A 57,671-nucleotide genomic window follows, 5' to 3' on the forward strand; every position below is an offset into this window, starting at 1 on the left:
AATGTTGAGCAGTTTCGTGTGATGTTATTAACAGAAAATGGTTATAGAACTATTAATGGCTACAATGCATTGCCTGGGGATGGAGAGTTGATATACGGTGTTAAATTAGGCTTGGTATTGGCAGGTGATACACCGACAATACAGGCACAAAATAATACGCCTACATTATTTGGAGAAAATTTAGCTAAACGGAATGGTTTAACTAAAGTTAATACAGTTCGGCGTATATATGAGCCGACTATATTATTACGTAATGCCAGATATGAAAGCTTATAAATTTTGGGTAGTAAAGCAAGTTTTAGAAAAGAAATACCATCCACACCGTTAGGAGCACCATATGTATATACATAAAGATTTAGAAAAAATGGCAACTTATCGTAATCAGCAAGGTGCAACTTTAATTGTAGTATTATTAGTATTAATTCTAGTAATGCTTGTTGGTGTGGCAGTAGTACGTAATAGTAGTACAGATTTAAGATTAGCAACAGCCAGCCAAATAGATACAGTATTATTCATTTCGGCAGAACAGCCCAATGCAAAACTTGAACAAGGTGCTAGTAATCCTACATATGATTTATTTTCAGAAACAAAGGGTATGATTGGCTATTTCATGAATGATATTAATGAAGGAAATGCTAATCATAAGCTTATTACTTGTTTTCGTCCACAGCTTGCTAATCCATTTGACTATAACAAAATGGCAGTATTTGATAATAAAGATACTTTAAGCACTTCTACAGGACGAAGAGATAAGAATCAGAAGGCACCATTTTGTAATGTGTTAGAAGATGGTGATTATACTAGTGAGCGCGGTACTACTATGGCTCAAATGCAAGTTACACGTGGTGGATCGAGTGCAGCGGGTGGTGGTAGAAGGTTTGCAAATAAAGCAACAGGCACAGACCAAGGTAAGGGAGATACAAAAAACTATAGTATCAATGTTGAAGTTGTTTCCACCTTGCCTGTCTACAGTAATGCAAGTAATAGTAATATTAATGAATGCTTTGAACTTGACTCAGGGAAGGCTCCTGTCGCATGTTTAGAAGGTCTAGGAGTTCCAAGTAAAGATATATTTCAAAACTATATTGCAAAATTTCAAGATAACATTGAAGAAGCATCTGCATCTAGTGCGACTTCAAGTACAACAACAACGGGTGGTGCTAGCAGTACTAATTAACTAAAGTTCTTATGATTTAATTTTTGAATGGTTTAATAAATATCTGCTGATTGGAGTATAGTGATTTAATTAGCAGAGCCATATCTCCGTAATATAATATACAGTGTACAACACAATAGGACAGCTCTTATGAAACGTCAACAGAAAACCAAAGTAGAACCGGCAGCTACTCGCCAATATTCTGCCAACGTTGCAACGCCTAAGCGTCTTGTAAGTAGCTTACGACAGGTGTTGTGTCAAACCATAAACATACCACGACAATCATTTGCTCAAGCAATGTTTTATGGTACGTTGGGAATATTGCCATTATCTTTATTAAGTTTGGCAGCTCAGGCTTCTGAGTTGGATATTTATGAACAGTCTAGTCCCACCATTCAAGGTAAAGGTCCAATCATTACTATGATGCTTGATACTTCAGGTAGTATGGGTGGGCCTTTGACTTTTCAGTCTGGAGCTAGTTTATTACCACCACACCATACTGAAGATTCCCAAATCGCAGCAAATAAGCAAGGAACTAATATAGTTCCACCAGCAAGACCAGTTAATAAAATAAAAATGAATACATGGGATCAATTAGGTCTAAATAGTATTACAAGAGATTACCCTAGTTCTAATTGTGATTTACCTAATGCATTAGATGTAAATGGTGGTACTTTCACTGGACTTTCTGCAGCATCAGGTTATATTCAGTTATTTGATTTTACTGCTAAGATTGATGGTAAATCTGACATTAAATTTCAAATAGAGGGGTGTAAGGTAGGAAGCAATTACTATTATACTCGGTTAGGTCGATTGCAACTTGCGATGATTAGTTTATTAGCTGATAAAATAGAGTCTACCGATAACATTGAAGTGAAAGTGCTTGAGGCTATTAAGAATGGTGGGTTCCAAGTTGCAATGGGGCATTATCCATCATATAACAGTAATGGTAGTATAGGCAATATATTAGTACCAGCTGGTCCTGTAAATGATACAGTTGCTGGTAAAAATCATCGAAGCTTATTAATTACAGAAATAGCAAAACTTCGTACATCTGGACTTACACCCATAGCTCATTCATATGCAGAAGCTGGAGCTTACATGTTGGGTACTAAGACAACTGATATTATTAAAGAAGAGCGTTACCAAATTTTAGGAATTCGACGCTATCCAGCAGATAGACCTTATTTAAAGTGTGTAAATAATGTGAATGATATTAGTAGCATTACTAATACAAATACTGGTAAAACATATAAAATATATGGTTGTCAAGGTTGGGAGGCTGTTAATAATGAAGCTGACTTGAGTAGTATCCCAGGTGCCATTAAGCTGACAGATGTTAATTATGATACTAAATGGTCTGGAGCTTCCCAAGGGACATATGCTACTGAAAATACAAAGGATATTTGGGTACGTAGAGGTGATGAATGGCCTGAGAGTCCATATAGTGGATTTGCCTATTCATCAGCTGATACTAAAGATTCAGCCTTTGATAATACAAGATATAAATCTCCTATCCCATCAGGTCCTCAGTGTGGTGCAAATGGTATTTATTACTTGACAGATGGTATTCCAGATAATGCATATAGTAAAAAGGGAGTGCCAGAGCCTACCTTTGGTAAATCTCCTATATCCTTAATGAATACAAGTCTAATGAATGATTCAAGTATCAAAGTTAGCAATTCGTGTGGAGGAGGCTTTACAGATAATATAATAACTAAAGGTGGTAGTACAACAAAGTCAATAGAATTTAATGGCTGGACTTGTATAGGAGCTTACGCTAAAGCATTAAATAACTCTACTTTATCAAAAGGTAAAATCTTAACAGCACTAGTAGGGTTTGGTACAGACTTTAAGGGAGCGAATAGTACCAATTGTGCCATTAAAAAGGATGAAAATGGTAATCCAATAGAACTTTCTGGTAAATGTAAAGCGTTTCATTGGGGGAATGAAGGTAGTGGTTATGGAGAAGGAGGTTTTACTGCTGTTGAAACGTCTGAACAAATTGCAGATAGCTTTGTTGCTTTTGCTAATAAACTAAAAGGTCAATATAATCCTCAAGCAGGAGAGGGGCCTAGTATTGCCATTGATCCGACCAATAGTACAGATAACCGAAGCTTTGCTTATTTACCAATGATGCTACCTCGTCCAGGTAGTTCTAACTTACTTTGGTCAGGAAACCTAAAAAAATATAATATTAAAAATGGTACTCTCTTTGATGCTAAGGATAAACCACTTTATAGTGGATTGAATGGCCAAGTAAATACTAATAGTTTTGGTTTATGGAATAAGACAGCCACAGCAGATGGGGGTAATATTAGATCTGGTGGTATGTATGCGAAACTTGTTGGTCCAGATGCAACTAATTTATCTTCTTTACGTACAGTTTATGTAGAGAAGTCAACAAACGGAAATATAGCCAAAATTGCAGTGAATGTTACCTCTCCAACAGGTATTCAGGATTTAGGTTATAATCTGCAGCGTCAACACTATCTATTGAATTTTTTAGGCTATGATAAAGTACCTGTATTTTCTCCAGATAGAACTGTTGCCATTAGCGGAAATAATGTATCTGCCCCGATCGCTGCGTCAGATTATGCAAGTGGTGGTGGTTATGATGGTGTTGTTAAGCCAATGGATAATATTACTGACTATGCACCAAGCAGTTCTGTAAAAATACTTGGTGGTACAAATAATAGCAAACCTCAAGAAATATTGTATCAGTATACTTCTACGCCTTCTTCTACAGCAGGGGCAGCACCTATAGTTACAGACAGTTATAAAATATTATACGGCTCTATGGATGGGGCATTGCATTTAGTGGATGCAAGCACAGGCCAAGAAAACTGGGCATTTATTCCTAATGTTGTTATGAAAGATGACCATCAGATAGCTGCACTTAAAGAAGGTAGTGTACATTCAGCAAGTGGTGAGCCAAATAATGTTGGTAATGTTGCTTTTGGTGTGGATGCACCATGGTACATAACTACTGCATATACTCGAAGCTATGATAACACTAGTGGAAAAACTACAGTTACTCCCTCTGCTATCAAAGCATATGGTGGACTAGGACGTGGTGGTGAAGGACTGTATGGGCTTAATATTACTAATACTTCTAGTCCGTCTATTCTATTCCATATTGACTCGCATACATCAGGTTTTTCAGATTTAGGTAGAACTTGGTCAAAACCTGTCGCTGCAAAAGTGCAAGTAAAAGAAAGTGATGGCAAAATGAAGCCAAAAGAGGTGTTATTTGTCTCTGGTGGTTATGATAAGTGTTATGACATTCCTTCATTTATGTTAGATAGCACTGATGCGGCCTTAATTAAGGAAATTAAAGATAAAGGATTAGGAGCTCAGTGCTTAGATAGTACGCAAGGCAAAACGAAAGCAAAAGCGAAAGGTAGCGCTGTATATATGTTAGATCCTGACAATGGAGATTTACTATGGACAGCCACTAACACCAATATGAAGCATAGTGTCGTTGGTGAAGTTAGTGTCGTTTATGCTGATGATGATGATTATGCAGATATTATCTATTTTGCAGACTTAGGTGGACAGGTATTCCGTATTGATCTTGATGGAACAAAAGGCTATAACGAAAAAACGAGTGGTGGTAGTGAAAGCCTGTGGGCAAAACGAGTCGTCAGAATTTTAGATACTTCTGAAGCAGGAAAACCTGCTCTACGCTTCTTCCAACGCCCAGTACCTAGTTCTTATAATGTAGATGCAAACAATAATTCGGTAGGACGTGGTGGTCAGTTATTTGAAGTTGTTACTGTGGTATCAGGAGATAGAAACAATCCATTGTCTAAATTGTCTGATCGTCAAGCGACAGAAACACCAAATAAAGTAATTGCTATTTGGGATGTTGATGTTACAAAAGATAATATCTTAACAATAGCAGATACAGATTTGACTTTAAGAAATAGTAATAAAGAAGGTGTTACCTTATCGCAGTTAGAGAAAATGGACTGGTCAGACTCAAAAACGGGATTAACTAATGATCAAAAAAATAATATCCGAACAGGTAGTAAATATGGTTGGTATGATGATTTAACTTACTTTAGTGGAGCAAGTTCAGCAGGGACATCTATTATTAAATCTGTCACATCACCTACAGATAATAAAGATGCTATTGGCGATAATATTAACTATCTTAAAGTCATTAGCCAACCAACATTAAGAGCAGGTAGATTATATGTTCCTGTTTATAATCGTATGGCATATATTCCTTCATCAAATGCATGTTCACCAGTACCAACAGGAGTAACAGAAGCTCATGAGTATTGCTTACCATTTGGTGTTTGTAGTAGTACTACAAAAAATGCGGCTGGAGAGAGTGTAGTACAGTATAAACGTGGTCAAACATATATTTTGGGTAGTGGTATTAGTGCAATAAACATAGCATCTGGTGAGGGTACAAATAGAGCACATCTTATTACTCCAGAGCAAGTTCAATCCTCTACTGGTGGTGCTACAGGTGTTCTAGCAGCTGTGAAAGATGCTTTTTATAGTTTGTATAATCTAATACCAAATGAATGGTTTGAGCGTAGACCAATAGAAGAAAGCAGCTCTAGTAGTAGTTCTTCAGGTTCAGGCACCTCAGGTGGTAGTAGTAGTGGAGGATCATAGACATGAACCTTAATCTGAATTCCACCATATATAAATACTATAAACATAGGCAATTACATGCTAAATACCATAAACAATTTGGGTTTACTTTAATTGAGTTGATGGTAGTGATAGTTATCATTGCTATCCTTGCTGCTATTGCTATACCAAGCTATCGTCGCTATGTGATAAAAAATACAGAGGATGAAACCAAGGCGCAGATGCAGCAGTTAGAAATACAGCTAGAGCGTTGGCGGTCTTCTGCGCTCAGCTATAAAGGTTTCTATCCTCAAAATGGCGTAGATACAAATGGTGAACCAAAGTTTGGTTATAGCGATGCAGCTAAAAAGACTGTGTATGTGCCATTGGGCAGTGATGCTAATAATCATCGCTATAAGATAATCCTAGTTGATAGTAGTGGTAAAAGTTTGACAGACACGACAGCAGTAGGGCGATCTTGGAAAATGTTGGCTGAACCTAGAGCTGATGGTCCAGCGAGTAGTGGATATAAAATAAGAATGGATAGTACAGGAGTACGTTGTCAAAGTAAGGCGAGTGGAATTGATATTTCTAGCTGTGGAACAACTGCTGTGGAGTCATGGTAATGAAAAAACTTATTTCACAAAAAGGTTTTACTTTAATTGAAGTTATGGTTGTCGTTGCAATTATTGCCATACTAGCTGCTATTGCCTATCCTAGTTATCAACATTATGTCATCAAAACAAAGCGTGGTGATATGATGAGTGAAATGCAAAATATTGCCAGTCAAATAGAGAGTGGAAAGCTAGCACAAGGACAATATAGCGCTGTTAGTGTGAGTGGATTAACTGGTGACTATCCCAAACAAGGAACAGCTTTATATACTGTCACAATAACGCCCTCTCCTTTGACTGCAAAATGGACAATCACTGCTACTACTAAATCAGGACAAATGCAAGGTGATGGTAACTTAACCTTAAATTATGCTGGCACAAAATGTCGAATTATTGATTCTAGTCACAAGAAATGTGGTACAGGTAATGAATGGCGTGATTAAAGTTTTTTTCTATTAATATTATTCACAATAAAAAACCAATCATTTGATTGGTTTTTTATTGTCAGCCATTTAGTGCCAAAAATTGTCAGTAACGTATTATATCTACATTGAAGACAAAAATGGGTAACAATAAGTGACAATGATATAATGTTGACAAATAATGTCAGCAAAAATTGTCAACAAAATAAAATAGAGATTGGACTATTGGGATAATAAAGCAATGGATTTTGACTGAGTTTCCATTAATTACTCATAAAATACCGCTTATCTGTCATTTATCAATAAATAGTACTTTTATAGCCTATTGCCACAATAAATCGGAAATTATATAAAAAGTTGGCACAGCATCTGCATCAATACTATTGAAGCCAAACAAAAGGCTTACTCAAAACATAACATATAAAGCCATAATATAATGGCTTTAACAAAAAAGGAGTTCATTATGAACACTCAAGCGCAAAAAGGTTTTACCCTAATCGAATTAATGATTGTTATCGCTATTATCGGTATCTTAGCTGCAATCGCTATTCCAGCTTACCAAGATTATATTACTCGTTCACAAGTTTCTGAAGCTGTAACTTTAGGTGGTGGACTGAAGTCTCCATTAGCTGACTATGGTTCTGATAAGAATGGATGGCCTACTAAATTAGTTTCTCCTACTGCAACACCAACTGCAACACAGTTGAATGCAACTATTACAGGTAAATATTCTACAGTAACTGACACTATAAGTGGAGCATATCCTGCTGGTACAGTCACTGTTAATATGACTTCTGGTCGCGCAAGTGGTTCTACATTAACATTTGCTACAGCAGATGGTGGTGCAACTTGGAGCTGTACTGGCGGTACTGTTGATATGAAATATCGTCCAAATGCATGTCGCTAATGATTGCGATTTTATGTTAACAATATGATTTTTTAAAATAAGACCCTAGAAATAGGGTCTTATTTTTTATCTAGCCTATATATAATATTTAGTGTAATCTATGGAGACGTTTAGATATATACTTTAATGGGATGCTTAGGTGTGTAATATAGGAGTGAATAAATTGAAACAATTTATATTAGATAAAAATAAATATTTTTTTACATGTACATTTTTAGTTTTTTTCTTTGCTTTTATTTTATATTTACCATTATTAAAAGCTGAGTATTTATGGGATGATACTCTAATTTTTGTTACCAATGGAAACCTGGTGGGTGATAAGTTAACTTGGGAGATATTAAGCGAACCAATATTGCCTGGTACCACTTATTTACGTCCTTTAGTGACTTTATCTTGGTTTGTTGAGTTTCATATATTTGGTCAAAATACGGTTATCTCTCACTCTATAAATTTAATTATATTCTTTTTAAATAGTTTATTAGTTGGAATAATCGCAACAAAACTTGCTAAGCTAAATGCTTATCATAGAGCAAATTGGATAGGATTATTTGCAAGCGCATTATATTTATTTCATCCAGCCACATTAGAGACTACGGCATGGGTATCAGGTCGGTTTGACCAAATGGTAACTTTATTTTGCCTACTTGCAATAAGTTTATTTCTTAGCAAAAAAAGTACTTTTAAAGTTTTTTTGATTGGCGTTTGTTATTTGCTCGCACTGTTTTCGAAAGAGTTAGGTATTATTCTACCAGTATTACTATTGCTATTTTCTATTATAAAGCCACTTAACCCTGAATCATCTTTTGTTAAAAGTATCAAAGCTAGTATTGTAAGTAATAAGTTGTTATGGTTGTTATTAGTAGTTATTACCGGATTTTACTTTATTATTAGAATATACTCTATGGATTCACTATATCATAGTAAGTTTACCTCCTATTATGTTAATGAAATTATTATTAATCAACTAAAACCATTTCAAACACTTAAATATTATATACTTGAGACAGTCTATCCTTTCCGAATTTTAAACCCAATTCATCCAATTAATAGTTTAGATTTAACATCATTAGTATCAAAAGTATCATCTATCATTATTTTTTTTATAGTTGCTTTTTTAAGTGTTGTAGGATTATTAAAAAGAAATGTAGTTGGTATTTTGTTTGTTTGCTCTTTATTATCAATTAGTTTGGTTCTTCATTTCATACCATTATCAATCATGGATAACTTATTTCATGAAAGATTTATGACATTACAGTTAGCATTTAGCTGTATGATGTTCTCATTAATCCCGTACTCTAAAATATTTAATAAATTAAATCTAAAACAAAACTTAAAAAAATATCTGTCTATAATAGCGATTTGTTCTTGGTTTTTCTATTGTATCGTAACCCTATATTCAGTTATTCCATTTTGGATGAATGAGTTAAGCTTGTGGTATTGGACATATCAGTCTTATCCAGATAATGAAGTAATGAGATATAATTATTTGTTATCAGCATCTCAATATGATAGAGATGATATATTGACTGAAGAGTTTGAAAAAATTAAAAAATCTGATGAAGGCTTCTCACCTGGAACACAAATACTATATGCTAATTATTTATTAAAAGATAAAGATCCAGAGAGCTTAAACTACCTTGAAGGCTTAATTCAAGTTTTACCAAAATTTCATAATATGGCAGATGGAAAATTAAAAATGAATAGTTTTCAATTATCTGCTAGAATGATTTCTGGTATATATTCTGACTATAGTGGTGCGATGTTAATATTTAAGGATAATCCTCAAGAGGCTTTAAAGCAAAACCAAATTGCAGAGTTCTACTTACGAGAAGGAGAAAAATACCCACTATTACAATATAGAGTGGCTACTTTATTGATACTTAATAGGCAGGAAGAAGCTAAAGAAATTTCAGATGAATTGAAATTACAAAATTTCCCTAAAGGTGATAAGTATAAACAACAATCAATAAATGTAGTTAATTTATATTGTTCTAAAGATAATTTTGAAATTGAAGTATGTAAGAATAATAAATATTTAGATTATTTTAAATAATATAATAATATTTAGATTTAAGTATGAACTTTTATGTATTGGTGTATATATGAAAACCATATTCAGCTTGATCCGTTTGCTAAGACCTCATCAATATATCAAAAATACATTTGTTTTTATAGGTGTTATATTTTCTCATTTATGGAGTTATGATTTTATTATAGACTCCATTTTCTTGTTTTTAAGTTTTTGTTGTATGGCAAGTACAGTTTATATTCTTAATGATATTGGTGATATTGAGTCTGATAGGAAGCATAAAACAAAAAAAAATAGACCACTTGCAAGTGGTGCCATATCTAAGAAAACAGCTTATGTAGTAGCTATTATATTAGTTGTATTATCTATACTCTTATCAAGTATCGTCAGTATTTTATCTTTAGTGTTAGTTATAAGTTATCTTATCATTAATATTTTTTATACTTTATATCTAAAGAGAGTAGTAATTATTGATGTATTTATCATATCTTTTGGTTTTATGCTTAGAATCCTAGCTGGCACTGTAGGTTTGGGAATTGAACCTTCTGAATGGTTATTACTATGTGGTTTAATGTTAACTTTATTTCTTGGATTTTGTAAGAGATGGTCAGAGCTTAATACCATGTCACCTATGATTATTCAAGATGGTTCCTCTATAACTAGAGCTGTACTGAAAGATTATAAGCTTGAAACTTTAGATCAATTTATTAGTATTACTGCTGCTGCTGTTATCATTAGTTATGGACTTTATACAGTATCTGATAAGACAATAGAGATACATAATACTGGATATCTGATATATACTTTGCCTTTTGTAATTTATGGTATTTTTAGATATATTTATTTATTACATAAAGAAAATTCTGGCAATGATACAGCAAAAGATATTTTAAAAGATTGGCACTTGTTAATAAACTCTTTTTTATGGTTGGTTTTAACTTTTTGGATTTTATATCATGGTTAATAATATCAAACCTAACTATAGAAAATATATAAGTTTTTTAATTTATTCAATAGTTATTGCGTTTATTGGATATATGTTATTAGCATTTTGGAGTGGTTGGCATGATTTTATAAAAGTTATAGAAGATATTGGTTTTGTAGGTCTTATCGTAGCACTTTTATTATCTTTATTTAACTATATTTTACGTTTTATCAGATGGCAAATTTGTCTTGGAGTGCAAGGATATAAAGTTCCTTTAATAAATAGTCTGGGTATATATTTAAGTGGTTTTGCATTAACCACTACACCTGGAAAATCTGGAGAAGCTATTAGAAGTTATTTTTTAAAAAAGCAGTATGATGTTTCATATACTAATTCCTTAGCTCTTTTGATTAATGAAAGGTTTTATGATTTTTTAGCAATTTTTTTATTAGCTATAGTTGGTATTAACTTATTTGTAACATATAAATATTTTATTATTTTTTCTTTTTTCTTTATTGTTATTTTTGCATTATTTATTTTAAAAAAAGGAGTGTTAGAGTTTTTTTTAGAATTTGTATGTACTTATGATAATAAGGTGGCTTTTTTTCTACGGAGGGTTTTAGAAATAGGTATTAGTGTTAGACGTATTAATACAGTGGGGGTTTTTTCACTTAATTTAGTATTAAGTGTTTTAGCTTGGGGATCTGAAGCATATGCATTGTATTTCGTTTTAGATTTGTTGTCTTTATCTGTTAAAATAGATTATGCAATATTCACTTATGCTATCTCTATGTTAATTGGCGCATTAAGTTTTTTACCTGGAGGATTAGGTAGTACAGAAGCAACAATGGTCACTATTTTAACATTAAATAATATAAATCAACCAATAGCCATCGCGGTGACTTTGTTTATTAGAGTTGTAACGTTATGGTTTGCTGTTTTGATTGGTATTCTTTCTTTGTTGATTGTTTTCTTTAAACTATCTATAAATAAAAATGAATCAAATATATTCTTGGAATAGGATTCCAAATTTAAACATTGAAAGTAGTATTAAAGTTAATGATATTACTTCAGAAGTTTTTAAAAAAAATATTGCCCCTTATACCATTTATGGAAATGGTAGAAGTTATGGTGATGTATGTCTGAATAATGTTGGTACTATTATCCAAGCAAGAGGTCTAAATAAGTTTATAGATTTTAATGATAAGGAAGGGATTTTTACAGCAGAAGCTGGAGTTACATTAGAAGAAATTCTAAGTGTTATTGTTCCCAAAGGATGGTTTTTAACAGTAACACCTGGTACTAAATTTGTTACTCTAGGTGGAGCAGTAGCGAATGATGTGCATGGTAAAAATCACCATAAAGTTGGAAGTTTTGGGCATCATGTTATTGCTTTTGAATTACTAAAATCCGATGGCACAAGAATAATTTGTACTCCACATGATAATAGTGAATATTTCAACGCTACAATAGGTGGATTAGGTTTAACAGGATTAATTACATGGGTATCTATTAAGTTAACTCGTATTAATAATCCATTAATATGGACTAGTAGTTATCGATTTCAAAATTTAGATGAGTTTTGGTACTTAAATAAAGCTATGGAGGATATTTGGGAGTATTCAGTTGCTTGGATTGATTTTTCTGCAAATAAGAGATCTTTAGGTAGGGGTATCTTATATGTAGGTCAACATGCAGCTACTCAAAGCTTCCCGTATAAAAATATCAAAAATTCTAGAAAAATTAGCTTTCCTGTTACTCCCCCTTTCTCTCTTATAAACCAGTTATCTCTTTTTGCTTTTAATAAGCTTTACTATAATAAACCTACAGCTACCTTTGGTAAGCTTGTATATTATGATCAATTTTTTTATCCTTTAGATAATATTTTAAATTGGAATCGTATTTACGGAAAAAAGGGTTTTTTCCAATACCAATGTGTAATACCTATGCATTCTGCTCAATATGCTATATATGAAATAATGAAAAAAATAAGAAATAGTAATCAAGGGTCTTTTTTATCAGTACTAAAAGTTTTCGGTGAAAAAGAGTCAATAGGCTTATTGTCATTTCCTAAACATGGAGCAACATTAGCATTAGATTTTCCAAACTTAGGAGAAAAAACATTAAAGCTATTTCAGGAATTGGATAGTATTGTATTAGAAGCTTCTGGCAGAGTTTATCCTGCTAAGGATTGTAGAATGTCAGTAGAGACCTTTAGAGCAGGGTATCCATTGTGGAGAAGTTTTGAAAAATTTGTAGATCCACAATTTTCTTCTTATTTTTGGAGGCGAGTTAATGGTAATTTATAAGAGAGCATTAGTGTTTGGTGCAACTTCAGGAATTGCTCAGGAAATTATTAAAATACTAATTACAGAAGGTTGCTCTGTATATTGCGTAAGTAGAAATATTAATAAACATGAAGCTCTTATTAAAGATTTGAACGTAAGAAAGGATATTAGTCAGAATATAGGGGGGGAAGTTATTGATTTAAATAGAATAGAAGAACATGAAAATATTATATATAGAGCTTTAGATTTTTTAGGAGAGATAGATGTAGTATTTATGGCTCAAGGAGTCTTACCTGAACATGATAAAGTTATTAAAGAACCAGCATATGTTATAGATTGTATAAACACAAATGCTACTAATGTGATTCATTTAATCACCATAGTAACAAATGTTTTATTAGAACAAGAAAGAGGAAGTATAGTTGTATTGAGTTCTGTAGCAGGTGATAGGGGACGACAAAGTAATTATGTGTATGGATGTTCGAAAGGAATGTTAAGTATATTTTTACAAGGATTAAGAAATAGACTTGTCAATCAAAATATTCATGTTATGACAGTGAAGCCAGGGTTTGTTGATACAGAGATGACAAAAGATATACAGAATAAAGGTATCTTATGGGCCCAACCAGATAGTGTGGCAAGAAGTATTATCAAAGCCTTAAAAAAGAAAAAAGATATCGTATATATACCTTGGTTTTGGCAATGGATTATGTTAATAATCAAAGTTATACCAGAAAAAATATTTAAGAGATTAAGTTTATGAGTGATAAATATGCTTTTTTTGATTTCGATGGTACATTAACTAAAAAAGATAGTTTATTATTTTTTTTAAGATATTTAATTAATAATGATATATTGTTTTTAATTAAGATATTTTTATTATCTCCAATATTAATAGGATATTTTCTTAAGATTATTCCAAACTATACTGCAAAAGAGAAATTAATAAGTTCTTTCGTTAAGGATAAGAAAATCAATTGGTTATATGATAAAAGTATTTTTTTTTCAGAAAAATTGGTTGTGAAAATTTTAAGAAAAGAAGGTATTGAAAAATTAAGGTACCATCAAAAAAAAGGGTATATTTGTGTTTTAGTTAGTGCTTCTTTAGAGGTTTATTTACAACCATGGGCTGAGAAACAAGGCTTTGATTATGTGATTGGAACTAAATTGCAAACAAAAGATGGTTTGTTAACTGGAAATTTTGTGGGTAATAATTGTTTTGGGGATGAAAAAGTTTATCGTATTGAGAATAGATTTGGAAGAGATTGTTGGATTGATAGTTTTGTGTATACAGACTCTTTAGCAGACCTTCCGATCCTGAAGAAATCTAGTTATCCTTTTATATTACATAAAGGATTTTTTATAAAATTTAATGATACACATACTAAAGTTTCTGATAGATGAGGTTTTTTTATTATTTGAGTCTAATATGTTAAGAATAGAAGCTAAGTGTGGTATAGTTAATTAAGGGAAACTGTGTATGTAGGGAATCTAAACTAATTACTAACAAGGCTCTCAAAAACAAGTAACTAAAAACTATATTAGAAGATATGGTGATATTTGTAGATAATGGACAAAACTTGGATGTAGTTAGTTTACGTCCTTGATAAGGTTTAATAGTAAGTTGGAAGTTAAAGTTATGAAGATATTGCAAAAAGGTTTTACATTAATAGAATTGATGATGGTAATTTTTATTATTGGTATTTTAGCCGCCATTGCAATACCTGCTTATATGGATTATATCACAAGAGCACATGTATCAGAAGCAATAAATCTTGGCGCAGGTATGAAAGCAATCTTGGGTGAATATGGATGGAATCATGCAGCATGGCCAACAGCCTTAGTAGATAATAGTACACCTGCTGGTATAGGAGAGATTAATGTCACTTTAGTCGGCAAATATTCTACTATGAGCCCCGTAGTTGTAGGTACCTATCCTCAAGCAAGTTTAACTATGACCATGACAACAGGTAGGGCGTCAGGACAAACTATTGTGTTTAATACAAATGATGGTGCTGCAACTTGGAGTTGTAATAGTGGTACGATAGATGATCGGTATCTTCCTAAAGCCTGCTATTAATTAAAAACTGTCTAACCCACCATAACTGAGTATTAGCATGGTGGAGTCAGAATAAGTTTGTTTTTTTTAAGAGTAACTAAAAATAAATTAACAAATAACTATCATACCTGATGAAAGCAAAGTTTAGTAATAAAAGACATGCATTATGTCAATATACTCATAAAATGTTCATACTCTAAATTATAAAAAATCTCTACTTCTCCAAATACTGCAATTTACCTTCAACGCCGTCCCATTCTTTGTGGTCAGGTAGGGGTTCTCTCATTTCGGTAATGTTATCCCACTGTTCAGCAAGCTCAGCGTTGAGCTCGATAAACACCTCTTGGCCAGCAGGCACTTCGTCTTCAGAGAAAATTGCATTGGCGGGACATTCTGGCTCACATAAAGCACAGTCGATACACTCATCAGGATGGATGACCAAAAAGTTAGGTCCTTCATAAAAACAGTCTACAGGGCAGACTTCCACACAGTCGGTGTATTTGCAGCGGATGCAATTATCAGTAACAACAAAGGCCATAGCGACGGCTACCTTCTATATTAGTGTTAAAATCTAGGGATTGGGGGACTGTTGAACAGCCCATAGTGTTTGTCAATCAATAGTACTGGTTAATCAAAGGCGTATTTTACTCTCTTCTATCCTATTTCACAAATCATCACAGTCACCATTTTTTAGAGCATATATGAGCTGTAAAGCTTGCATTGGGGTGAGTTCATCAGGGTTGATATTCTTTAATCGCTCAATCAGTGTTAGGGCTTGCTGCATATGCGCTGGCGGTGTTTGATTAATGGGTGTATTTACAAATAAATCAAGGTTTTGGTCGTCTATATTGGTGTTGTGATTATGGCTATGGTCGTCTTGTCGATAAGCTTTGTCACAATTGGCATAGCTGTCATTATCATTATGGCTATTGCTTGATAAGTTTGGTGCTGTTGCCCTTGGTTGTAATTTTAAATCAGTGATAGGTTCTGCGACTTGACGACTGTTTTGCTGTAAATAGGCAGTAGAGGGGGGTATGTTTTGATTTTGATGCAAATATGCTTGTGCTTGTATGAGTACTTGTTCAGGAATCCCCGCCATTTTGGCAACATGTAGCCCAAAGCTGGAGTTGGCAGCACCTGATTGGATTTTGTGCAGTAACAATAACTGTCCGTCAATTTCGCTGGCAGCAACATGAACATTGCGGATTTTGCCTTGCAGACGTTTTTGTTTGGCAAGTTCGGTTAGTTCAAAATAATGGGTTGCAAATAAGGTTAGGCTACCCATATCGCTGAGACGTTCGACACAAGCATGAGCAATGGCAAGTCCATCGCTGGTTGATGTACCACGTCCTACTTCATCCATCAATACCAATGATTTGTCACTAGCAAGGTTTAAGATTTGTGCTGTTTCGATCATCTCTACCATAAAGGTAGATTTGCCACCTGCTAAGTCATCGGCTGAACCAATACGGGTAAAGATACGATCAATGTCACTGATGGTAGCAGAGGCGGCAGGCACAAAACTGCCACAGCAAGCAAGCAGCACAATCAACGCGGTTTGGCGCATAAAGGTGGATTTGCCACCCATATTTGGTCCTGTAATTAATAGCAAACGCTGAGGATGACTGTCTATACCAAGATGGCAATCGTTGGCAATAAATGGACTTAATGAACGACTGTTTGTTGTTAAGTTTTTATTGGGTGTATGAAGGCGTGACTCAACGACCAAATGGCGACCTGCTTCGATGGCAATCCCTGAGCTGTTAGGGTCAAGCTGAGGACGTGTCCAGTGGTTGTTTTTGGCAAGTATTGCCCAGTTAATCATTACATCTAGCTGAGCGATGGCATGAGCCAATCTTTGCATACTATTGAGTGAGTCGCTAAGTGTGTGTAGTAGTGTTTGATACAGTGCTTTTTCTCGTACTAATGCTTCAGTTTGTGCACTCAGATACTCTGTCTCTAATATTTTTAAGGACTCAGTGATAAAGCGTTCGCTATTTTTTAACGTTTGTCGACGGATAAAATGTGACGGTGCTTGTTTGGCTTGTCCTTTGGGTAGTTCAAAATAAAAGCCACTGACTTTATTAAAGCCAACTTTTAATGAGGTTAAATTGGTTGCTTCACGCTGTGCTTGTAACATCTCATCAAGCGAGTCTTGTATGTTATCGTGTAGATGGGTTAGACGATCAAACGTTTCATCATAACCTTGAGCAATCATACCGCCATCGCGAATATGGGCAGGCGGATTTTCAATAATGGCGCGGTCGATGAGTTTAGCAACGTCACTGATATCAGTATGTATAGGTGGCAGTTGCTGCATAAGTAGGGGAATTAGCCCTTGGCTAGCGGTATCTAGCGGCAGGTCATTGATGGCACTGCCAAACAGATGTGCTGCTTGAATACTATCTAGTAGTCGTCGTAAGTCTTTTGGTTTGGCGCTACCAAGCGCAATACGACTACTGATTCGCTCAATATCAGCGATGCCAGAAAGAATATGAGTTAGATCATCAAGTTGCTTTTTACTGAGTGTTTGTAGGTTTTCGATGCCATCAAGACGTTGTTGTAATGTGCTTAGGGAAGAAGCGGTTTGGTGAGTGGTGTTAGTAGATAGTCGCAATGGGCGTTTGAGCTGATTAATAAGCAAGCGTTTACCCATAGGAGTTTGGCAATGATTAACCACAGATACTAGGCTAGTACCTGTCGCACTCACACTATCAAATAGTTCTAGATTTTTTTGGCTGATATGATCAATGATTAAATAATCTTGTGCATTCTCGACAATTAATTCATTGACCTGTGGTACTTGGCGTTGCTGGGTTTGCTGTGCATAATGAATCAGAGCGGCACAGCTACTTTGTACTAAGGGTAAGTTAGCAATACCAAAACCTTCCAAAGTTTGGACATTAAATTGCGAGCATAGGGTGTCATTGGCGTGTTGACGATGAAAGTCCCCTGCGGCCACACGGATCAGTGGGCAGTCTAGTTCAGACTCTAACCACTGTTGCCAATCATCGGTCAGAGTTTCGGAGATAATAACCTCACTGGGTGCAAAGCGTACCAGTACGGTGAGCAGTTGAGATTTTAGGCTATCCGTATCTTTGGTATTGAGTGCTTGGGTGCGAATTTGCCCTGCATTTAAGTCCAATTGACTGATGGCAGCATGGCTGGCACTGGTTGTTGTTTTATTTTTTGAGCTGGTTTGAATATCAATAGCCACCACACTGGGGGTATGATTGGGTGCAATTAGGGCATCATCGGTTAGTGTGCCAGCAGTTAGCGTTTTGACCACCTCACGACGCATGATGCCTTTTTTATTAGAGGATATAGGGCTTGTTTTATCAGCTTTAGAATGATTGGTTTTTTGTGTACTAGCTAACAGGTCAATATCATCATCTTCTTCTATTTGTTCACAGATGACCACGGTTTCACCAGCCGCAATTAAGCGTGCCATATAGCTGTCGGCTGCATGAAAAGGAACACCTGCCATAGCGATGGTATTACCAGATTTGTCTGTACCACGCCGAGTTAAAGTAATGTCTAGAATATCTGCTGCTCGTTGGGCATCAGTAAAAAACAACTCATAAAAGTCGCCCATTCGATATAGCAGTAACGCATTGGGGTATTGTGCTTTTAAGCTAAGATACTGTACCATCATTGGGGTGTGGTCAGCTAAGTTATAAGTATCTTGACCGATGCGAATTAGGTCAGGGTTATGTTGATTGCTGATATTCATAGATAGGTCGATTGTTGAATGAAAAGTTTGAAGACAAAGGGGGTATTCTATCATGAGCCATTGTTACAAAAAGCTTTTTTTCTAACAGTCAGGGGTACAGATTATTTATTATTATCAATAATTAAATTGCATGATTTATAATCGAAATTTGCCTTATTTTTACCCTTGTATCTATCTAAAACATAACCATATATAATAAGAACAATTTTTTTTGGGGGTAGACAAGATATTAAGGTACTAAAAAAGCCATCTTGAATCTTTGTCACCAATAAATTCCACAGGTTTATAAAATTATGTTATCAAAAATAGTCGGCAGTGTGATTGGGACAAAAAATGATCGTGAGCTAAAACGCATGCGGCAAATTGTCAAAAAAATCAATGCCCAAGAAAGTAATATCCAGCCTTTATCAGATGAGCAGCTACGCGAAAAAACAGTAGAATTTAAGCAGCGTTATGATAAAGGTGAAAGTCTTGATGCGCTGCTGCCAGAAGCTTTTGCAGTATGTCGTGAAGCGTCAAAACGCACTTTGGGTATGCGCCATTTTGATGTGCAGCTTATCGGGGGTATTACCTTACATGAGGGTAGTATCGCTGAAATGCGTACAGGTGAGGGTAAAACGTTGATGGCAACATTGGCAATTTATCTCAATGCGCTTAGTGGTAAAGGGGTTCATGTGGTGACGGTCAATGACTATTTGGCTGCCCGTGATGCAGATTTGAACCGTCCTTTATTTAACTTTTTGGGCTTGACAGTGGGGGTGATTTACTCACAACAGCCACCACAAGAAAAAATTGATGCCTATCAAGCCGATATTACTTATGGTACCAATAATGAATATGGCTTTGATTATTTGCGTGACAACATGGTGTTTAGCCTAAATGAAAAAAAGCAACGTCCACTAAATTATTGCATCATTGATGAAATTGACTCAATTTTGATTGATGAGGCACGTACCCCATTAATTATCTCGGGACAGGCAGAAGATTCTTCTCGTACTTATGCGCTGATTAATACCATTATTCCACGTTTGCAACGCTCCAAAGATGAAGAAGCTAACAAAAATAATGAAGAAGGCGATTTTTGGATTGATGAAAAAAACCGCCAAATTGAAATTAGCGAAAAAGGCTATGAAAAAATTGAGCGTTTCTTGATTGAAGTGGGTGAGCTTGGCGAGAATGAAAGTCTCTATAGTCCTGCTCGATTGCCATTGTTGGCGCATGTTCAAGCAGCGATACGTGCGCATCATATCTTTGTCAAAAATATCCATTATATTGTCGATGAAGGTGAAGTCATTATCGTTGATGAAAACACAGGACGTACCATGCCGGGGCGGCGTTGGTCAGAAGGTTTGCATCAAGCCGTCGAAGCCAAAGAAAATGTTGAGATTCAAGCAGAAAACCAAACACTGGCAACCACCACCTTCCAAAACTATTTCCGCTTGTATGATAAATTATCAGGTATGACGGGTACAGCAGATACTGAAGCGGCAGAGTTTAAGTCAACTTATGATTTAGATGTTGTGGTGATTCCTACCCATAAGCCAATCGCCAGACAAGATTTAGATGATCAGATATTTTTGACCAAGCTGGGTAAGTACAAAGGCATTATTCGTGAGATTAAAGAAATCCAAGCCAAAGGTGCCCCCATTTTGGTGGGTACAGCAACCATTGAGGCGAGTGAAGAGCTGTCATATTTGCTCGATCAAGAAGGCATTAAACACAATGTATTAAATGCTAAACAGCATGAGCGTGAGGCAGAAATTATCTCACAAGCGGGTAGCCCTCGAGCTGTAACCATTGCAACTAACATGGCAGGGCGTGGTACCGATATTATTTTGGGTGGTAACTGGCAGGCACAAATTGTTGATCCTGAAAATGTTGATGCAGAACAAATGCAGAAACTAAAAGAGCAGTGGCAGAAAAGACATGATGAAGTTTTAGCTGCTGGTGGATTGCACATTATTGGCTCAGAGCGTCATGAATCACGTCGTATTGATAATCAGCTACGTGGGCGGGCAGGGCGTCAAGGTGATCCTGGTCAGTCACGTTTCTTTTTATCACTAGAAGATGATTTGATGCGTATCTTTGCTGGTGACCGTGTGGTGAATATGATGCGTGCGATGGGGCTGAAAGAAGATGAAGCCATTGAGCACAAAATGGTCTCTAAGTCGATTGAAAATGCGCAAGGTAAAGTAGAAAGTCGTGATTTTGATGCACGTAAAAATTTGCTTAAATATGATGATGTTGCCAATGATCAGCGTAAAGTAATTTATGCGCAGCGTGATGACTTATTGGCTGAAGCAGATCTAAAAGACACCATAGAAGCGATGCACCGTGAAGTTTATGACATATTGATCAGTCAGTTTGTCATTCCTGGATCTATTGATGATCAATGGAATATTGATGGCTTAGAAGATGAGCTAGAAACCGAATTTAAAGTTTTTATGCCGATTAATGATTGGCTTGATGAAGATCGTCGCTTAGATGAAGAAGGTCTACGTGAAAAGATTATCCAAACTGCATTAGATCGTTATCATGAGCGTCGAGAGCAAATGGGTGAACAGCAGGCAGCTCAGCTTGAGCGTCATTTTATGTTACAAAGTTTGGATCGTCATTGGAAAGAACATTTGACGCAAATGGATCAACTGCGTAAAGGTATTCACTTGCGTGGCTATGCTCAAAAAAATCCTGAGCAAGAGTATAAGCGGGAGTCATTTGAGTTATTTACCATGATGATGGGTGCTATCAAATCTGATACTGTACAAGATTTATCTCGTGTTCATATACCTAGCAAAGAAGAGCTAGAAGCGTTAGCAGAGCAAAGACGATTAGAAGCAGAACAGATGCAGCGGCAAATGCATTTTGAGCACAATGAGATAGATAGTCTCACTGGCGAAGCTCATGAAGACCCTGAAGTTGCTGCGCGTAATCGTGCCAGAGAGCAACAATCTACAGGTCAAGTTCGCATTAATATTAATAATACAGTAGCAACTGACTTGGTAAGTAATAAAAACAATGCCCAATCTGATGCAGATGTAAGCGAAGATGATGCAGCTTATCAAGGCTTGAATATTAGTCGTAACTCTCCTTGTCCTTGTGGCTCTGGATTAAGATATAAGCAATGTCATGGACGGCTGTAATAGTATTGCTAATTTTGATACGCTTGATAAATATAAGATAGATGATTTAACGATTTTAAGTTAGACTTTATCTGAAACCATTACTGATTAACATTGAGTGTTTGGTTATATTAACCACTGATTTTATTAACTTATTAGCTGATTCACTTATTAATATTATGATGGTTAATAAAAATTAAGATATGGTGTTAATAAGATGCAGTGTTAATAAAACTATAGAATTAAAAGGGAGACGGTATGTTTATAAATGATAAAAAAATTGGTGTCACTTGTGTGATGGGCATATTGCTGCTGTCTTTGGGATTGGGTGGCTGTCAAAAACATGATGAGCCTGCCAACTCTATCTCAGATGAGAGTATAGAAGAAGTACAGCCCATGTCGGCAGAGCCTGCTGAAACGGAACAAGCACTGGTGATTGATAGTGAACAAACTCCAGAAGAGGCTTCTGTGGCAGATGGTTTGGCTTCTGAAAATATAGTAGAAGTGAGTTATAATTGTACGCCAGCATTAGCAGTACATGCGACCTATAATAAATTAGAAAATAATGTGGTCTTAGATATTGCCAACAATGGTGTGGTATTGACCACTTCTAATCCTGATGGAAATCCACTGGTGTATACTGATGAACAGGATATCACTCAGTGGCGGGTGACCCAAGGTGCACAAGATGATATGGGACAAGCAGTCCTACGAACTAATGAAGATGATAAAGTTCAGTCTTATGAATGTGGTATCGTATCCTAAACTTAGGATGCTCTAAACTAAAAAAGAGTCAACCAGACGAGGTTGACTCTTTTTTTAAGTAATGATTTGCATTGATTATTAATGATTAACTATCAGCTATCAATCTTGTTTACCATGACTTAAAAATCCCTCTTCTTTGATGTCCAGCTCTTCACGTTTTAACTCAACAGAGATGCTGTCTTTATGAGTATGCGTGGTTTTTTCGATTTCTACTTCTTGCACAATATGTGTTTCTTTGCTAATGATCGCAACTTGGCGTGATAACACAATCTCGATTGGCTCTTCTCCAACTTCAACTCGATGACCATTGATGGTCACACTTGCGGTAGAGTCTAACACAGGTTCTACATGGCGGATAACTTCTTTATCATCATAGTCACCTTGTAGCAGTGATTGAGAATCTACATCTTCATAAGTGGTGGTAACAGTTAGCACTTCTTCAATCAGTTCAATAGGTACATTCACTGTTTTGGTACGAATGTGTTTGGTTGCAATTATTTTGCCTACATCGAGTCTTTCTTTATGTACAACAGCTCGTTCTTCAAGCAGTTCTAATTTTCCAACCTGCTGCTGTTTGACTGGTTTATCAGTAGATTGTGTGGCTATTGAATTAGGAGTTAATTGATCATCTTGTACAGAGGTGTCTTGTACTTTAGTAGATAAAGCATCTTGGTTGGGTGTGTTCATAGCAGTATCCATACATTATTTATGTGGTTGATGTGGTTGATGTGGTTAGCAGATCATATCGTTCTGTCACAATATATTATATTGAATTTAAGAGAAAAATAAAAAAAGCCAGAGAAAGTCTCTGGCTTTTTTGAACTTGAGCCAAGTGACTCAAAGGTAACAGATAACAGTTATGGCTTATAGACCACGGGCAGCACGTACGTCTTCAGCAGTGATGTCATCACGCTCAACGATATTACCTTCACGGTCTACAACATTACCTTCATTGTCAATATCTAGTTCTTCACGTTGGATGGTTTCGTATAGCGTTTCAGTATGACGCTCTACAGTCTTACCAACACTCACTTCTTCAGTTACATAAGTTTCTTTACCAACACGTGCACGTTCTGCTTCTAGCTCAACTTCAACAGAGGCCACACCAGCGTCGTCACCAATACGGCGATCAGTAGGACGATCTACATTAGTACGCTCAATGTGTGCATGCTCTTCTTCAAGCTCTACATCAACTTGACGCTCTTCAGTAACGACATGTTTGCCAACTTTAACAAGACCTGAAACAATACGATCTTTATTAACAGTTAGACGTTCTTCTAACAGTTCAAGCTTGTTTGGTGCTTCATAAGCTGTCTCTGCAATCTCTACACGTTCTTCGGTAGGAACAGTATCTGCAACAAAGGCTTGACGGTCTTTTTCATACTGCTCTTTGTAGCTGTATTGGTAGTCATGGTCATATTGTTCCATGGCTTCAACTTGCGCTTTTGTTAAGCTGTCAAAGAACACATCATCACCAACGATACGAGCCAAACCAGCAGGCACTAATACTTCTTTTGAGCTAAACCAGCCACCCACATCAACGATCAAATAACGGATGCGACCAGTGGTGTCTTCAACCAATGCCCCTTCAATTTTACCAATTTTTTCTTCATTTGCACCGTATGCAGTTTTACCTGTTGGATCATAATAGTCATCACCAATCAGGTCACGGTGAGTGGCTTGGATATCTTTTAAACGAATTAACTGACTCATTATTTTATTCCTTTAATTAAAGTTAATTGGATTTTATTTGCTGTTACTGAGTTTACATCTACTGATTTACTATTGTTACATCTGTTACATCGTTAATTAAGAGAGGATAATTGTTATCCCGATATAATATAGTATCCTCTAAATGTGTCCGTACCATGACTATACTACTGATTCTAGTATAGTATTTGCTGAGGTAGAACCAAAAAAATCATTAATTATAAGGATAACTTGTGCTATGTTCTTCTCTCATCAACTTGAGTGCAAGTATAGCAATTGCTGTTTCTTTGTCGTATAGGTATCAGGTATCATTATGTCAACTGGGCGTAATGAGATGTAAATAGCTGTAATTAAAATAACACGACAAGGCTGATTTGTTACTTAAAGTTACTTTATAACATTATGTAATATAAATAATCGATAGGTTTATATATATAACGCCACTTTCAACTTATAAGACCCCCTCCTAACCTCCCCCTTTTTAAGGGGGAGGAACTGGTTTTTAAGTCCTCCCCTTACTTCAAGGGGAGGGTATGGGAGGGGTCATATATGATTTTATAAAATAAAGTTGAGAGTGGGGTATATATATTTATTTATGCTGAATCAATAAAAAAAAGCCATTCAATTGAATGGCTTTAGATTTACATAATAAACTTAAAGAAGCTTTTGTCTTTAACAGTACAGGTTACGTACGTTTTATACTAGCTCAATGGCAACGGCAACCGCTTCACCACCACCGATACACAGTGAGGCAACCCCTTTTTTGCCACCCGTACGTTTTAGTGAGTTGATAAGGGTGACTAAAATACGGGCACCTGAACAGCCAACAGGGTGTCCTAAAGCACAAGCTCCGCCTTCAATGTTGACTTTATCATGTGGAATATTTAGATCATCCATGGTAGCCATGGTAACCATAGCAAAGGCTTCGTTAATTTCCCAAAGATCAACGTCTTCAACACTCCAGCCAGCTTTGTCTAGTACTTTTTCGATAGAGCCAATAGGGGCAATGGTAAATTCACTAGGATGACGAGAGTTGGTGGCTGTGGCTACAATACGTGCCTGTGCAGTGAGTCCTTTTTCATCAGCGATACTTTGTTTGGTAACAACGACTGCTGCTCCACCATCTGAGATAGAGCTGGCATTGGCAGCAGTGATGGTACCGTCTTTTGCAAATGCAGGGCGTAATTTGGGGATACGCTCAGCGTTGGCATTGCCAGGTTGCTCATCAGTATCGACAGTGACGACGCCTTTGCGAGTTTCAATATCAATGGGTACGATTTCATCTTTAAAATGACCTTCACTGATTGCTGTCAAAGCTCGGTTTAAAGATTCGATAGCAAAATCGTCCATTTGCTCACGGGTATAACCTCTATCATTGGCAACCTCTTGTGCAAATTGACCCATTAGCTTGCCAGTTTCGGCATCTTCTAGACCGTCTAAGAACATGTGATCTTTTACTTCATTATGTCCCATGCGATAGCCAGCACGCGCTTTTGGCAAAATATAGGGCGCATTGGTCATCGACTCCATACCACCTGCGACGATAATATCAGCATTACCTGCTTTGATGGCATCATAAGCCTGCATTACTGCTTTTAGACCTGAGCCACATAGTTTGTTAATGGTCACTGCACCTGTGGCATCTGGTATGCCTGCTTGACGCATGGCTTGTCTGGCTGGGCCTTGTCCAATACCCGCTGTTAAAATACAACCCATAATAACTTCGTCGATGTCATCAGTAGAGACGTTGGCACGTTCTACTGCAGCTTTGATGGCGGTTGCACCAAGCTGGGTAGTTGAGGCATCTGTTAATGCCCCTTGAAAGCCGCCCATAGGAGTACGAGCGCCACCGACAATTACTATTGAATCATTTGACATGGTATATCCTTATAATGAATGGAAGATGAATAAAAGTAATACTATTTCTCATTAAGTTATTAAGTCATTCAGCATTGAGTCCGTATATCTAATCCGTATATTTAAATAGCAAAAGGTGAAGATAACACAGGCTGTATGATGAGAGTATGTACGATATTTATCATTTATTAAATCATACAAGCCTAATCATACTGCTAAGAGGCTAACTCATCAAGTCTAATACGTACCACTTTTGCAGTAATGGCGTCTAAGGCCTCAATTTTTTTGATGGCATCGTTCATTTTGCTTTCAATAACAGGCAAAGTTAGGATAATGACTGGAACTTCTCCTTGTTTATGAGCAGGTTTTTGTAATATGGCATCAATGTTGATACCAAAGTCACTCAAAATACGAGTAACATCTGCCAGTACGCCCAAATTATCTTTTGCTTGTAAGCGCAAATAGTAGCCAGTTTGCATTTGATCTGCAGGTAAAACGGGTGTGTCTGATAATGCTTCAGGTATAAAAGCAAGATGGGGTACATGGTGACCATGATTTTCTACCGTCAATACTCGTATTAAGTCCATGACATCTGCCATGACCGCCGAGGCAGTTGCACCCGCACCCGCACCATCACCATAATATAAGGTTGCACCTAAGGGGTGTGCGTTGACTAAAACTGCATTTTTTACCCCATTCACATTTGCCAAAAGTTTATCTTCAGGTATCAATGTGGGGTGCACACGTAGTTCAATACCATATTCTTTTTGTTGACCATCGTGGTAGCGTCTAGCAGCAATACCAAGATGTTTGATACGATAGCCAAGTTCTTGGGCATAAGTGACGTCTTGTAAAGTAATGTCAGTAATGCCTTCACAGTAGACTTTATCAAATTGTAGAGGAATACCAAAGGCAATGGAAGCAAGTAGGGCAAGTTTATGAGCGGCATCAATGCCTGCAACATCAAAAGTCGGATCAGCTTCGGCATATCCTAAAGCTTGCGCTTCGGTTAATACATCTTCAAAGGTGCGACCTTTATCACGCATTTCTGTCATGATAAAGTTGCCCGTACCATTGATGATACCTGCCAACCAGTCTATTTTGTTGGCTGCTAAGGCTTCACGCATGACTTTAATAATGGGAATACCACCAGCAACGGCTGCTTCATAGGCAACATGGACATGGTATTGTTCTGCCAGTGCAAATATTTCATTACCATGCTCGGCTAATAATGCTTTATTAGCAGTGACGACATGTTTACCATTTTTGATGGCCTCCAAGATGACCTCTTTGGCAACTGTTTGTCCACCAATGACTTCAATAACAATATCAATATTAGGATTGCGTACGATTGCCATTAAATCACTTTCTTGACAAATATTGGGGTCAATGTCATCACGATGTCGTCTAGTACCAACATGGGTAATAGTAATGTCATGTCCACTACGGCGTTTTAGTTCTGCCAAGTTATCATTTAGTAGGTTAAGTACGCCTGTACCTACGGTGCCTAGTCCTAGTACTGCAAGTTTGATTGATTTACTCACATTATCCTCAAGATATTTAATTTATTATGAATGATAGAGCAGTTTATAAGTGGCAGGGTGCCACAAAGACTTTGCTAACTGTTAATATTCAAATATTTCACAATGAAAAATAAACATGTTACTTTGTATTTAGTTGATATATTACAATAAATAGGAAGCAAAGCAATAACCATTGTGATGTTTGCTGTTACTTTATTCCCAAAGCTTCGGCAATCTGCTGGGCAGGAAGATAGCCACCAATTTGCTCACCTGATTGTGTAAATACAGCAGGTGTACCTCTGACCCCCAGACTCAGACCAAGTGCAACTTGGTCTTCGACAGGATTCTCACAGCTAGCAGCAGTCACATTACCACCAGATTTCGCAGTATTCATGGCGGTATTACGATCTTCGCTACACCAAATGGCTTCCATTTTTGGTAGAGTCTCTTGGCTACGTGGCCATGCCAAATAACGTACTTCGATACCCAAGTCATTAATTTGTTTCATTTCACTATGTAGTTTACGGCAGTAGCCACAGTCAGCATCGGTAAAGGCATAGATAACGCCTTTGGTATCACCATTGGCAGGAAATATCACCATATCTTCTTTAGCAACAGTTGCTAGCTTTTGTTGTGCCGCAGTTGATTGTAGTTTGGCGGTGATATCAATGGGTTCTGCTGCACCAATACGTACAATCTGTCCTTGGATAATATGCTGTCCAGTTTTGTCAGTAAAAAATGAGGGCATATTTTCTCCCGACACCCAGTAGATGTCAGGCATATCGGTCGGTGTTGCTGAGAGAATATGGGCATCTATACCAGAGGCAGTGAGATTTTTTTGTACAGCACTAACGACCGTTGCATCAGACTCGACTGCTGAGGTGGTGGTAGCAGTAGTTGATGTGTCGCTTGTCGTGGTTGTGGTTGATTTATCTACATTATGATCAGCATTGGCGGTTTCATTATTGCTGCAACCTAATAAAATGGCAGTTGTTAAAGTAATAAGATAAGCGGCGCGTTGATAAAATTTAGGGGTGTCCAACATGAAGCATTCCTTAAGGATATAAAAAGGATATAAAGTTTTTATAGGTATTGACTCACAGTTTTGAGGAGGCAAAGTCATTTTATATTGGTATGTATGAGAATCATACTTTTGCGCATTAGTGTATCATATAAGCTTAAAAGCAACATACAGCCAATGTATTAAAGTCAGATAAATACAATAAGAAACGTTTATTTGTGTTTAATTTGGTTAAACTGCCGTAATAATTAGAGATAACTAAATTCAATAGTAAAGATGAACTCGTTAATGAGGATAGTCAGTAAGATAAGCTTAAGGAGTTATGATGGCAGGTGCCAGTTTATTAGCATTAATTGATGATATCAGTCTATTACTTGATGATGTGTCGGTGATGACCAAAGTTGCTGCCAAAAAAACCGCGGGGGTATTAGGCGATGATTTGGCACTCAATGCAGAGCAGGTGACAGGAGTAAAGCCTGATCGTGAGCTGCCTGTGGTATGGGCGGTGGCAAAAGGTTCTTTGGTAAATAAGATGATTTTAGTGCCTGCTGCTTTAGTAATCAATGAGCTGGCACCGTGGTTAGTCACGCCCTTATTGATGCTTGGTGGGTTATTTTTATGTTTTGAGGGGGCAGAAAAGGTTATTCATAAGTTTTGGCCACATCTATTAGCACATGATGATGAACACGAAGCAAGACGTGCTGCTAATATTGATGAAAATATTGATTTAGTTGAATATGAAAAGCAAAAAATTAAAGGTGCAATACGGACTGATTTTATTTTATCAGCAGAGATCATTGTGATTACACTAGGAACAACGGTGGGGGCGTCACTATTAAACAGTGCTTTGGTGCTCAGTATTGTTGCTGTTGGTATTACTATTGGTGTGTATGGGTTGGTAGCAGGTATTGTTAAAATTGACGATGTGGGTCTACACTTGCTAAAAAAGCCTGATGCCACAAAACAAAAAATAGGAGAATTTTTACTGTCTGCTGCACCAAAGCTGATGAAATTTTTATCTATTGCTGGCACTTTGGCAATGTTTTTGGTGGGTGGTGGTATTTTAGTACATGGTATTGGTTATTTACATCATACGGTTGAAGATATTGCACACTTAACAGGGGTATTCTCTGGCTTATCTAGTGCATTAATCAATGCGGTTATTGGTTTTGCAGTTGGTGCATTATTATTATTTGTTATTGGTGGAATACAAAAGTTACGAGAGTAGAGCAGAAAGCATTGAGGTTTGTTGAATATTCACCCTAACAGTATTATCTTGAATTGACTATATTTACAATGCATCAATAAAACCGCCCCTATAGCAAGTTACTATAGGGGCGGTTTTATTTAACTAAAAGCCAAAGATAAACTTATAGTCAGATTTTATGATTCTTTGTTATTATCTTCAGCTTCGGTTTCACTTTGATTCGTTTCATCTTGTTGCTCAGACTGAGTGGGTTTTTTATGCTCTGCTTTGGGTTTACGGCTACGTGACTTTGGCACTTTGCTAGCCTTGTTTATGGCTTTAGGTGTAACTTTCGCCGCTGTCAGATTTAATAGCCCCATCTGTGGTAATAATTGCTCTGAGACATTTTCTATCATACTTTTATAGCTTTCCACACTGGTTTTGCTGGCAGCAGCAGTTTTATTGTTGTCGCTTGTATCGCTGCTGTCAATTGCTGCTTGTGGTTCAGTGTTGTCACTGGTAGTAGACTCTGTTGTTGTCTCTAATATCTGCTCACTTTCTTGCTCCACTGAGTTAACTTGTTCTTCTGGGGCTAATGCACTGGCAGGTAGATTGTTATCAGATACTTGTTGTGCAGTAGATTGCTCAGGCTCAATGGTTTCAATGGGCTGTTGTGAAGCTTGCAAAAAAGCAAGTTCAGTTTGTCCCGCCTTCAAGAGATCCTGTCCTTGTTGTCCTAACATACGTACAATAAATTCACCAATACTTTCTCTAAAGCTATGGGTAGAGTGATTAGGTGCTTTATTCTGATTGTGTTGTTGCACATCAGTAGGTTGAGCCTCGTTTTCTGTTATGGTAGAACTTGACTGTAATGAGGTGTCCGTTACAGACATATCATGCACCGTAGTTTGCTCAGATATTTGCTTTGCCTGATAGTCAGGATGCTGACCACGAGGATCATTTTTTGCTCGTTGACTAACAGCAGTTGGCTGGACAGTAGTTTTACCTTGTTTGGTAGCAAACTTTGCAACCGCTGTTGTCATTTTATCGAAGCGACTGAGATAGTCTTCAGCCAATGGCTGATAGCCATAATTACTAAAGCTGCTGCTAAGGCTCATGCCATTTGGGCTATCTTCGCTTTGTAAATGGCTCTGGGTGATATCTGCTGAGCTTTGAGAGGTGACGTTACTACTCATTGCTTGAGATTTCTGCGCTTGATAATGGCTTAATGCTTTAATAAAGCTGACAATCACTCCTTGGCTACTGATGTGTGTGTCAGCATCAGGTAGATGGCTTTGGATAAATTCACCAACATTACCTGTTATGCTGAGCTTTTTAGTATATTCAACATCTGTACTTTCAGCAGTTGCTGTTGTCGTTGTGGTGGCTAAGTTAGATTGCTTGGCACGTACAACTCTAGGGTCATTGCTGGCTTTGCCATATTGTTTTGCCGTGACATAACGGTCAGCAAATAAGGTATCAATATCATAGCTGATACTTTGCGTGTCATCTGCTTCCATCGTCGTAACTGTCGTAACTATTGATGAATCTTCTGTAGCTGATGAGTTAGAGACCTGTTTTGGCTGCGTTTCTGGTTGTTCTTCTTGCGCTGCCATGTTGTTGCTGTGGGTTATGGTGGTATCAGTATCTGTTACTTCGATACTGGTTTTTTCCTGACTAGCAACTTTATCATGAGTTATCTCATTATTGGAGCTGTCGTTAGTATCGTTGATATCACCAGCAACTGTTTTTTCTTCTGTTACTGCTTGCGATTTTACGTCAGTTTTAAAGTCAGATTCTAGCTCAGCTTTGGCGTTATTTTTTGTCTCTTTTGCTGAGTGTTTGACTGGTTCATCATCTAGCGATAAATGTACCACTTCAGGCTCTTTTAATGACAATGGTGATTCACTAATTCGTATGTTAATTTCATTCGGATTAGATGCGCCACTATCTCGTGATGATTTATTATTTTGTGAAGATTTATTTATATGTTTATCTTCTTTTTGTTGCTGATTATCTTGGTTCTTATCCTGACGTTCGGTCAATGTTTCAGAGCGTTCTATACTGCCTCTAGAGTCACGTTTGCTATGAGCACTGCGTTTTGGCAGCTCTTTTTTTGATTGCTCATGGCTTGAATGTGTTTCTTGTTGTGAGCTTTTAGCAACAGCAGTTGTATTTTCTTGCTGTGTTGATTCATCTTTTTGCCCTCGTGATTGGGCACTGTTAGATGATTTGCCTTGTGGTTTACCTTGGCGGTTTTTAGCTTTGCTATTTTTATTGGCATTGTGACGTGAGCGTCGTTGACGTCTATTTTGTTCTTCTTTTGCCTCTTCAGCTTGCTGTGCGGCTAAGGTGTCAGAGTCATTATTGCTGGTTGTTGTGGCTGTCTCTGTGGACGTCGCTTGGGGCTTCTGCGTTGGTGCAACAGCAGTATTAGCAACTTGTCCAAATACGCCCAGACTTTGTGCCCCTGTATTGACAATTGATTCGATGGCTTGTGCCGCTGCTTGGCTACTGATATTTTGTTCAGTTTGTGCTTGTGGTGCAGGGGCAAATAGATTGCTAAGCCAAGCAACAGCAGAATGTTGGGGTTGCGTGTTGGCGGTCGTATTTGTAGGTGTGCCGCTGGTAGCAGTAGGCGTTGATACAGGGGTGCTAGGATTTAAGGCAGATTGGGGTTCACTTGTATGGACAGGCGTTTGCACTGCTGTCTGGTTTTTGTCAGTTGTTGTTTGCTTGTTTGTGCTGCTATGGGGTTGGCGTACAGGCTGCTGCTCAGGACGCTCTGTCTCAGCAGTTTGCCAGTTGACGTCGTAACCAAGTTCACTGGATTCTTGTTGCTGTGTGTCACTGATACGCTCATAACTTGAGGGGGCAAAGCCGTCACGATTAAAATGCAGTTTAAAGTTGGGTGACTCTAAATGAGCATGTGGCAAGATAGTGATACGAGTACCACTGTCTTGCTCTAGATAGACAAGACTATCACGTTTTTCATTTAATAAGAATGCAGCGATATCGGTGGGTACTTCTGCTTGTACTTCGCCTTGGCGTTCTTTTAGCGCAATTTGTTCAATTTGACGCATGATAGAGAGTGACAATGAGCGTAAGTCACGAATCATGCCATTGCCATGACAGCGCGGACAGATATAGCCTGTTGACTCTTCTAATGATGGACGTAGTCGCTGGCGACTCATCTCCATTAAGCCAAATTTTGAAATACCACCAAACTGTACTCTTGCTCGGTCGTATTTAGTGGCATCAATTAGGCGTTTTTCTACATCTCTTTGATGTTTACTATCATTCATGTCAATAAAGTCAATGACAATCAAGCCACCCATATCACGCAATCTGAGCTGGCGAGCAATTTCATCTGCTGCTTCAAGATTGGTGTGATAGGCAGTTTCAGCAACGTCTGAGCCTTTGGTGGATTTGGCAGAGTTAATGTCAATGGATACTAATGCTTCAGTTTGGTCAATGACAATTGAGCCACCTGAAGGCAGGCGAACTTCACGTTGATAGGCAGTTTCGATTTGTTTTTCGATACCAAAGTTGGCAAACATTGGTTCGTAGTCGGTATATTTGCGTAGTTTTTCGATTTGTCTTGGCATCACTGCTTTGACAAAATTAGCCGCTTCGTTGTATGCGTTTTCGTTGTCTATCCAAATTTCACTAATATCATCACGTAGATAGTCACGTACAGCACGTGTGACCACCCCCGCTTCTTGGTGTACAAGACGAGGGGAGGGATATTTTTTGTTTTGTTCTTGGATAGCATTCCAGATGTTGAGTAGGTGGTTTAAATCATGCTGTAGCTCATCTTGAGATTTGCCAATACCCGCAGTACGGATAATGACACTCATACCTTTTGGTAATTCTAAATTGCTGAGCATGCGTTTCATGTCTTCACGCAATTTGCCTGAGATTTGACGAGAAATACCACCACCACGAGGATTGTTAGGCATTAATACCAAATATCGTCCTGCTAATGACACATAGGTTGATAAAGCTGCGCCTTTATTGCCACGTTCTTCTTTTTCAACTTGAACAATCAGCTCATCGCCTTCTTTGATGAGCTTTTTGATGTTTTCGTCACGAGGATTGCCAGTTAGGTATTCATTAGCAATTTCACGGACGGGCAGAAAGCCTTGACGTTGTGAGCCATATTCAACAAACACGGCTTCTAAGGAAGGTTCAACTCGGGTGACATGACCTTTATAGATGTTTGCCTTTTTTTGTTCACGTGTGCGATTTTCTAGATCAAAGTCATAAAGATGGTTGTCTTTACATAAAGCAACTCGTATCTCTTCATTATGGGTGGCGTTGATTAAAATACGTTTCATGGTGTGTCCTATTTATTGATAAACACACGACACAATCAGTATCAGATCTAGGAAATAATTTTTTAGTGAGAGGTCATTAAATAAGATGAGCAAGTATAATGTAAAATATAATTGTGTTTTATGGTTCAGTTATTATCTATATAACATAGATAATGAGTAGCATGTTAAGTGCGTGTCATGATGTTAGAGGGGCTTTATTTAACTGCTAATTACTAGCAGTAATAATAAACTAAACTATAGTAACTAAGATTGTAATAACTAAAAAAGTAATCACTCAATAATAGTAACAAGGTTAAAAAGCAGCAAAGTAAAATGTAAAATGAAGTTAAGTAAAATGAAGTTAAAAACTTAGTAACAGCTTAGTAACAACATTGATTTAAAAATATAATCTGATCTTAGTACCACCATCAAACCTATCATTGATAACGCTTGGAGGTTTTATACTATAAATATCCAAATTTAAACTGATACAGTAATAAACGCAGATAGTGATAAGCATGATAAAAGTTTAAAATTTTGCTATATAGAACTGGTTTATAAGTTTATAGGAAGTTACTAACTTCATTCTTCATTGTCTAACTCATTATTGACTTTGTTGGCTATTTTTCATCATCATTCATGACTTTTATATCAAACACAATATATGTTATGCCTTATGACTTTAAGATAACTGTCTGCAAAGAAGCACTTTTGGTAACATCTAGGCAGTGATGGCGGGGCGTACTTGGCAAACGAATAATAATCAGTTTTCTTGTGAACAAAAGTTGTAAGTTTTTGTCAATAAAGACTCGTTTGACCGCCAATAAGTTAACTTAAATCAAGTTTTAATCATAAGCTCATAAACTTGCTCAACTCTTTAACCACCAACTCAATGGCTTATTTGCTATTGTCTGTTTGCTCGTCTGTCTACAACGACTGATTAGAGTAAAAGTAGTTGTAGGTACTTGTTATAAGCAGTAGAGCAGTTAACTACTGTTGGTCGTGTTTTGAGTTAAGTGTTTTGTATTCTAAAGTAGCATTATAGTTGTAAGCTCAATGCTGACAATAGATTGAAAAAATTAAGTTTTTTGGGCTGATCCTAGAGAGGGCATACGATATAAAGGAAAAACCTTTTAATAACTATTTATCTAACCGCTATGTCTTAGGTCAACGTGTTAAACTATAGCAAATCTTTTGCCAAACACCTAATTAAATATGATAAACACTGTAAACAAACCTCGTACTGCATCAAAAAATCGTCCACAAAGTGCAGATATGGACATTGCGAATTTCAAGCAAGTTAACTATCTAGAAGTCACTCGCAATCAACACGACCAGCGTATTGATAACTTTTTATTGGCACGTCTAAAGGGACTGCCAAAATCACATGTATATAAAATGATACGTTCTGATGAAGTGCGTATTAATAATAAACGTTGCAAAGCACATGATAAGTTAGAACGTGGTGATATTGTTCGTATTGCGCCGATAGCATTAGCCACGCGTGAAAAGCCAATTATTAGCCCTGAATTTGCCCAAAGTTTGATGCAGCGGATAGTTTATGAAGATGATGGCTTGATGGTGATTGATAAACCGTCAGGTATGGCAGTACATGGGGGTAGTGGACTTGATTTTGGCATTATTGAAGCCATGCGTGAGACAACCGGTAAAAAATATCTAGAATTAGTACATCGGATTGATAAAGATACTTCAGGGCTGTTGATGATTGCCAAAAAACGCTCAACACTAAAAAGTTTACAGCAGCATTTGCGTGATAAAACCATTCAAAAATCTTATCTTTGTGTGGTTAAAGGGCAACCCATACTCAATGAGACACTCATTGATGCACCATTGCTACGCTTTACTTTAGCCAGTGGCGAACGTCGTGTGCGAGTCGATGCAAAAGATGAGCAAAGTAAACCAAGCCAAACTGATATTTTGGTTAAGGCTCGCTTTAACTTAGTATCTCAAGTGGACAAAGCAACCCAAAACTCTGGCGTCAGTTTGGTTGAAGCCAGACCTGCCACAGGACGCACACACCAGATTCGGGTACATTTGGCGCATATTGGCTATCCCATATTGGGTGATGATAAATACAATCCACAAGATGACTCAGGAGTCAGACGTTTGTGTTTGCATGCATGGCGTCTACAAATTCCTGATTATCCAATTATTGAAGCACCACTTGCTGATGATATTGCCAGTTTGTTGCCAGCAGAAGTAAGTCAGCAGCTAGCAGTAGAAGCAATCGAAATGGTGAAAGCTAATAAGTAGCTAATAAGTTAATAAATAGATAGAAAGGACAATGAGGCAGCACAGTGACAAAAGATAATTTGGCTAATAAACACTTAATTATTTTTGATTGGGACGGCACATTGATGGACTCTATTGGTCTGATTGTAGAGTCAATGCACATTGCAGGTGAAGCAAATGGCTTTAGTAGTAATGATGCAACAATAAAGGACATCATTGGACTCAGCTTAATCAAAGGCATACAGATACTCTATCCACAGGCAAGTAGTGAGCAGCATCAAGCCATTGTAGATAGTTATGCCAAGTATTACATTGCTAATGCCAGCAAAAGTCCATTTTTTGAGGGCATTGAGCCGATGCTCAAGCAGCTAAAAGCACAAGGCAAGCAGCTTGCAGTTGCCACAGGTAAAAAACGTATTGGCTTGCAGCGAGTATTAGACAGTAGTGGTAGTCAGCACTATTTTGTTGTGACCCGCTGTGCAGATGAGTCTGGCTCAAAGCCAGACCCACAAATGCTCAAGGATATTTTAGCGATGACAGGTTTTGACATTGATGATGCGGTGTTTATCGGTGACAGTATTCATGATTTGCAGATGGCAAATGCTTTAAACATGACCAGCATTGCTGTTAATTATGGTGCAGGTAGTGCAGAGGTGCTTATGCAGCAAAATCCGAGTTATCAAGTCGATAGCCCGCAGCAGTTAGCCGATTTATTGTGTGGGTAATGGCAATTTTACTACTGTGATAAGTCAGAAGGTAATGACTATCCTAACTACTAATGATTGAATAGTTAGGGTCTGCTGAACTTTCACCTCGTTAGGCTAAAGACCTTAGTTAACCTTAGTTATTAGCATCTTTATTCTTTATTGGTCTTCATCATTTTCAGCTTCATTCAGTGCTGTCTTATCAGCAGTGCTTATTTGTAGCCAGTTTCCCATCACTTCTGCCAACTCATCAATGCCTTCTTTACGTAGAGCAGAAAATAGCTGAATGCTACAATTGAGATTAAGTTTTTTCAATCGTTTTTTGGTATTGAGTAAGGCGTTTTTTGCTGCCCCATATTTGAGTTTATCTGCTTTAGTGAGCAAAATGTGGACTGGTAATTGCCCATCTTTTGCCCAATGTAACATTTGTTCATCAAAAAATTTTAGTGGATGGCGAATATCAGTTAACAGGACCAATCCAGATAAACTTTGTCTTGATACTAAATATTCTTCTAACTCAACTTGCCACTCCTTTTTCATCTCTAACGGTACGGCTGCATAACCATAACCAGGCAAATCAACCAAGCGAGTCTGATTATCACCAATGCTAAAAAAATTAATCATCTGTGTGCGTCCTGGTGTTTTTGATGAACGAGCAAGCTGGCGTTGATTGGTTAACGCATTAATGGCAGAGGATTTACCTGCATTAGAGCGACCAGCAAACGCAACTTCTAGCCCTGTATCAGCAGGACATAGCCGAAAAGTGGGGGCAGACAGCGCGAATTCAGTTTGCTGTAGGCGTTGACGTGGCGTCAGCGAAGAAGGTGCGGTGGTTTGCTCAGTCATGATTTGTCTCAGTAAATACTTTTAATGGGTGTTAATGATAAACTTACTTAATTTTTATTTGCTACAATCTTGCTACAATAAAGTGTGAGCATTATAGCAATCTTTGTATACTTTCTTTATTGAATTTCTTTGTCGTGGTGTCATAATATAAGTATATAGCTGTATGTTGTTGGAATTGCTTATGTTTTTATCATTGTATTGATACAAGTAGAAAGTAGAGTAGGTAGAGATAAAAAAACAAGGCAAAGACATCAGTTAAATATATAAATTATCTACAGCTTAACACTAACAGCTTAACATTAAGGTAACGATGATTTGCTATGATGGAATGAGCGGTTAGGAAGATATAAAATAAAATAATGTATTACATGGTATGGCATATAGATTACCCAATAGAGAATTAGTAGGCAGTATATGACATCTAAATCAAAAAGACAGACAGGATTGAGCATGGTGGCGATAGTGATGGTGCTTGGTATTTTGTCACTGGTGATATCAACAGGTGCACAGGCTGCTAGTAATGCACAAGCAAATGCTGTTGCCACCTTGTATACAGATAGTTGTGCAGCTTGCCATGATACAGGTGCATTAGGTGCACCAAAAACAGGTGACAAAGCTACATGGCAACGTTTGCAGTCACAAAAAGGCATGGCAAGTTTAGTTAGCTCGGTCAAAAATGGTATGCCACAAATGCCAGCAGGTGGGTTGTGTAGTGAGTGTACCGATGCACAATATCGTCAGTTGATTGAGTATATGGCAAAAGATGCTGATTAATAAAAATATTAGATAAACAAGCAGAAGCGCTTTATTTTTTATTAAAACCCTATTGATTATAGGGTTTTTCTTATTTATATTAAAATATAGTAAAAGAAGAGAACGCATCGGTTAATAGATGAGTAGCTATTTTTGCTCAACTATTGCTATAATAGCAACAAATAAAACCTCATTCATAGTAGGTACTTCACTCAGCCCATAAAACAACATACAGGACAGTAAGATAGCCACAAGCTAAGTTATTTTTTCTTGAGGTAAGTATGACGTTTATGTATCGGTTTGTGTACTCAGGGTGTATTTTAGTACCTACCTCTCGTTAGTAGGATTCATATCGATGAAAAAGTTGCTCGCTGCCACCAGCTTGTTTATTGCCAGTTTCAGCGCCCACGCGGTCATCATTGTTCCAGAGTATGATGTTAATGCCGGTCAAGCAATTGCCGAGAATGTCTGTGCCGCATGTCATGGTCTTAATGGCGTCAGTGTTGTACCAACGCAGCCAAATCTTGGCGGGCAAAATGTACGATATCTTTATAAACAGCTAATGGACTTTAGAACTGGCAAACGTCTTAATGGAATCATGCAGGCACAGGTAGCAAACCTGTCACAGCAAGATATTGCTAACGTAGCTGGGTATTTTTCACAGCAAGCACCTTGGGGTGTTGGCTATGGTAATCCAGCAACCGCTCAAGCAGCGACCAAGCTGTTTTTAGGTGGTGATAGTACACGTGGTGTTATCCCCTGCTCAGGTTGTCATGGACCAAAAGCTGGCGGTAATGCTTATGCTGCATTCCCACGTTTGGGTGGTCAACATGCCCAATACATAGGTATTCAGCTAAAAATGTTCCGTGCTGCTGGACGTGAAGACGATGTTACTAAAGATCAGACTCGTACCAATGATGCAGAAAAAGAAGGGCAAAAAGGTATGATGCAGACGGTAGCGTCCAAACTGTCTGATAATGATATCAAGATATTGTCTGACTATTTAAGTGCTGTGCATTAATTTAATAATTATTACAGTATGATAAGATAAATCAGATAAGTAGTACTTTCTAAGAAATAAATTGATTTGATAAAAAGTTAAAAACCCCGTTTTCGGGGTTTTTTGCTGTAAAATTATAAGATTATGTTTTATTCTAGGGGGTGTTAACAGTCCCTATTTATTATTAGCTGCTTTATATTTGCTTCACAGTATAATTGACCAGAAAAGACAGTCATCAATTATATGAGAGAATGCTTTTTTTGGATGTTTAAGTTATGCGTAAATTTGCTCCGTTATTAATTGCTGCCATTTTTCCTTTATTGTTATTTCGTTGGTTTATTCCCAATCCAGTTGGGCAGATAGATTTTTGGATATTATGGTTTGTTGCCATGGTTGCTGTTGGCTTGCCAGTACTATTTGCGGAAGTGGGTTTGGCATATCGTAGTCAGCAATCTGTTTTTGCAGGTATGCAGCAGTTAACCCGTGAGGCAGATGTTAGTCCAATATGGAGAGGGTTTGCTTGGTTATCTGCTTGGTTGTCGCTTTTAATTGCTGCTTTGAGTATTGTTTCCACTAGTCAAGATTTGTTGATCAGTACTCAGCAGGCAGGTATAAATATTAATATGCCTACTTTTGCCTTGGCTACTGGGTTAGTAGTCATAGTGACCTTGCTGAGTTTACTTGCACAGCGTATGCTATTAGCAGGTTTGGGTTGTATTATTGTCTCATTACTATTGGCAGTGATAATGGGGTCAGGGTTTTTATTGCCTGACTTCACCATGACTCAAACAAGTCTTAGTGAGTGGGCACAGGCAGTGATGTTGGCGCTCATTAGTGTTGGTGTAGGGACAGGACTATATTGGTTTACCAATGCTGAGCAGCAAATAAATACTAATAATAACAATAATAAGCAGCAAATTCAGCATATTGCCAGTAAAGTTGTTTTACCAATTTGGACGACACAGCTTGCGGTTGGTGTGGTTGCTATTATTGCAGGGCAAGTTATTTTGCCACCTTTGGCGATGTTTATTTATGCCATAGGTGTGGTGCTGGTATCTGCTTATTTGTTGTATTATGCCAGTAGCCAGTTTGCAGTGAAGTTTGGACGTTGGCTTGGATTATTGGTTGCCTTTATTGGATTGGCTGTCTTGGTATTGACAGGCTCACGTACATTATTATTAACGCTGCTAGTGATTACCAGTATCGCATCAGTATTAGTATTAGCCATTTTCTCTGGTTGGCAGATGAAAATTAGTCACATGCGTAAATCACTCAATTTTTCTTCAGAAGGTAGGTATAATTTGTGGCGAGTTGCCATTCGCTTATTAGTGCCTTTATTAGTTTTAATGGCTGTGGTGGGTTGGTTTATTCATTAGATTAGAAGAGTCAAAAGATGATATGAATGAGGTAATGATTGGCATAAGTTTGGCTTATGCGCCCTCAAGTACTGAGCAATGGTATTTAGAAATAGAGGTACCTAGAGGTAGTAGTATTTTTATGGCGTTACAACTCTCTGGTTGGTTACAAAAAGATAGGGAGTTGGCACAGTGGTGTCAGCAGCATCAAGATGCAGTCATGGTAGATAAAAAAGATTGGCGAGTGGGGGTATTTTCCCAAAAACAACCTTTAAGTTATGAGCTTGCTGCCAGTGATCGCATTGAAATTTATCGACCATTACATATTGATCCGATGAATAAGCGCAAAAAAAGAGCAGCTTTATAATAAAAGCTACTCTATTGGATATCATCTTGGTAATATATGATCAGTTATTTATGATTGTGGCAAAGTTTGGATGCCATCAATGCGCGTAACTTGATCTGAGTCGTTAAAGTAAATGCTCAGATGCTGCTTAGCACCATGTATGGCTGTTTTACCCTCACGTTTACCATAAGTGCCAGGTGTGTAGTCATAAATATAGTCCCAACGGTTTGGAGCCAGTGTATCTCGTACAGCAGGGCTACCAAGTAAATAAAGCACTTGGTTTTTATTCATACCAACTTGTACTTTTTGAGCTTGGTTTTGGGTGATGGGTGTTCCTTGGGGTAAATCAATTTTATATACACTGAACATTGAGCATCCAGAGAAGAGGAGAACTGAGGCTAATGAAATGCTAGCAATAATACCATGAGAGGTATTGAGTGCTGTATGAGCTTGAGACTTCAGTGATAAAAAATGCTTCATGTTATTATTCGTCATTAGATTAAGTTAGATAAAAGATTCAATCGTCATAAATGATACGTTATTTACTTGCAATTGCCTACCACTTACGACATTATTTACTAAAATTTTTACAAACAATAATTTATACTAGGGTATATTAAACATTGAATTGGGATGTTTTTTTTAGCATCATTACTGTGTGTTTATTATCCCTCATTATCGATGAGAAGGTCAATTATGGGTTTTACTAATCAAGATTTGCGCAAAGCGGGTTTAAAAGTTACTTTACCTCGAGTCAAAATATTAGAGCTGCTAGAAAATGCTGAAAACCATCACATGAGTGCTGAAGAAGTATATAAAGCATTGATTGAACAAGGTGAAGATGTGGGACTTGCAACCGTCTATCGAGTATTGACGCAGTTTGAGCAAGCAGGCATTGTGGAGCGTCATAACTTTGAAAACAATCTGTCTGTCTTTGAAATTATGCAAGATGAGCATCATGATCATCTTGTATGTGATGTGTGTGGTAAGATTGTTGAGTTTCATAATAAAGCCATTGAAAATGAGCAAAAACAGGTAGCACAAGAACATGGTTTTAAGCTTTCTGGACATTCACTCATATTGTATGGAGTGTGTGATGATGCAGAGTGTCAAGCAACGATTCAATAATTCAATAAGACTAGAATTACTGAGTTAAATTAAAGACTTAAAGACATAGAAACCACAATATTTTTCTATTGCTAAGAAATCTATTGCTAAAAAAAGACCTTAGCTAAATGTGGCTAAGGTCTTTTTGTTGGATGCAAGTAAGTTTAGGCATTATCTACTAACGATAGTCCTTCAATATTGTCATCATCCACCTTATCGGCTCTTTTACTTTTCAATTTGATTTGTAGACGCAAATCATTGGGAGAATCGGCATGTTTGATGGCATCATCATAGGTGATTTCATTGGCTTCATATAGGTCAAATAAGGCTTGATCAAAGGTTTGCATACCTATATCTTTTGATCGTGTCATCACAGGTTTGATTTCATGAACTTCACCTTTACGAATATAATCACCTATCAGTTGAGTATTTAATAAGATTTCAATGGCTGCTCGTCTTCCTTTACCATCTGGTGTGGGAATGAGTTGTTGTGCAATGATGGCGCGTAGGTTGAGTGATAAATCCATAAATAACTGACTATGACGATCCGACTCAAAAAAGTGAATGATACGGTCAATGGCTTGGTTGGCATTATTGGCGTGTAGTGTCGCAAAAACCAAATGCCCTGTTTCGGCATATTGAATGGCATAACTCATGACCTCACGGTTGCGTATCTCACCAATTAAGATGACATCGGGTGCTTGACGTAAGGTGTTTTTTAGACCTGCCTCAAAGGATAAGGTATCAATACCCACTTCACGTTGAGTGATGATACAGCCTTTATGTTCATGTACATATTCAATGGGATCTTCAATGGTGATGATATGTCCACGAGAGTTGGCATTACGATGTCCAATCATTGCAGCTAGGGTAGTAGATTTACCCGTACCTGTTGCGCCCACCAGTAGGATAATACCACGTTTTTTCATTGCCAATTCTGTTAAGATTGGCGGTAGGTTTAGATCAGCGACAGAGGGAATATGTGTTTCAATTTTACGCAGTACCATTCCTGCTTGATCGCGCTGAATAAAAGCACTAACACGAAAACGAGCGGTCTTGTTTTTGTCTGAGATGGCAAATTGACACTCATTGGTTTCTTCAAATTCCTGTTTTTGGCTGTCAGTCATGATGTTAGTGACTAAAGTCATGCACTGCTGGCTGGTTAATGGTTTCTTGCCAACAGGTAGAATTTGACCATTTACTTTCATTGAAGGTGGTACATCGGCAGTAATGAATAAGTCAGATCCATTTTTGCTGACCATAAGCTGTAATAATTTATCGAAGTCCATGGTTTATTCCACTATAAAGTATTAAGACTGATGCGGGTTATATATGGTTTGCTATTTTTGTATCCGTGGCATCACTCTTAGTTATATAAAATATGCTCTTTACTTTAAACTGTATTTTTATTTTTACCTATCAACTAATATTAGCCGCACTTAGCCGCACAGATTACACAAATGCATCAGGCTGCTTGGCATAGGGACGAGCGACTTCTTTGGTTATTGTCCCTTTGGCAACTAAGTTTTTTAGGGTTTGATCCAACGTAATCATACCTTCACCCGCACTGGTTTGGATGGCCGAGTACATCTGGGCAATTTTGTTTTCACGGATAAGGTTACGGATGGCAGGTGTACCTAACATAATTTCATGCGCAGCCACCCGTCCGCCAGTTTTACGTTTGAGTAGTGTTTGTGAGATAACTGCTTGTAGTGATTCTGATAACATGGCGCGAATCATATCTTTTTCGGCAGCGGGGAAAACATCAATGACACGGTCAATGGTCTTAGCAGCAGAGCTGGTGTGTAGTGTACCAAAGACCAAGTGTCCTGTTTCTGCCGCTGTGAGTGCCAGACGGATGGTTTCAAGGTCACGCAGCTCACCAACTAGGATAACGTCGGGGTCTTCACGTAATGCAGAGCGCAGCGCAGCATCAAAACTCAATGTATCACGGTGTACTTCACGCTGGTTAATCAGACTATTTTTGGATTGGTGTACAAACTCGATGGGGTCTTCGATGGTTAAGATATGCTCTTTGCGGGTCTCATTAATATAGTCAATCATTGCCGCAAGGGAGGTTGATTTACCCGATCCTGTCGGTCCTGTAACCAGTACCACACCACGTTTAAACTCTGATACTCTTCTAAATACTTCACCCATACCTAAGTCTTCCATGGTTAAGACTTTCGAGGGAATGGTACGAAATACTGCACCTGCACCACGATTTTGGTTAAAGGCATTGACACGAAAACGTGCAAGTTCAGGTATCTCAAACGAAAAGTCAGTTTCTAAAAACTCTTCAAAATCAGCGCGTTGTTTGTCATTCATGATATCGTAGATCAAAGAGTGAACGGTTTTATGCTCCATTGCAGGCATATTAACTCTGACCATTTCTCCATCGACACGAATCACCGCAGGCATACCTGATGAAATATGTAAATCTGATGCTTTATGTTTGTGAGCAAAACGTAATAAGTCTTCAATGCTGACACTGCCTTTGGCTGCCATAAGTTTTTCCTAGTTTTAGTTGATTGTCGTTGTTTATAGTTAATAACACTCAGTGCATTATCAGCCAGATGTTTATGGCTACTGTATATTGGTTGATAAGCTGTGTATTTATTGATAAATAGTGATCATACTAACTTTATCACAGACTGAGCGCTTGACGTAATTTTTTGTATTTACCTGAGGATAAAATATTGATGTTATTACTTATCAATGCCACCATTATAAACCAAATATATTTTATTTCAGTAGTTTAGTGGAGCAAATCGTGCAAGTAGATGATGAATGTAATAAGGATACAAAACAGATGAATGATAAGCAAATGCAAGATCAAGATAGGCAAGCACTTATCAAGCGTTGGCAAAATATACTTGAGCAAATGCAGCAAGCACAAAATATGCAGGGTTCCACAAATGCGTCATGTCAGATAGATGAAGTGGGCGTTGTAACCTTGGTGGCTGTTTCAAAGACCAAGCCAGTAGAGATGATACAAACTTTAGCCGAAGTAGGGCAGCGCAATTTTGGTGAAAACTATCTGCAAGAGGCATTAGAAAAAATGGCTGCTTTAAAGCAGCAGGCAGTATCTAAAGATATTCCAGACCTAGTATGGCATTATATCGGACATATTCAGCGTAATAAGACGCGTGATATTGCTGAAAACTTTGATTGGGTGCATACAGTGGAGCGTGACATTATCGCCAAGCGTTTGCATGATCAGCGTCCTGAGGATAAACCAGCATTAAATATCCTAATACAAGTCAATATTGATCATGAAGACAGCAAATCAGGATGTTTGCCTGATGAGGTAGAAGATTTGGTTATCCAAATAAAGGAATATACAAATCTAAGTTTGCGGGGGCTGATGATCATTCCTGCTAAAGCAGATACCGATGCGTTTAGTAGAACCCAAGCACTGTTTTTGCATATTCAGTCACAGTACCCTGAGCTTAGTGCATGGGATACGTTGAGTATGGGAATGAGTGCCGATATGCAACAAGCGATTGCAGCAGGTGCGACGATGGTACGGGTAGGCAGTGCTATTTTTGGTGATCGAGAGTAGTTTGTGCTTGAGCTTATTAAATATTGTACACCACTCTCAACTTTATTTTCTAAAGTCATATATGACCCTTGAAGTAAGAGGAAGGCTTAAAAGACAAATCCTCCCCTTGAGGAGAGATACAGCAAAACACTGTTTTGCCCCCTCAAGAGCGTTAATAAATAGTCCAGTGGACCAATTTAGCGATGCAAGTCAAAAAGCTGTGCGTGTAGTACAGACAAGAGCTATGCTCGCGTAGTAAGGGGTAGAGTAGGAGGGGGGATAAGTTGAGAATGACATATATTGTTTAGCACATAATTAAAAAAGGAGGGCATATATATGGCCTCCTTTTTAAAAACTATCATCAATTTAGCAAAATTTAAAGAATTAAGATGATTGAATTGACCACTTATTGACCAGTGGATAACGGCGTTCTCGTCCAAAAGCTTTATGGCTGATTTTAGTACCGATAGCAGCTTGACGGCGTTTATACTCACTATTGTCTACCATAGTAATTACTTTTTTGACCAACTGAGCTTCAAAACCTTTGGCAACAATTTCATCAAAGCCAAGATCTTCATCAATATATAGACTCAAAAGCGCATCTAAAGTATCGTAGTCAGGTAGGCTGTCTTGGTCTATTTGATCAGGACGTAGCTCGGCAGAAGGTGGTCGGGTAATGACTCGCTCTGGGATAACGTCGGTATCTTCTAAGCGATTGCGATAGTTGGCTAAAGCATAAACTTGTGTTTTATAGACATCTTTAAGAACATCAAATCCACCTGCCATATCACCATAAAGGGTGGCATAACCAACTGCCATCTCTGATTTATTACCAGTAGTGATCACCAGATGACCAAACTTATTAGACAGTGCCATCAGCACCATACCACGCGCGCGTGCTTGGATATTCTCTTCGGTGGTATCCGCTTTAGCTTTATTAAATAAAGGTGCCAACGTCATGCGCATACCATCAACGGCATCATGAATGGGGCATACTGTGTAGGAGACTTTAAGACGACGTGCTTGCGCTTGTGCATCTTCTAGACTGATTTGTGAGGTGTATTCATAAGGCATCATCACGGCATATACTTTATCAGCACCCAGTGCATCAACAGCGATACACAAGGTGAGCGCAGAGTCGATGCCGCCTGATAAGCCAACGATAACCCCTTGAAAGCCTGAGTTATTAACATAGTCACGCAGTCCCACAACCAAGGCTTGATACATCTCTGATTCAGGACTTAATGACAATGGAGGCTTGGGCTGAGAGTTAAAGGTTGCGGTTTTGCTATCAAAGCTTGCCAGCATAAGTTGACTTAAAAAGCGTGGGGCTTCGTGTGCCACATCGCCATTAGCCTGTATTGCTAATGAACCCCCATCAAATACCAAATCATCTTGTCCACCAACACAGTTGACATAAATGATGGGCAGATCATTGGCTTTGGCACGCTCTTTGAGCAATGCTTTTCGAGTTTCTTGTTTGTTTTGCTCAAAAGGAGAGGCATTAAGGGTAACGACGACATCTGCACCTTGCTCTTTAAGTGACTTAATTGGAGCTTCTTGCCATAAATCTTCACAAATTAGTAGGCCAATGCTGATACCACGATAATCAAATAATACTTGATTGCGACCTTTATCAAAATAACGGCGTTCATCAAACACGCCATAATTAGGTAAGTATTGCTTATGATAAAAGCCTTTTTGTTGTCCATTATGTAAGATAGCAGCTGAGTTAAAAGTACCATGATAATCTACATGGGGATAGCCAACAATCATGACGATATCTTTGATTTCGCTAAGTTTATTTAAGGCAGATTTGACTCGATTGGCAAGGCTTGGACGTAATAGTAAATCTTCAGGAGGGTAGCCAAGTAGCGCAAGCTCTGGGAACAAGATGATGTCTGCACCTTGTTTTTTAGCCTGATTGGCAAACCCAATCATTTTTTCGACATTACCAGTAATGTCGCCAACCAGATAATTAGACTGAGCAAGTGCAAAAGTTAGCATGGATGGACTCTTATTATCATTGTCACTAGACATTATATTATTCCTATGGTTTTTTTGAGTGATTCAAATGAGATGTTTAGGATACATTATAAGGCATGTATTATGCGGATAAAACTGTATACACAAACATAATAATGCAAACAGGTTAACCAAATGCTGGTCAAAAGTAAAACAGTGATACCAAATAAAGACAGGTTTATCTTCTTTAGGACTTACGCAGTTTTATAGATTATTGGCGACTGGTAATCATTATTTTTTATCAAGGGGGCTGGCTGTATGTAGTTCCAGAGGCTTTATAAATAATTTCCAGTCGCTTTATAAGTCTAATATCGCGTACTTTTGTATAAGTCCTATTGTTAAATAATTATAGTGAGATAGGACTGAAACTGGTGTGTAACTTTGTATTGTAGATGTATAGTCTGGCTAAAAAAGACCTCACTATTTAGTGAGGTCTTTTGTAATGGCAATATAAGATTTTAGTTTTTTTTAAAATGCTTATTTACTTTCTGGTTGGATATCCAGTTTGTATACCCACTGGGTCGGACTTGGGTTTTTAGGATCTTCATATTTGATGTCTGCTAGATACATACGGGCGTAGCTATTGCTATTAGCTGATCGAATTAATGCACCAATGGCTTCATCTTTGGGCTTGGTAAACAAGCGGTGGCCTTCCTTACCTTTATAGACATACCAACCATAATCAATAGTTGGATAGTGTCCTGTTATCTTAGGTTGTAGAGCTGAGCTGGCAGTATCAATTTCCCAAGGTACACCTTTATCACTGATATCATAGTTACTAACTTGGGTTAAGTCAGCTAAGCTTGCTTGGATATTATTTTCAAGAAATTTAGCTTTGATGGGTTTAGGGTTGCCATGCTCATCAAGCTCTTTCTCATAATAGCCTGCTGGTGTTTTAGCAAGATACCCTCCTACTTGACCATCACCTGATATACCACTATTTAAAATCACATTATAACGTCTAAAGCCTACATGCCAGTCACCTGTTTTATCAGTGGTTTCACCTGTTTTGAGATTGACATATACCCAATTATCCTCTGAAGTTGCATTAATGGTTTTGGTTTGTACTTGTGAGGGTAGGGCGGTATCTATCCAACGAATAGTGGGATAGCCTGATGTGCCTGCATCGTTATAATAATTAATAATTTGCATCGCATAGATGGGTTTATTAACTGTACTGGTGGTATTCTTATCTGTCGCATCTGTGGTAATTAAATAGACACGATTATTCGGTGAAAGTTTATGTTTTCCTTGCAAATCATATGCTGACCATGGATTTTTGGTGAATATATTAACAGCTTTGTCTATTTGAAAGCTATATTCGGATACTTGTTGGGCATTTTTAAGTTTTTCTAAATCTTTCCATAAAGTAGTATAGGCAGCACCTTTACCAGTGCCACTAATACCACTATTGGTCCATAGAGTTACTGAGCGGCTTTTATTAGTGAATTTAATATCCCATTGATCACCAGTACATTCTACGTCAGTTTGGGTGTCAAAGTCATAGCAAGTGTCTCCTTGCTTTGTGCCATCTACTGTCCATGTTGCAGATTCGCTAAAATTGGCTGTTGAACTGCTGTTATCACCGTTATTATCACCATTGCCATTGCCATTGCCATTGCCATTGCCATTGCCATTGCCATTGCCATTGCCGCTAGTACTGTCATTGTGGCTAGTGTTATGGTTGTTGGCGTTGTCGTTATCACTACTACCACCACAACCGACCAAACTTACAGTCAATATTGATATACCCATGGTGAGGATTAATGGCTTTAATGCAAGCTTGCTGTTATTTTGAGTTGCCGTTGATTTCATAGTAACATCCTTACAGTTGATTTTAAAAAAGGCATATTTGCCAGTTGGTTGGTATTGCCATATGTTTTTTGATAAATTAAGTTAATGCTGATATTTACCAATGCAGGCTTGCACCCAATAACCATTGGCGGTTGTCTATTGGGCGTTGATCATTAGCATCACTAAGTTTACGCTGTACATCAAACAAGTTATTGATGCCCGCATACAGATCTAAATTTGGTGTGGCGGCATAATTAAGTTTACTATCCCATGTCCACCAAGCAGGTGAGTAGTGTTGCTGACGACTACTGACCAGTTGTTTTGATTCATAGTTGGCTCGCTGTATGAGTTGTAATTGTTCAGTCAGTTGATAATTTAGTGCAGCAGTTACTTTATGGTTTGGTTGATAGGTTAGTGGCGTATCTGTGACATTATTATGCGTTTGGGTATAAGCATAGGACATGTTTAAATTTGCTTTTGGATTGATGCGCCAGTCTATTTGTATATCGCCACCATAAGTTTTGGCACTATCCACGTTTTTGTATTGATAAATATTAATACCACCTTGCTGGCGAGGATGATTATTATCCGTTTGAATTAAATCTTTAATATCATTATAAAAACCATTAATAGCAATGGTGGTATTGGAATTTAAGTCAGTTTGATAACCAACTTGATAACTGGTAGAGGTTTCAGGCACTAGCTTTGGATTACCCATAACTTTATAGCCTAAGTTACTGTGATCAAAAACAAAATAACGCTCTTTGAGGTTAGGTACTCGGTATCCTGATCCAACACTGGCACGGAAGATATGTTTACGTGCGTTGTTATCGTAGTGGTCATATTTTATGGCGACTTTGGGTGCGATGTGATCACCAAAGTCGGTGTCTTTTTGGTAGCGTACACCAGCCACTAATTCCCAATTATCACCAATAAACCAATCATCTTGTGCGTAAGCTTCTATCACCTCACGGCTGACTTGATCTGATGTTAGCTCAGAGCGTTGGTTTTTATGTTGGCTTAACTCATCTTGTTGCCACTGTATACCTAACTGTGCGGCATGGGTTTGTATGTGCTCGTCACTACTATACTCAACAATTGGTAAATCTAGTTGTAGTTGAGCCAAAGAAGTGGTGATGGTGGTGTTTCTGTCACTGGCATGAAAACCATTTGAGGTAGTATTTGAGTCACTGTCATAATTCTCATACATGGCTGAGCCAGATAACTGATAAGTGTTATCAGTTGATGATATAAAAGGGGCAGCAAACTTAGAATGTCCGCCAATACTTAGGCGTTGTTTGCGAATATGTTCATCTTTTTGTTGAGGTAAGTAGCGAGGTGGTGCGTAATACAAAAAGCGACTGACATCATCTTCCTCATAATGATTTGCTTCTAGCCAATATTGATGACTTGGATAACGACTATCTACATCATTTATGTTGGGAGTAAAACTTACTTTAGCGTTGATTTGTTGTTGTTTGCTGGCATCTTTTAGTCGTGACCATTTGTCCGTGTCAAGGCTTAAACCAGCATCATTTAGATAAGAGCCTGATATTCTGGCTTTTAGCCGCTTATCAGGGCTGACTGCACCTGCAATACTTGTCTCTACAAAACGTGTATTACTATCAAATACTTTACCCGAAGGGTTTTGCTTACCATTGCTACCCACTTCTGTACTGAAAGTGGCTCGTGGTTTATCAATCGATTTGGTAATGACATTAATCACCCCACCCATGGCGGCACTACCATATTGTGCAGATGCAGCGCCTTGGATGACTTCGATTTGTTCGACATCGACATTTAAATATTGATTGAGATTTACGGTAGAACCTGTACTAGCAGTGATTGGTAAACCATCAATTAGTACCAATACTTGATCGCTAGAAAACCCTTGCATAGAGATTTCATAACCTGTCTTACCGTGTACAGGGTGTAGATATACATTAGGTAGTAGTTCAAGTGCTTCTTTTAGAGTATGTACACGGTTTTGGGTCAATGTTTGTTGATCTAGTAAGTGCACAGTGACAGGGGCATCACCAAGGAGTTTTTGTGAACGTGTTGCAGTGACAACAATAGGCTCAACGGTGGTTGAAGGTATAAAAGCATTGCCGGTTGTATCAGAGAATGTCTGGGTTTTTGTAGTATCTGTCACCCTGTTATTAGCATCAATAATCGTAGGTACAGCGACTTGCGCATAAGCTTGCCAGCAATATGTGGTAGTGGTGAGTAATACTAAATATCTAGTAACTGGCATTAAAATATTTACTTGATAGCGCATTGTTTGTTCCATTTAAACAATATGACAAATAATAGAAATAAAAATAACTTTATGATTAAGAAAAGATAATTGGAAGAAAATAGGCGTTATTTTCATTAAGGGAGTTCTACATTGGTATCAGTATTGGCAATATAGATAACTAACTCTTTACTAGAAGACTATGAATTATAATAATAATAGCAATCAATATCAAATAATAATGATAATTATTATTTATGTTGTTTACATTGTAACTTAGTCTAGTCATAATAAACAGCAATGAGTTATTTATACGTAATATGGAAACAAATTCTATGACAGAGTTAATGAATACCCTTCTTGGTACCAGTACAAAAAATGATGCACTGTGGCAGACGTATCAGCAGCAAAAAGCAGGTGATCGCATGCTTTTTCCGACAGAAGGTGCAGAGGCATTGGGTGTTAGTGAGTTTGAGTTATTATTGGCATCACCACATAGTCAATATATGGGGCGTAACTACAAAGAGGTTTTGTTGCAGCTTGAGCAGTTTGGTCAAGTAGAAAGTATTGTTAGAAACAAGCTGGCTGTAAGTGAAAAGCAAGGAGTCTATGAGAATGTCAAGCTTGGTGAAAAAATGGGACTTGCACTCAATGTTGGAGGCTTAGATTTACGCTTTTTTATGTGGCAATGGCAATATATGTTAGCAGTCACGGATGAAAGCAAAGAGTCTTATAGTATTCAGTTTTTTGATGCACAAGGTAATGCCATTGAGAAGGTATTTTTACGTGATTTGAGTGCGCAGAATCTACAAAAATGGCAAGCTTTAATACAGGCTGAGATAAAAGCAACAGAGGCAACAGACATCACTCTAGAAGCAAAACAAGATAAGCAGCTTTGGCAATATAAAGCGTTAGATAGTGAAGGCTTAAGTACTTTGCATACACAGTGGTTGGATATGACGGACGTGCATCAGTTTCATTTTTTGCTTAAAAAACTAGCGTTAGATCGTATCAGTAGCTTTTGCCAAGCACCTGAAGGTATGGCTACTAAGCTGGATACCACAGCGGTAGAGACTTTATTACTGGCGGTGCAACAGCAGCAATGTCCAATTATGATTTTTGTTGGCAATACTGGCATGATACAAGTACAAACAGGCAAGGTACATCATGTCAAACGTATGGGAGATTGGCTCAATATACTCGATAAAAAACAGACCAATTTTACTCTGCATCTAAAAGATAAGGCATTGGCACAGCTATGGTGTGTGAAACGTCCAACCAAAGATGGCATTGTCACTGCTATTGAGGGTTTTGATGCTTATGGCGACAGTATGGTGACCTTTTTTGGTCAACGTAAAGAGGGTGAGCCTGAACAAGAAGATTGGCTAAATATAACCACACAGTTATGTGCAACACAAGCGATATAAAAATTAAGCCATTTGATAATTTTAAGTAAAGTAAGAGAAAAATGATATGACAATAACTTTTATGGTCACACAAGAAAAATCAATACCACCCCGTCAGTCACTCAAACCAGTTCATTTGGTTAAAAAAGCGGCAGTTTGTGCAGCGGTGATGGTTTTGACTAGCCTAAGTACTGTGTCTGCATCTGCTGCCTATGATCGTATTGTGGCATTGAGTCCTGATGTGGCGGATATATTGGTGGGACTTAACAGCCAAGATAAAGTGGTTGGTAAAAATGCTTTCAATGAAAATCCTGCTTTGGCATCCGTACCAGAAGTTGGCTCACATCGAAATATCACTGCCGAATCTGTGATTGCTGTCAAGCCAGATTTGGTACTTGGTAGCTATATGGTGCAACCCGCCAGTATTTATGCGCGCTTAAATAAGCTAAATATTAAGGCAGTTAATGTTGCACCAAAAGAAGATATTAATACTTATGCCAAAAGTATTGAGTTGGTGGGTAATTATGTTGGCAAATCCATTCATGCGAAGCGCATGTCACGTACTTGGCTGGGCAAAATGCAAGCCAAACCCAGTACAGGTACACGCTATTTATTGAGTTATGATGGTCGTATTGTGGCAGGTAAAGGCACAGTGGGTGATGAGCTTATTAAACGTGCAGGGGGTATCAATGCTGCTGCAAACGTATCAGGACTAAAGCCTTTATCGCGTGAAGGCTGGATTGCTGCTGCACCAGATGTCATCATCATTGCTGATCATAACAAGCCTATTGTCGGTTCTGTTGCTGAATTTAGTCAACGTCCAGAAATTAAAGATACTCAAGCTGCTAAAAATAAGAATATTTACTTTTGGCCTGTTAATGACTTTTTGCGTTATGGTTTGACATCTCCAGATATAGTAAATCGTTTAAATCAATTGTCAAAATAACGGCATCATGGCTATTACTATTTGGACATATAAAATAGTGCATTATTTTTTCTATTTATAGCTAAACAATCTCACTTGGATTCGCATTTAATATGCAGAATTTAATAAAATCTGTGGACTGTTATGTCTTTATCACGCAATGCAAATGTTTCCTGTAATAAACAACCTCAAGATGAGCAAAATCACTTTGTCATTGCTTCTAATCCACCTAGTCATATCAAAAAATATGCGCTTGGCTATGTGATTGCTGCAATGGCTTCATTACTGGTTATTTGGCTCAGTCTGGGTGTGGGTTTTGGTGAGTGGAATAACCCGCTAAGCCTTGATGACACCATTTGGCAGCTACGCTATCCACGAGTTGTCTCGGCATTACTGGTGGGTATGGCATTGTCGGTAAGTGGGGCTGCACTGCAAGCATTATTTGAAAACCCACTGGCAGATCCAAGTTTGATTGGTACCTCGGGTGGTGCAGCATTGGGCGTGGTGCTGGTTTTGGCATTGGGTATTGGTGGTATTGGGGTGCCATTTGCAGCGTTTATTGGCAGTTTGATTGTGTGTGTGTTTATTTTAGTGTGCCATCGCTTTTTGGGTGGTGGGCAAATGGGATTGTTGATATTGGGGTTTGTTATCAGTGCTTTTTGTGGAGCATTGGTCAGTTTAATTTTGTTTTTATCCGATGATATGGTGCTACGCAGTGCGACCAATTGGCTGGCAGGTAGCATGGCAGAAGCAGGTTTTGTACCATTACGCTATGCCATAGGTAGTATGCTACTCGGCTTAGTGGTGATTTTACCTTTGGGACGAAAGCTTGATGGTTTGATGCTCGGTGAGACAGCGGCAATGTCTTTGGGTATTAAAGTGGGTGTGGTGCGTACATTGGTGGTGGTTGCTTCAGCATTACTAACAGGTGCGGCAGTGTCATTATCAGGTATTATTGGCTTTATTGGGATGATGATTCCAAATTTGCTGGCAATATTGTTTGGTGGTGGGCGTATGCGGCTGATGATATGGTCAGGCTGGCTTGGCGCGATATTTTTACTGGTGGTGGATAGTGCTGCTCGCCATGTTGCTTATCCTGTCGATGTACCGATTGGTATTGTGTTGGCTTTGCTTGGTGGGCCATTTTTTATTTGGTTATTTATGCAAAATATTCGCCGTTAGTTTGGTTGTTATTTTGGTGGCAACTGCCCCACTATTATCTATTATGTTTTATCATTTTTTGATGTTATAGACTCTATTATGTCCAATATTGCTCAAACTTCTAGTCTACAATCAGAACAGCCAGTGTGTGAACAGGCTGGGTTGTTGTTTCGTATGACAGATATCACGGTGCAGTCGAGTAGTAAAACCTTGCTAGATATTACAAGTCTGGATATTTATAAGCAGCGTTTGACAGCATTTATTGGCCCAAATGGGGCAGGTAAAAGTACGTTATTACATAGTTTGCTTAATAAAAATATGAGTGCCAGATTGCAGATGACAGGAAATATACAGACCGCAATGGGCAGTCATGATGCACTGATTAGTCAAGGTAAAATCGCTTGGGTGGGACAACATGAGCAGTTTGAGTTGCCATTAGATACTTTGCAATACGCGCTGCTTGGGGTATCACCAAATCTGGCATGGTATCAAAACCCACAAGCACAGCACATTGCTCGTGCAAGACAGTTGCTGCATGACTTTGAGCTTGATAATCTGATGCAGGCAAGAGTACAAACGCTATCAGGTGGTGAGCGGCAGCGGTTAGCAATTGTGCGAGCCTTGATGCAAGAGACACAAATTTTGATGCTTGATGAGCCAACCAATCATTTAGATATTAGACACCAACGCTATTTGCTTAGCTATTTACAACAGCTTGTGCATCAGCAGAATAAAAGTGTCATTGTGGTGCTACATGATTTAGCCCATGCTTATCGTTATAGTGATGAGGTGGTGCTAATTAATCAAGGTAAAATCATCGCTCAAGGCGATCCTGCACAAGTGATGTCTGCGGATAATTTAAGTCAGGTGTATCAAGTAGATATCAGTGCTTATGATACCGATGGCGGCAGGGTGTTTATATAATATATAAATGGTTATCAGTTGCTATCAACCGTGATTTATGCTGTCTCCATGAAGGGGGCAACAACTTTTTGCCAACCTGTGGTGCTTGTTTGCGGCGTTATCAATGGATTATGAGTGTGGGTCTGTGGATGTAGTGTATGATTTGCTAGATTATAAGCTGCCAGTTCATCATATAAACTGACCACACTACCCATAATGAGTAGGGCAGGCGTAGGCAACTGTGCTGTTGCTTGTTTTTCTGTAATGTCTGCTAGTGTGCCTGTTAGAATTTGTTGTGTTGGTAGGCTGGCATGACTGATGATCGCAAATGGCGTGTCAGCATCTCGACCAGCTTCTATTAGACCTTGGGTCATTTCAGCAAGTCTGTGTAGCCCCATATAAAATACCACAGTTTGGTTAGCGTCTAGTAACTCACCATAGTCATTATTGGGTGCACCTGCTTTTTTGCATGCAGTGACAAACTGTACTGATTGTGCATGGTCTCGGTGCGTCAGTGGTATGGCAGTACGACTGGCGGCGGCACTGGCAGCAGTGATACCAGGAATCGATTCAAAATGTATGCCATGACGAGCGACTTCTTGCAGCTCTTCACCACCACGTCCAAAGATAAAAGGATCGCCACCTTTGAGCCTAACCACACATTTACCTGCCAATGCATGTTTAACTAATAGCTCATTGATACCCTCTTGGGCAACGGCATGGTTATTTCTGCGTTTGCCAACAAAGATTTTTTCTGCTCTGTGGGCACACATATCCAAAATATCTTCTGAGACTAAGCTGTCGTAGAGCACAACATCAGCCCGTTGCATGACACGTAATGCTTTTAGCGTTAGTAGCTCAGGATCGCCTGAACCTGCACCAACCAAATGCACCGTACCACAAGTAGCAGAGGGCGATATATCGGTATAGATAGATGCAGTAGAATCAGGAAATGTATTGGTTGGTGTACTCATGGCAGTTAGCTCCGCTTAAACAAGTGACTAATGTCATATCTTAAGGTATTCATTGTATATATATGGGTGTCAATGACATTAGTGATTGCATTGATAATACGAAGCATAAGATA

General features: G+C 38.0%; 44 protein-coding genes (1 of these 44 running past the window's edge). 28 read left to right on the forward strand and 16 right to left on the reverse strand.

Features of this window, described 5'->3' with window-relative positions:
• The 13 genes from FHK89_RS09555 to FHK89_RS09615 all read left to right on the forward strand — a co-directional run.
• Positions 1-276, forward strand: partial view of a prepilin-type N-terminal cleavage/methylation domain-containing protein gene (locus FHK89_RS09555; RefSeq protein ID WP_230659410.1) — the 3' end only. Its footprint begins 624 nt before the window's first position; 276 of the gene's 900 nt are visible here — the last part of the coding sequence; its start codon lies beyond the left edge, outside the window; the stop codon is at positions 274-276.
• 61 nt (positions 277-337) lie between these two features.
• Positions 338-1,177, forward strand: coding sequence for a PilX N-terminal domain-containing pilus assembly protein (locus FHK89_RS09560; protein WP_230659412.1), 840 nt, complete (start codon positions 338-340; stop codon positions 1,175-1,177).
• Positions 1,178-1,306: 129 nt separating this feature from the next.
• Positions 1,307-5,791, forward strand: coding sequence for a hypothetical protein (locus FHK89_RS09565; RefSeq protein ID WP_230659414.1), 4,485 nt, complete (start codon positions 1,307-1,309; stop codon positions 5,789-5,791).
• A gap of 2 nt (positions 5,792-5,793) precedes the next feature.
• Positions 5,794-6,375 carry a type IV pilin protein gene (locus FHK89_RS14970; RefSeq protein WP_329958703.1) on the forward strand — a complete coding sequence of 194 codons (582 nt, stop codon included), beginning with the start codon at positions 5,794-5,796 and terminating at the stop codon, positions 6,373-6,375.
• A complete protein-coding gene (locus tag FHK89_RS09575) occupies positions 6,369-6,806 on the forward strand; it encodes a type IV pilin protein (RefSeq protein ID WP_442966575.1) in 438 nt (145 codons plus the stop codon). The genes FHK89_RS14970 and FHK89_RS09575 overlap by 7 nt, the downstream gene beginning before the upstream one ends.
• Positions 6,807-7,248: 442 nt before the next feature.
• Entirely contained in the window at positions 7,249-7,692 is a 444-nt protein-coding gene (locus tag FHK89_RS09580; protein ID WP_230659418.1) for a pilin, read from the forward strand.
• Positions 7,693-7,855: 163 nt separating this feature from the next.
• Positions 7,856-9,745: a hypothetical protein gene (locus tag FHK89_RS09585; protein ID WP_230659420.1), complete on the forward strand. Its 1,890-nt coding sequence runs from the start codon at positions 7,856-7,858 to the stop codon at positions 9,743-9,745.
• A gap of 49 nt (positions 9,746-9,794) precedes the next feature.
• Complete coding sequence (locus FHK89_RS09590; RefSeq protein ID WP_230659422.1) at positions 9,795-10,685, forward strand: decaprenyl-phosphate phosphoribosyltransferase; 891 nt, start codon at positions 9,795-9,797, stop codon at positions 10,683-10,685.
• A complete protein-coding gene (locus tag FHK89_RS09595) occupies positions 10,678-11,667 on the forward strand; it encodes a lysylphosphatidylglycerol synthase transmembrane domain-containing protein (protein ID WP_230659424.1) in 990 nt (329 codons plus the stop codon). Before FHK89_RS09590 ends, FHK89_RS09595 begins: the two co-directional genes overlap by 8 nt.
• Positions 11,642-12,955 (forward strand): FAD-binding oxidoreductase, encoded by a 1,314-nt coding sequence (locus FHK89_RS09600; RefSeq protein ID WP_230659426.1) that lies wholly within the window; start codon positions 11,642-11,644, stop codon positions 12,953-12,955. Before FHK89_RS09595 ends, FHK89_RS09600 begins: the two co-directional genes overlap by 26 nt.
• Positions 12,942-13,697 carry an SDR family NAD(P)-dependent oxidoreductase gene (locus tag FHK89_RS09605; protein ID WP_230659428.1) on the forward strand — a complete coding sequence of 252 codons (756 nt, stop codon included), beginning with the start codon at positions 12,942-12,944 and terminating at the stop codon, positions 13,695-13,697. The genes FHK89_RS09600 and FHK89_RS09605 overlap by 14 nt, the downstream gene beginning before the upstream one ends.
• Positions 13,694-14,338, forward strand: coding sequence for an HAD-IB family hydrolase (locus FHK89_RS09610; RefSeq protein WP_230659430.1), 645 nt, complete (start codon positions 13,694-13,696; stop codon positions 14,336-14,338). Before FHK89_RS09605 ends, FHK89_RS09610 begins: the two co-directional genes overlap by 4 nt.
• Positions 14,339-14,573: 235 nt before the next feature.
• Complete coding sequence (locus tag FHK89_RS09615; protein ID WP_230659432.1) at positions 14,574-15,014, forward strand: pilin; 441 nt, start codon at positions 14,574-14,576, stop codon at positions 15,012-15,014.
• A 193-nt stretch (positions 15,015-15,207) separates the two neighbouring features.
• On the opposite strand, the gene fdxA is transcribed toward FHK89_RS09615, so the two are convergent.
• Positions 15,208-15,531, reverse strand: coding sequence for a ferredoxin FdxA (fdxA, locus tag FHK89_RS09620; protein WP_230659434.1), 324 nt, complete (start codon positions 15,529-15,531; stop codon positions 15,208-15,210).
• 126 nt (positions 15,532-15,657) lie between these two features.
• Positions 15,658-18,726: a DNA mismatch repair protein MutS gene (mutS, locus tag FHK89_RS09625; protein WP_230659436.1), complete on the reverse strand. Its 3,069-nt coding sequence runs from the start codon at positions 18,724-18,726 to the stop codon at positions 15,658-15,660.
• 293 nt (positions 18,727-19,019) lie between these two features.
• Between mutS and secA the strand changes: the two genes are divergently transcribed.
• Complete coding sequence (gene secA, locus FHK89_RS09630; RefSeq protein ID WP_230659438.1) at positions 19,020-21,866, forward strand: preprotein translocase subunit SecA; 2,847 nt, start codon at positions 19,020-19,022, stop codon at positions 21,864-21,866.
• 237 nt (positions 21,867-22,103) lie between these two features.
• Entirely contained in the window at positions 22,104-22,610 is a 507-nt protein-coding gene (locus FHK89_RS09635) for a hypothetical protein (RefSeq protein WP_230659441.1), read from the forward strand.
• A 99-nt stretch (positions 22,611-22,709) separates the two neighbouring features.
• Here FHK89_RS09635 and FHK89_RS09640 read toward each other — a convergent pair whose 3' ends face one another.
• The 5 genes from FHK89_RS09640 to FHK89_RS09660 all read right to left on the reverse strand — a co-directional run bounded on the left by FHK89_RS09640 (position 22,710) and on the right by FHK89_RS09660 (position 28,745).
• Complete coding sequence (locus FHK89_RS09640) at positions 22,710-23,297, reverse strand: YsnF/AvaK domain-containing protein (protein WP_230659443.1); 588 nt, start codon at positions 23,295-23,297, stop codon at positions 22,710-22,712.
• Between the two features lie 177 nt (positions 23,298-23,474).
• Positions 23,475-24,323 (reverse strand): DUF2382 domain-containing protein, encoded by an 849-nt coding sequence (locus FHK89_RS09645; RefSeq protein WP_230659445.1) that lies wholly within the window; start codon positions 24,321-24,323, stop codon positions 23,475-23,477.
• A gap of 693 nt (positions 24,324-25,016) precedes the next feature.
• Positions 25,017-26,198: a thiolase family protein gene (locus tag FHK89_RS09650; protein ID WP_230659447.1), complete on the reverse strand. Its 1,182-nt coding sequence runs from the start codon at positions 26,196-26,198 to the stop codon at positions 25,017-25,019.
• A 194-nt stretch (positions 26,199-26,392) separates the two neighbouring features.
• Positions 26,393-27,721 carry a homoserine dehydrogenase gene (locus FHK89_RS09655; RefSeq protein ID WP_230659448.1) on the reverse strand — a complete coding sequence of 443 codons (1,329 nt, stop codon included), beginning with the start codon at positions 27,719-27,721 and terminating at the stop codon, positions 26,393-26,395.
• Positions 27,722-27,908: 187 nt separating this feature from the next.
• Complete coding sequence (locus FHK89_RS09660; RefSeq protein WP_230659450.1) at positions 27,909-28,745, reverse strand: DsbC family protein; 837 nt, start codon at positions 28,743-28,745, stop codon at positions 27,909-27,911.
• A 301-nt stretch (positions 28,746-29,046) separates the two neighbouring features.
• Here FHK89_RS09660 and FHK89_RS09665 point away from each other — a divergent pair, with 301 nt between their 5' ends.
• The gene (locus tag FHK89_RS09665; protein WP_230659452.1) at positions 29,047-29,949 is read left to right on the forward strand and encodes a DUF808 domain-containing protein; all 903 of its coding nucleotides are present in this window, start codon (positions 29,047-29,049) and stop codon (positions 29,947-29,949) included.
• A gap of 155 nt (positions 29,950-30,104) precedes the next feature.
• Here FHK89_RS09665 and FHK89_RS09670 read toward each other — a convergent pair whose 3' ends face one another.
• The gene (locus FHK89_RS09670) at positions 30,105-34,247 is read right to left on the reverse strand and encodes an Rne/Rng family ribonuclease (protein WP_230659453.1); all 4,143 of its coding nucleotides are present in this window, start codon (positions 34,245-34,247) and stop codon (positions 30,105-30,107) included.
• Between the two features lie 1,194 nt (positions 34,248-35,441).
• Here FHK89_RS09670 and FHK89_RS09675 point away from each other — a divergent pair.
• Both FHK89_RS09675 and FHK89_RS09680 read left to right on the forward strand, forming a co-directional pair.
• The gene (locus FHK89_RS09675) at positions 35,442-36,500 is read left to right on the forward strand and encodes an RluA family pseudouridine synthase (protein ID WP_230659455.1); all 1,059 of its coding nucleotides are present in this window, start codon (positions 35,442-35,444) and stop codon (positions 36,498-36,500) included.
• Positions 36,501-36,544: 44 nt separating this feature from the next.
• On the forward strand, positions 36,545-37,204 hold the full coding sequence (locus FHK89_RS09680) for an HAD family hydrolase (protein ID WP_329958704.1): 660 nt from the start codon (positions 36,545-36,547) through the stop codon (positions 37,202-37,204).
• 138 nt (positions 37,205-37,342) lie between these two features.
• Here the strand turns inward: FHK89_RS09680 and yihA are convergent, their stop codons facing one another.
• Positions 37,343-38,029, reverse strand: coding sequence for a ribosome biogenesis GTP-binding protein YihA/YsxC (gene yihA / locus FHK89_RS09685; RefSeq protein ID WP_230659457.1), 687 nt, complete (start codon positions 38,027-38,029; stop codon positions 37,343-37,345).
• A 414-nt stretch (positions 38,030-38,443) separates the two neighbouring features.
• On the opposite strand from yihA, the gene FHK89_RS09690 reads away from it, so the two are divergent.
• From FHK89_RS09690 to FHK89_RS09705, 4 genes are all read left to right on the forward strand, one after another.
• Complete coding sequence (locus tag FHK89_RS09690; protein ID WP_230659459.1) at positions 38,444-38,803, forward strand: c-type cytochrome; 360 nt, start codon at positions 38,444-38,446, stop codon at positions 38,801-38,803.
• 334 nt (positions 38,804-39,137) lie between these two features.
• Positions 39,138-39,803: a c-type cytochrome gene (locus FHK89_RS09695; RefSeq protein WP_230659461.1), complete on the forward strand. Its 666-nt coding sequence runs from the start codon at positions 39,138-39,140 to the stop codon at positions 39,801-39,803.
• Between the two features lie 254 nt (positions 39,804-40,057).
• Complete coding sequence (locus FHK89_RS09700) at positions 40,058-41,158, forward strand: hypothetical protein (RefSeq protein WP_230659463.1); 1,101 nt, start codon at positions 40,058-40,060, stop codon at positions 41,156-41,158.
• A 22-nt stretch (positions 41,159-41,180) separates the two neighbouring features.
• A complete protein-coding gene (locus tag FHK89_RS09705; RefSeq protein ID WP_230659465.1) occupies positions 41,181-41,504 on the forward strand; it encodes an RnfH family protein in 324 nt (107 codons plus the stop codon).
• 48 nt (positions 41,505-41,552) lie between these two features.
• Here the strand turns inward: FHK89_RS09705 and FHK89_RS09710 are convergent, their stop codons facing one another.
• Complete coding sequence (locus tag FHK89_RS09710) at positions 41,553-41,963, reverse strand: outer membrane protein assembly factor BamE (RefSeq protein WP_442966576.1); 411 nt, start codon at positions 41,961-41,963, stop codon at positions 41,553-41,555.
• 216 nt (positions 41,964-42,179) lie between these two features.
• Here FHK89_RS09710 and fur point away from each other — a divergent pair, with 216 nt between their 5' ends.
• On the forward strand, positions 42,180-42,611 hold the full coding sequence (fur, locus tag FHK89_RS09715; protein ID WP_230659467.1) for a ferric iron uptake transcriptional regulator: 432 nt from the start codon (positions 42,180-42,182) through the stop codon (positions 42,609-42,611).
• A 143-nt stretch (positions 42,612-42,754) separates the two neighbouring features.
• Here fur and FHK89_RS09720 read toward each other — a convergent pair whose 3' ends face one another.
• Both FHK89_RS09720 and FHK89_RS09725 read right to left on the reverse strand, forming a co-directional pair.
• On the reverse strand, positions 42,755-43,879 hold the full coding sequence (locus tag FHK89_RS09720) for a PilT/PilU family type 4a pilus ATPase (protein ID WP_230659469.1): 1,125 nt from the start codon (positions 43,877-43,879) through the stop codon (positions 42,755-42,757).
• Between the two features lie 163 nt (positions 43,880-44,042).
• The gene (locus tag FHK89_RS09725) at positions 44,043-45,098 is read right to left on the reverse strand and encodes a type IV pilus twitching motility protein PilT (protein WP_230659471.1); all 1,056 of its coding nucleotides are present in this window, start codon (positions 45,096-45,098) and stop codon (positions 44,043-44,045) included.
• Between the two features lie 304 nt (positions 45,099-45,402).
• Between FHK89_RS09725 and FHK89_RS09730 the strand changes: the two genes are divergently transcribed.
• Positions 45,403-46,155: a YggS family pyridoxal phosphate-dependent enzyme gene (locus tag FHK89_RS09730; protein WP_230659473.1), complete on the forward strand. Its 753-nt coding sequence runs from the start codon at positions 45,403-45,405 to the stop codon at positions 46,153-46,155.
• A gap of 363 nt (positions 46,156-46,518) precedes the next feature.
• Here the strand turns inward: FHK89_RS09730 and FHK89_RS09735 are convergent, their stop codons facing one another.
• The 3 genes from FHK89_RS09735 to FHK89_RS09745 form a co-directional block, all read right to left on the reverse strand.
• The gene (locus FHK89_RS09735; protein ID WP_442966578.1) at positions 46,519-48,174 is read right to left on the reverse strand and encodes an NAD+ synthase; all 1,656 of its coding nucleotides are present in this window, start codon (positions 48,172-48,174) and stop codon (positions 46,519-46,521) included.
• Between the two features lie 462 nt (positions 48,175-48,636).
• Positions 48,637-49,974, reverse strand: coding sequence for an HmuY family protein (locus tag FHK89_RS09740; RefSeq protein WP_230659477.1), 1,338 nt, complete (start codon positions 49,972-49,974; stop codon positions 48,637-48,639).
• Between the two features lie 94 nt (positions 49,975-50,068).
• A complete protein-coding gene (locus FHK89_RS09745; RefSeq protein ID WP_230659479.1) occupies positions 50,069-52,231 on the reverse strand; it encodes a TonB-dependent receptor plug domain-containing protein in 2,163 nt (720 codons plus the stop codon).
• Positions 52,232-52,524: 293 nt separating this feature from the next.
• Here FHK89_RS09745 and FHK89_RS09750 point away from each other — a divergent pair, with 293 nt between their 5' ends.
• From FHK89_RS09750 to FHK89_RS09765, 4 genes are all read left to right on the forward strand, one after another.
• On the forward strand, positions 52,525-53,616 hold the full coding sequence (locus FHK89_RS09750) for a ChuX/HutX family heme-like substrate-binding protein (RefSeq protein WP_230659481.1): 1,092 nt from the start codon (positions 52,525-52,527) through the stop codon (positions 53,614-53,616).
• A 46-nt stretch (positions 53,617-53,662) separates the two neighbouring features.
• Positions 53,663-54,541: a heme/hemin ABC transporter substrate-binding protein gene (locus tag FHK89_RS09755; RefSeq protein WP_230659483.1), complete on the forward strand. Its 879-nt coding sequence runs from the start codon at positions 53,663-53,665 to the stop codon at positions 54,539-54,541.
• A 123-nt stretch (positions 54,542-54,664) separates the two neighbouring features.
• On the forward strand, positions 54,665-55,702 hold the full coding sequence (locus FHK89_RS09760) for a FecCD family ABC transporter permease (protein WP_230659485.1): 1,038 nt from the start codon (positions 54,665-54,667) through the stop codon (positions 55,700-55,702).
• Between the two features lie 78 nt (positions 55,703-55,780).
• Complete coding sequence (locus FHK89_RS09765) at positions 55,781-56,605, forward strand: ABC transporter ATP-binding protein (protein WP_230659487.1); 825 nt, start codon at positions 55,781-55,783, stop codon at positions 56,603-56,605.
• Positions 56,606-56,640: 35 nt separating this feature from the next.
• Here FHK89_RS09765 and cobA read toward each other — a convergent pair whose 3' ends face one another.
• Positions 56,641-57,558 carry a uroporphyrinogen-III C-methyltransferase gene (gene cobA, locus FHK89_RS09770; RefSeq protein WP_230659489.1) on the reverse strand — a complete coding sequence of 306 codons (918 nt, stop codon included), beginning with the start codon at positions 57,556-57,558 and terminating at the stop codon, positions 56,641-56,643.
• Positions 57,559-57,671 lie beyond the last annotated feature (113 nt).

This window comes from Psychrobacter sp. I-STPA10 (assembly GCF_021012795.1).
Classification (GTDB): Bacteria; Pseudomonadota; Gammaproteobacteria; order Pseudomonadales; family Moraxellaceae; genus Psychrobacter.

Bases quoted from the DNA above. Each gene is read 5' to 3' on its own strand.
- FHK89_RS09725 (WP_230659471.1), bottom strand. From the start codon at position 45,098: ATGGCAGCCAAAGGCAGTGTCAGCATTGAAGACTTATTACGTTTTGCT.
- FHK89_RS09695 (WP_230659461.1), top strand. From the start codon at position 39,138: ATGAAAAAGTTGCTCGCTGCCACCAGCTTGTTTATTGCCAGTTTCAGC.
- FHK89_RS09700 (WP_230659463.1), top strand. From the start codon at position 40,058: ATGCGTAAATTTGCTCCGTTATTAATTGCTGCCATTTTTCCTTTATTG.
- FHK89_RS09615 (WP_230659432.1), top strand. From the start codon at position 14,574: ATGAAGATATTGCAAAAAGGTTTTACATTAATAGAATTGATGATGGTA.
- cobA (WP_230659489.1), bottom strand. From the start codon at position 57,558: ATGAGTACACCAACCAATACATTTCCTGATTCTACTGCATCTATCTAT.
- secA (WP_230659438.1), top strand. From the start codon at position 19,020: ATGTTATCAAAAATAGTCGGCAGTGTGATTGGGACAAAAAATGATCGT.
- yihA (WP_230659457.1), bottom strand. From the start codon at position 38,029: ATGACTGAGCAAACCACCGCACCTTCTTCGCTGACGCCACGTCAACGC.
- FHK89_RS09710 (WP_442966576.1), bottom strand. From the start codon at position 41,963: ATGAAGCATTTTTTATCACTGAAGTCTCAAGCTCATACAGCACTCAAT.
- FHK89_RS09705 (WP_230659465.1), top strand. From the start codon at position 41,181: ATGAATGAGGTAATGATTGGCATAAGTTTGGCTTATGCGCCCTCAAGT.
- FHK89_RS09645 (WP_230659445.1), bottom strand. From the start codon at position 24,323: ATGAGTCAGTTAATTCGTTTAAAAGATATCCAAGCCACTCACCGTGAC.
- FHK89_RS09675 (WP_230659455.1), top strand. From the start codon at position 35,442: ATGATAAACACTGTAAACAAACCTCGTACTGCATCAAAAAATCGTCCA.
- FHK89_RS09650 (WP_230659447.1), bottom strand. From the start codon at position 26,198: ATGTCAAATGATTCAATAGTAATTGTCGGTGGCGCTCGTACTCCTATG.
- FHK89_RS09575 (WP_442966575.1), top strand. From the start codon at position 6,369: ATGGTAATGAAAAAACTTATTTCACAAAAAGGTTTTACTTTAATTGAA.
- FHK89_RS09565 (WP_230659414.1), top strand. From the start codon at position 1,307: ATGAAACGTCAACAGAAAACCAAAGTAGAACCGGCAGCTACTCGCCAA.
- FHK89_RS09730 (WP_230659473.1), top strand. From the start codon at position 45,403: ATGAATGATAAGCAAATGCAAGATCAAGATAGGCAAGCACTTATCAAG.
- FHK89_RS09600 (WP_230659426.1), top strand. From the start codon at position 11,642: ATGAATCAAATATATTCTTGGAATAGGATTCCAAATTTAAACATTGAA.
- FHK89_RS09610 (WP_230659430.1), top strand. From the start codon at position 13,694: ATGAGTGATAAATATGCTTTTTTTGATTTCGATGGTACATTAACTAAA.
- FHK89_RS09755 (WP_230659483.1), top strand. From the start codon at position 53,663: ATGACAATAACTTTTATGGTCACACAAGAAAAATCAATACCACCCCGT.
- fur (WP_230659467.1), top strand. From the start codon at position 42,180: ATGGGTTTTACTAATCAAGATTTGCGCAAAGCGGGTTTAAAAGTTACT.
- FHK89_RS09750 (WP_230659481.1), top strand. From the start codon at position 52,525: ATGACAGAGTTAATGAATACCCTTCTTGGTACCAGTACAAAAAATGAT.
- FHK89_RS09640 (WP_230659443.1), bottom strand. From the start codon at position 23,297: ATGAACACACCCAACCAAGATGCTTTATCTACTAAAGTACAAGACACC.
- FHK89_RS09740 (WP_230659477.1), bottom strand. From the start codon at position 49,974: ATGAAATCAACGGCAACTCAAAATAACAGCAAGCTTGCATTAAAGCCA.
- FHK89_RS09590 (WP_230659422.1), top strand. From the start codon at position 9,795: ATGAAAACCATATTCAGCTTGATCCGTTTGCTAAGACCTCATCAATAT.
- FHK89_RS09635 (WP_230659441.1), top strand. From the start codon at position 22,104: ATGTTTATAAATGATAAAAAAATTGGTGTCACTTGTGTGATGGGCATA.
- FHK89_RS09560 (WP_230659412.1), top strand. From the start codon at position 338: ATGTATATACATAAAGATTTAGAAAAAATGGCAACTTATCGTAATCAG.
- FHK89_RS09735 (WP_442966578.1), bottom strand. From the start codon at position 48,174: ATGTCTAGTGACAATGATAATAAGAGTCCATCCATGCTAACTTTTGCA.
- FHK89_RS14970 (WP_329958703.1), top strand. From the start codon at position 5,794: ATGAACCTTAATCTGAATTCCACCATATATAAATACTATAAACATAGG.
- FHK89_RS09660 (WP_230659450.1), bottom strand. From the start codon at position 28,745: ATGTTGGACACCCCTAAATTTTATCAACGCGCCGCTTATCTTATTACT.
- fdxA (WP_230659434.1), bottom strand. From the start codon at position 15,531: ATGGCCTTTGTTGTTACTGATAATTGCATCCGCTGCAAATACACCGAC.
- FHK89_RS09605 (WP_230659428.1), top strand. From the start codon at position 12,942: ATGGTAATTTATAAGAGAGCATTAGTGTTTGGTGCAACTTCAGGAATT.
- FHK89_RS09580 (WP_230659418.1), top strand. From the start codon at position 7,249: ATGAACACTCAAGCGCAAAAAGGTTTTACCCTAATCGAATTAATGATT.
- FHK89_RS09760 (WP_230659485.1), top strand. From the start codon at position 54,665: ATGTCTTTATCACGCAATGCAAATGTTTCCTGTAATAAACAACCTCAA.
- FHK89_RS09690 (WP_230659459.1), top strand. From the start codon at position 38,444: ATGACATCTAAATCAAAAAGACAGACAGGATTGAGCATGGTGGCGATA.
- FHK89_RS09745 (WP_230659479.1), bottom strand. From the start codon at position 52,231: ATGCGCTATCAAGTAAATATTTTAATGCCAGTTACTAGATATTTAGTA.
- mutS (WP_230659436.1), bottom strand. From the start codon at position 18,726: ATGAATATCAGCAATCAACATAACCCTGACCTAATTCGCATCGGTCAA.
- FHK89_RS09720 (WP_230659469.1), bottom strand. From the start codon at position 43,879: ATGGACTTCGATAAATTATTACAGCTTATGGTCAGCAAAAATGGATCT.
- FHK89_RS09670 (WP_230659453.1), bottom strand. From the start codon at position 34,247: ATGAAACGTATTTTAATCAACGCCACCCATAATGAAGAGATACGAGTT.
- FHK89_RS09765 (WP_230659487.1), top strand. From the start codon at position 55,781: ATGTCCAATATTGCTCAAACTTCTAGTCTACAATCAGAACAGCCAGTG.
- FHK89_RS09595 (WP_230659424.1), top strand. From the start codon at position 10,678: ATGGTTAATAATATCAAACCTAACTATAGAAAATATATAAGTTTTTTA.
- FHK89_RS09665 (WP_230659452.1), top strand. From the start codon at position 29,047: ATGGCAGGTGCCAGTTTATTAGCATTAATTGATGATATCAGTCTATTA.